The organism is Micromonospora arida, from assembly GCF_003857035.1.
In the GTDB taxonomy this organism is placed as follows: Bacteria; Actinomycetota; Actinomycetes; order Mycobacteriales; family Micromonosporaceae; genus Micromonospora; species Micromonospora arida.
Map to the genome: position 1 here is coordinate 1 of NZ_QGSY01000139.1, position 47,046 is coordinate 47,046.

Sequence of the window (47,046 nt, forward strand, 5' to 3'; positions counted from 1 at the left end):
CTCAGAGGGGGCGGGTGTAGCGGAGTTGTCGGGTCGGTGCTGAGCCGATCGCCTCGTCTCGTTCGTCGCCGGTCGGGGTCCAGCCGCCCCGCTCGTAGAACGAACGGGCGTGGGCGTTGTCCCGCAGCACCCAGAGCACGGCACGCCGCCAGCCTTGCGCCCGCATGGCGTCCAGGGCGTCCACCATCAGGGTGCGGCCGACGCCGCGCCCCTGCTCGGCCGGGTCGAGGTGGATCGCGTTGAGCAGCCCGGTGGCGGGGTCGTCCTCGTCGTCCGGGCCCAGGTGGCTGAACCCGACCAGCGCCCCGGCCCGCTCGGCCACTGTCATCCGGTGGGTGTCCCGCTCCCAGATCCACCGCTCGACCCAGTACCGCCCCATCGCCTCCGGTGTCGGGTCGGCCAGCGCCTCGGCCGGCAGGAAGGCGGAGTACGCGGCGACCCGGGAGCGCTGGTGCAGGGCACCCACCGCCATCAGGTCGCCTTCGGTCGCTGGGCGGAGCGTGACGGTCACCCGGCCGAGGCTACCCGGCGCGGCGGGAGCTGCACCGTGGTCAGATCCTCGGCGATGATCAGATCACCGTCGAAGTGCGCGCGCGCCTCGTCGTGGAACCGGCGCGGGTCCGGGTAGCGCTGGGAGAAGTGGGTGAGCACGAGTCGGCGTACCCCGGACTCGGTCGCCACGCGCGCGGCCTGCCCCGCGGTCAGGTGGCCGACCTCGGCGGCGAGCGCGGCCTCCGACTCCAGGAACGTCGACTCGATGACCAGCAGGTCGGCGTGCTCGGCGAGGGCGTACACCCCGTCGCAGAGGCCGGTGTCCATCACGAACGCGAACCGCTGCCCCGGCCGGGGCGCGCTCACCTCGGCCCGGGTGACGCGGCGTCCGTCGAGGTCCAGGTGCCCGACGCGGATCAGCTCGCCGACGGCCGGTCCGGCGATGCCGTACGCGGCCAGCTTCTCCGGCAGCATCCGGTGCCCGTCCGGCTCGACCAGCCGGTAGCCGTACGTCTCGATGGGGTGCCGGAGCCGGCGTGCCTCCAGCGTGCCGCAGCGCAGGGCGATCCGCTGCCCGTCCGCCTCGATGGGCTCGACCCGCAGCTCGGCCGTCTCGTAGAAGGAGGTGGCGTACCGCAGCCGGGCGAAGTATTCGGCGCCGCCGGCGGGGAAGTGCACGGCGACCGGGTGCGCCACCCGGTCCAGGGAGAGTCGCTGGATGGTGCCGGGCAGGCCCAGGCAGTGGTCGCCGTGGAAGTGGGTGACGCAGATCCGGGTCAGGTCGGTGGCGGTGACCGTCGTGTGCAGGAGCTGACGTTGGCTGCCCTCACCCGGGTCGAAGAGGATCACCTCGTCGTCCCAGCGCAACACGTACCCGTTGTGGTTGCGCTGACGGGTCGGCGCCTGGCTGGCCGTCCCCAGCACCACCAGCTCGCGCATGGACATGGCCACTCCCGCGGATATGGAGCGACCCCCGGGGCGCTCCGCGCATGTGCGCGGGCCGGCTGGACTTGGCCGGCACCCCGGGGGTCGGGTGGCTGTCGTGGATTCGCCGCACCGCTGCCACACGGTCTCGACGATGGTGCTTTTTGCCCGCCTCGCGGCAGGCCGATCACTGTCGAGGACAGCGGCTAGCTGACAGCCACCTCACGAGTCCGATTGCTATACAAGTCTGGACCACCTCCTTTCACGTGTACGGCCACGTTATCGAGTTCTCGTCGGGCTCGGCAACGGATTTCGATCACAGGCCGAACGGGAATGCCCGGCACACCTCATCGGCGGCCGGGCATCACACGTGTGGTGGTACGTCGTGGTCAGCCGCCGACTCGGGCGACTCCGACCGGGCAGCTCAGCCCGTTCGGGCCGTGGTTGCAGTACCCGTTCGGGTTCTTGGTCGGCGCCAGGTACTGCTGGTGGTAGTCCTCGGCGAAGTAGTAGCTGCCGAGCGGGGCGATCTCGGTGGTGATCTCACCCTTGCCGGCCCGCGTCACGATCGGCTGGAACGCGTCCCGGGACGACTCCGCGATGGTCCGCTGCTCGTCGGTGGTCGTGTAGATCGCCGAGCGGTACTGGGTGCCGACGTCGTTGCCCTGGCGCATCCCCTGGGTCGGGTCGTGGTTCTCCCAGAAGACCTTCAGCAGATCCTCATAGTTGATCTTGCTGGGGTCGTACACCACCTGGACGACCTCGGCGTGCCCGGTCCGGCCGGAACACGTCTCCTCGTACGTCGGGTTCTTGGTGATGCCACCCGCGTAACCGGCGGAGGTGGTGTAGACGCCGGGCAGCGTCCAGAACAGCCGCTCGGCACCCCAGAAACAGCCCATGCCGAAGACCGCGACCTGAAGGCCCTCAGGGAACGGGCCCTTCAACGGGGTGCCCAGCACCTCGTGGCGGTCGGCGACCGGCATGGCGATCGGACGGCCCGGCAGGGCCTGGTCGGGCGAGACCATATCGGCGTTCATTCGGCGCAAAAACACGGTGGGATCTCCTCTCGTACCACTCCCAGCGTGTAACACCGGAGGGTCCACCTTCCTTACCCGCGTGACCGTCAGTCAGGCCCCGGCGGGGAGCGCCGCCGCGATCCGGTCCGCGTACGTCTGGGCCTCGGTGTCGTCGTCGTACCGGGTGCGTGGCCAGAAGAAGCCACGCAACCCGTCGCCCTTGGTGCGCGGGACCACGTGGGTGTGCAGGTGGGGCACCGATTGGGACACCTTGTTGTTCATCGCCACGAACGTCCCACCGGCACCGAGAGCGGTCTCCACCGCCACCGCCAGCCGCTGGACCATGGCGAAGTAGTCGGGCAGCAGGTCGGCCGGCAACTCCGCCAGGGTCACCAGGTGCACCCGGGGCACCACCAGGACATGCCCCTTGAACACCGGCCGGGTGTCCAGGAACGCCACCCCGTCCGGGGTGTCGGCCACCCGGAACGCCGGCACCTCGCCCGTCACGATCCCGCAGAACACGCAACCGCTCATCAAGCCAGGCTATGTCGGCGGCCTCGCGGGTCACGGTGCCCCCCACGCGTCAATCGGCTGTGGTACCCATCTACGTGAATGGATGAGCCGGGACGATCCCGGCCATCGGCGTGCGCGTCGATGCTCCGAAAGGACCAAGCTTGCAGATCAGAAGAGGTCTCACCCTGGCGCTGGCGGCGCTGACCGCCGGGCTGCTCACCGGCGCGGTCCCGGGCCACGCCCGGGCGGCCGCCGCGCAGACCGCCACCCCACTGCCGCTGAACACGGTGGCCGACGTGGTGTCGGCCGGTGACCGGGTCTTCGTCAGTGGTGGCAGTTCCGCCACCGATGTCGTGGTGACCAGCGCGACAGGCACTGTGGTCGGCACGCTGTCGGGCTTGCCCGGCCCCACCGACCTGCTGCTCAGCGCCGACCGGCGGACCCTCTACGTGGCGCTGCCCACCGCCAACGCCATCGCCGCCTTCGACACCGGCTCGCTGCTCGAGTCCGCCCGGTACGACACCGGAGCGGGCGAGTGCCCGTCGTCGCTGGCGTTGACCGGGCGGTACCTGTGGTTCGGCTACGGCTGTGACCAGTGAGGCGGCAACATCGGCCAGATCGACCTGGGGCGCCAGCCGGCCCGGCTGACGACTGGGATGGCCACCACTCAGGATTTCTACGGCGCCCCGCTGCTGACCGCCGCCAGCCAGAACCGTTCGGTGCTGCTGGCCGGGCAGATGTCGTTGAGCCCGGCGTCGGTCTACGCGTACGCGATCGGAACCGGAGGAACGCTGACCCTGCTGCGGGCCAACGACTGGACGGCGATCGGCAGCAACCTGCAGGACATCGCCCTCGACCCGACCGGCACCACCCTCTACACCGCGGCCGGTGCCCCGTACGAGGTGCAGGCGTTCCCGTTCGCCGACATCACCACCCCCTCGGCGATCTTCCCCACCGGCGCCTACCCGGCCGCCGTCGAGCCGTCCCGCGACGGCACCAGGATCGCCGCCGCGGCGGACACTTCGTACCTGTTCGTCTATCGGCCGGACGGAACCGAACTGACCCGCTTCGTGCTGGGAGGCGGTGAGCTGAGCCGGGGTGGGCTGGCCTGGTCGCCGAACGGTGCACGGCTCTACGCGCTTTCCTACGACTGGACCGGGAGGAACCAGGCCACCCTGCACGTCCTGCCCGTACCGGCCGGCTGACCGACCGTCGGCCCCTGGCTGGCACGCGGGGGCCGGGCCGGAAGGCCCGGCCCCCACCGGGAGCGCGGGTTCCGTTCCAGCCCTCGGGACGGGGCACTAGCCTCACCAGAATGAGTCACGGCTTCGAGACGCTCGCCATCCACGCCGGTCAGGACCCTGAGGCCCGCACCGGCGCGGTGATCCCACCGATCTACCAGACCAGCACGTACGCCCAGGACGCCGTCGGCGCACCTCGCCTCGGCTACGAGTACAGCCGCTCCGGCAACCCGACCCGTGATGCACTCCAGGAGTGCCTGGCGGCGCTGGAGGGCGGGCCGGTGGGGCTCGCCTTCGCCAGCGGCCTGGCGGCGGAGGACACCCTGCTGCGGGCCGTGTGCCAGCCCGGCGACCACGTGGTGATCCCGGACGACGCTTACGGCGGCACGTACCGGCTCTTCGCCCGGGTCGCCCAGCGCTGGGGCCTGGAGTTCAGCCCGGCCAAGGTCTCCGACCCGGACGCGGTCCGGGCGGCCGTGCAGCCCGGCCGCACGAAGATCGTCTGGGTGGAGACGCCAACCAACCCGCTGCTCGGCATCGCCGACATCGCCGCGCTGGCCGCCGTGGCACACGATGCGGGCGCCCTGCTGGTGGTGGACAACACCTTCGCCTCGCCGTACCTCCAGCAGCCGATCGCCTTCGGCGCGGACGTGGTGGTGCACTCCACCACCAAGTACGTCGGCGGGCACTCCGACGTGGTCGGTGGCGCTCTCGTCGTCGCCGACGCCGGGCTCGGCGAGGAGTTGCGCTACCACCAGAACGCGATGGGCGCGATCAACGGTCCGTTCGACGCCTGGCTCACCCTGCGGGGCATCAAGACCCTCGGGGTACGCATGGACCGGCACTGCGACAACGCCGAGCGGCTCGCCGCGTACCTCGACGGTCACGCCAAGGTCGCCCAGGTGCTCTATCCGGGGCTACCCTCGCACCCCGGTCACGAGGTGGCCGCCAAGCAGATGCGCCGGTTCGGCGGCATGATCTCGTTCCGCGCCGCCGGTGGTGAGGACCACGCAGTGGACATCTGCAACCGGGCCAAGCTCTTCGTGCTCGCCGAGTCGCTGGGCGGTGTGGAATCCCTGATCGAGCACCCGGGTCGGATGACACACGCAAGTGCTGCCGGCTCGCCGCTTGAAGTTCCCGGCGATCTCGTGCGACTGTCTGTCGGCATCGAGACGGTCGACGACCTACTCGCCGATCTGGAGCAGGCGCTGGGCTGACCGCTGGGGGAGGATGGCCGTGCAGGACATCATGGCGACCTGGGTCGGAGCGACCGCAAAGCAGATTGCCCGGGGCGTACGCCGAGGTGACGTCTCGGCGACCCAGGTCGTCGCCGACCACCTCGAGTACATCTCCCGAGCCGACCGTGAGCTGGCCGCGTTCCGCGCCGTTCGCGGCGGTGAGGCGATCACCGAGGCGGAGAAGGTCGACGAGCAGGAGGACCTGGCCAACCTGCCGCTGGCCGGGGTTCCGGTGGCGGTCAAGGAGAACACCCCGGTCGCCGGCCTCCCCACCTGGAACGGGTCGGCCGCCGCCCGCACCGACGTGGCGGAGGCCGACCACGAGGTGGTGCGTCGGCTGCGCGGCGCCGGTGCGGTGATCCTCGGCGTGACCCGGATGCCCGAGCTGGGGCTGTGGGCACTGACCGACGACGACAGTGCGGTTACCCGTAACCCGTGGGACAGCACGCGTACGCCCGGTGGGTCCTCGGGTGGTGCCGCCGCCGCGGTCGCCGCCGGGCTGGTCCCGATCGCGCACGCCAACGACGGTCTCGGCTCGATCCGGATTCCCGCGGCCTGCTGCGGGCTCGTCGGGCTCAAGCCCGGTCGGGGCGTGGTCCCCTGCCAGCTCGGGGCGGACGACTGGTTCGGCCTCACCGAGCACGGCATGCTGACCAGCACCGTCGCCGACGCGGCGGTCGGCTTCTCGGTGCTCGCCGGCCGGCGTCCCGAGAAGCTGGTTCCCCCGCAGCGGCTGCGGGTGGGTGTCTCGCTGCGCTCCCCGGTGCGCGGTGTCGCACCGGACGCGCCCAACCGGGACGCGGTCGCCGCCGCCGGTCGGCTCCTCGCCGCCGCCGGGCACGACACCGTGCCGGCCGATCCGGTCTACCCGACCGCGCTCGGCCTGCAGGGCATCGCCACCTGGTTCGCCGCTGCCGCAACCGACGTCCGGGCCTCCGGTCTGGACCGGCGTGGCCTGCAACGGCGTACCCGGCGGCACGTCGCGCTCGGCGAGTGGGCGCAGCGTCGCGGCTACGTGCGGGAGGCGGACCGGGCCGCCTGGCGGCAACGGTCGGTCGACTTCTTCACCGATCACTCGGTCGACCTGCTGCTCACCCCGGCGCTGGCCAGCGCGCCACCGGAGGCGGCCCGCTGGTCGGAGCGGTCCTGGCGGGCGAACATGACAGCCAACATCCGGTACGCCCCGTACGCCGCACCCTGGAACATCGCCGGCCTGCCGGCGGTCGTCGTGCCGGTCGGCCGCCGCCCGGACGGCCTGCCGGTCGCCGTGCAGCTGGTCGGTCCGCCCGGCTCGGAGCTGCTGCTGCTCGGTGTGGCCGGTCAGTTCGAGATGGCCGCCCCGTGGACGCGCCACGCTCCCGGTTATCCCCGCGTCGAAACGGGGTCGTCGGCCACCGCGTGATCGTCTCCCGCACGCCTCGCACCGGTGTCGCCGCAGGGTGCCCCGGGGTCGAATGGCACGATCGGGGCATGACGGAACTGGTCGGTCTCGACGACGTGCGGGCCGCACGGGAGTTGCTCGCTGGCGTCACCCGTACCACCCCACTGGAGCCCTCCCGGCCGCTCAGCGCAGCGCTGGGCGGGCCGACGTGGCTCAAGTGCGAGAACGTGCAGCGCGCCGGCTCGTACAAGGTGCGGGGCGCCTACGTGCGGATCTCCCGGTTGTCGGCGGCGGAGCGGGAGCGCGGCGTGGTCGCGGCGAGCGCGGGCAACCACGCGCAGGGAGTGGCTCTCGCTGCCGGCCTGGTCGGCACGCACGCCACCGTCTTCATGCCGGTCAACGCGCCGCTGCCGAAGGTCGCCGCCACCAAGGGGTACGGCGCGCAGGTCGAGTTGGCCGGGAACACCGTCGACGAGTCGCTGGTCGCGGCGCACACGTACGCAGAGCGCACCGGCGCGGTGCTGATCCACCCGTTCGACCACCCCGATGTGATCGCCGGGCAGGGCACTGTGGCGCTGGAGATCCTCGAACAGTGCCCCGAGGTGAAGACGATCATCACCGGGGTGGGTGGCGGCGGTCTGATCTCGGGTATGGCGGTGGCCGCGAAGGCGTTGCGCCCGGACGTCCGGATCATCGGCGTGCAGGCGGCCGGGGCGGCGGCGTTCCCGCCCTCACTGGTGGCCGGGGAACCGGTCCGGCTGCCCGTTTTCTCCACCATCGCCGACGGCATCGCGGTCGGCCGACCGGGCGAGATCACCTTCAACCACGTGCGCAAGCTGGTCGACGAGATCGTCACCGTCTCCGAGGAGGACATCTCCCGGGCCCTGCTGATGCTGCTGGAGCGGGGCAAGCAGGTGGTCGAGCCGGCCGGGGCGGTCGGTGTGGCCGCGCTGCTGGCCGGCGTGGTCGAGGTGGAGACGCCGGTGGTCGCGGTGCTCTCCGGCGGCAACATCGACCCGTTGCTGATGCTGCGGGTGATCGAGCACGGGTTGGCCGCAGCGGGTCGCTACCTGCGGGTGACCGTCCGCTGTTCGGACCGGCCGGGGCAGCTCGCGTCGCTGCTCAGCCAGATCGCCGAGCACCGGGCCAACGTGGTGGACGTGGAGCACCAGCGGGCCAACCCGCACCTCGGCCTCGGCGAGGTGGAGGTGGCGCTGTCGGTGGAGACCCGGGGCGTCGAGCACTCGGACACCCTGATCAGCGCCCTACGGGCCAGTGGCTACCAGGTGGTCTTCGCGGCCGAGGCGTGACACCGGTGGGTGCCACGCCTCGGATGCGCGGTGTGTCGACAGCGGGTGCCGGGGTCGGTCGAGCCGGCCGGCAGCGGGTGACGCGATCGGCGACGGTCAGCCGGAGAACGGCTCGAAGCTGACCACTGTCACCTTGATGTCGGCGCCGCTGGGCGCCGTGTAGGTGCAGGTCTGCCCGGCGCGGCCGCCCAGGATCGCCTTGCCCAGCGCGGACTCGGGGCTGTAGACGGTCAGGTCGGTGGTGGCGGCGATCTCCCGGGAACCGAGCAGGAAGGTCTCGGTGTCGTTCGTGTCGTCGTCGAAGTAGATCGTCACCACCATGCCGGGCGACACCGCGTCCGCCGTCGGCGCCGCGCCGACCTTCGCGGTGCGCAGCAGCTCCTGGAGGTAGCGGATGCGGCCCTCGGCCTTGCCCTGCTCCTCGCGGGCGGCGTGGTAGCCGCCGTTCTCCTTCAGGTCGCCCTCCTCGCGCCGAGCGTTGATCTCAGCTGCGATCGCCGGACGGTTGGCGATGTGCTCGTCGAGCTCGGCCTGGAGGCGGTCGTACGCGTCCTGCGACAGCCAGGTGGCGGGCGCCTCGTTGCCAGTGGACACAGGCGTTCTCCTCAGTTGTGCGTGGCTGGCTGACAGGTGAACTACCAAGTTACCAGTGCGGAACGACACAGCGTGTCGGCCAACACCGCCGGTGTCCGGATCCGACACCGCCGGTAGGCGCCCCGTCAGCCCCGCTCTTGGCGCTGTTCTGGCAGCTCAGGACGGTGGCAGACAGCGCAGGACCTCGCCGATGAACGGCCGCGCGGTGGTGGCCAGGCGGTGCTGGGTCTTGACGTGCCGATCCCCGGGATCGGCGGTCACGGTGACCTGTTCGCGGCCGACCTCGGCACCGGCACGGTCCCGGGCGCGCAGCACGCAGACCGCTGATCCACCGGGCGGGACGGTCACCCGAAAGTCGACAAGCACCTGCTTGTCCGTGATGTCGGTGTACGTGATCACCTGGGCGTCGTAGACCGGGTCGCCGTACTGGCGGTAGAGCCGGACCGAAATCACGGTCAGCGTCGCCACGAGCGCCAACAGCGCCAGCGTGGCCAGCAGCGTACGGCGGCGCTTTCCGCCCGGTGCCCGACGGCGGCCGTAGCGTCCGGCCGGGAATACCGGCGCGCCTGGTGAAATTGTGGCGTGCGTCTCGGTCACCGGCGGGTATCTCCTGGCGTTGTTGTCGGCGGCATCGGCAAGAATGACAGAGCCCCATCCTCCCACCCCGTCCAGCGGCAGGAATGGCAGGTCATGCCCGGCGCTGGTGGCCGGTGACAGGGTGCGGTGAGGAAAGATCCCGGCAGGTCAGCCGGTCGAGCCCGGTCGGGTCCACCGTCCGGCACAGACGAGGAGCGCCGAAGTTGGCAGAGCAACTGCGTCTCATGGCCGTGCACGCGCACCCGGACGACGAGTCGAGCAAGGGCGCGGCGACGACGGCGAAATATGTCGCTCAGGGGGTGGACGTCCTGGTCGTGACGTGCACCGGTGGCGAGCGCGGGAGCGTGCTCAACCCCAAGCTCGACCGACCCGACGTGTGGGCCAACATCGGCGAGATCCGGCGTGCCGAGATGGACGCCGCGCGGGCGATCCTCGGCGTCGACCAGGCCTGGCTGGGCTTCGTCGACTCGGGTCTGCCCGAGGGTGATCCGCTGCCGCCGCTGCCCGAGGGCTGTTTCGCCCTCCAGGACGTCGAGGTCGCCGCAGGCCCGCTGGTGCGGCTGATGCGCGAGTTCCGTCCGCACGTGGTGACCACGTACGACGAGGAGGGTGGCTACCCGCACCCGGACCACATCATGTGCCACAAGGTGAGCGTGGCCGCGTTCGAGGCCGCCGGTGACCCGGAGCGCTACCCGGAGTTGGGCGCGCCCTGGCAGCCGCTGAAGCTCTACTACGACATCGGCTTCTCCAAGGGCAAGATCATGGCTTTGCACGAGGGCATGCTGGCCGCCGGTCTGGAGTCGCCCTACGAGGAGTGGCTCAAGCGGTGGGAGGATCGCCCCGACAAGGGCCCGCGGATCACCACCCGGGTCGAGTGCGCCGAATACTTCCCGGTCCGCGATGACGCGCTGCGCGCCCACGCCACCCAGGTCGACCCGGACGGCTTCTGGTTCCACGTGCCGATGGAGCTCCAGAAACGCGCCTGGCCGACCGAGGATTACGAGCTGGCCCGCTCGATGGTCGACAGTCCGCTGCCCGAGTCCGATCTCTTCGCCGGGGTGCGGGAGACGGCGCACGCGCGCTGATTCCCGGCAGGGCTACCCTGGTTACCAACCGCACATCGGAGGAACGCCATGCTGACCGCTGCCCAGGTGCTCGCGGAGAACAACTTCGGGGACACCCGCACGGGTGGTCTGGCCGGGCCGATGGGCCTCTTCCTCATCCTGCTGCTGGCCACCGCGACCATCCTGCTGATCCGCAACATGAACGCTCGGCTGCGACGTCTGCCGGACCGTTTCCCCCAGCAGTCCGGGCCGACCGACCCGACCAGGGTCGATGCGGCAGTCGTCGATCCGACAGACGGGACCGGGGGGCGTGATTCATCCCCGCCCGCTCCCGACGGGCACCAGCAGCACCTGAACGGGTAGTCCGCGCGTGAATCACGCTGAACCGGGTGGTCGCCCCCTGTTGCGGCCACCCGGTTTGGCTTAGCCTTCCGCCGGGGGGACCAAAAGTCTCCGAGCCGTGTGCGGGAGGGGGCGCCGATGACCAGCACAGCACCGGCCGCCCACCGCGACGTCGGTCGGTCGGCTGACGGGGGAGGTCGATGACCTCCGGTCCGGCCGACGACCCGTTCGATCGGCTCGGGGTGCGTGGCACACCGGGCCGGCTGCTCGTGCTCACCGCCGCCGTCACGCTGACCGCCCTGGCCGCCGCCGCGGTCGGGTTGACCCTTCCGGTCCGGCTGCCGGCCGACGACCCCCTCGGCGGTCCGGCCCGCTTCGGCATCGCCGTCGCCGTCCTGGCCCTCGCCCAGCTCGCCCGGCTGCGCTTCCGCTCGGCCGCCGGCATGGTCAGCATCACCTGGGGCGAGGCGGCCCTGATCGTCTGCCTCTACCTGACTCCAGCCGGCTGGCTCCCGTCCGCCACGCTGCTCGGCACCGGGCTGGCCTGGACGTTGCTGTCACTGCACAACGACCGCCGTCCGGCCCTGGAGATAGTCCGGATCGCCGCGTCGCTGGCCGCCGCGTCGGCACTGGCCGTCTCCGTGACCACCGCGCTCGGGCGGCCGCTGCTCTCGCCACCCACCCCGATCCTGGCGCTGGCCGTGATCGCCGGTTCGGTGACGTACCTCCTGGTGACCGCCTGGCTCGGCGGCGTGACGCTGGGCCTGCGGCACGGGCTGCCGATCGGGCCACCGCTGCTCGCCGCGCTGCGCGGCAAGCTGCTGATGTTCGTCGGCAACGTGGCGGTCGGCCTCGTTGTGGTCGCCCTGCTGGAACTCGACCCACGCTGGTTGCTGTTGCTGCCGCCGCTGCTGTGGCTGTTGCAGCAGACCTACCGTTACCGGCTGCGCTCCGATCAGGAGCGCCGCACCTGGCGTGCCTTCGCCGAGGCCACCGCGGCCCTCAACCAGCTCGACGAGCGGGGCGTGGCCAGCGCGGCGGTCACCGGGGCGCTGACGCTGTTCAACGCCGAGCTGGTGGACGTCGACGTGGCCCGGGCCGACGGCCGGTGGCACCGCTACCGGGGCGACGCCAGCGGTCAGCTGGTCGACCGGGAGACCGGCTCACCGGACCAGTCGGAGCCGGACGAGCACGAGCTCAGCCGGGCGCTGTCGGTCGGCGCCACGCCGGTCGGTCGGCTGCGGGTGCGGTTCCCCCGCTCGGCCCCGCCCACGGCCCGGGAACGTGACGCGGTGGCCGCGTTCGGCGACGCCCTCGCCGCCGCGCTGCACGACGCCGCGACCCACCACGAGCTGCGGCTGGTGACCGCCCGTTCGTCGTACGAGGCGGTGCACGACCCGCTCACCGGGCTGGCCAACCGGGCGGCGATGCTGAGCAAGGGCGACCAGTCGCTGCGACAGCTCAGCCACGACCACCCGGTGGCGCTGCTGCTGCTGGACATCAACCAGTTCAAGGAAGTCAACGACACCCTCGGCCACGCGGCAGGTGACCAGCTGCTGCGACTGACCGCGAACCGACTCAACGCGCTGGTCCGCGCCGGTGACCTGCTCGGTCGACTCGGTGGCGACGAGTTCGCCCTGCTGCTCACGGCGGTGCCGGTGCTCGGCGATCGGACCGCCCCGATGGCCCACGCGTTGCGTCAGGCCCGCGAGATCGCCGAACGGCTGGCCGCACCGACCGAGGTGGCCGGCGTGCGGATGTCCATCGAGGTCTCGGTCGGGGTGGTGGTGGCCGCCGCGGGCACTGCGGACCTGACCGAGCTGCTGCGTCGGGCCGACATCGCGATGTACCAGGCCAAGGAGGGCGGCGGCAACGTCGCCGCGTACGACGGCGCGCGCGACGCGGCCAGCACCGACCAGCTCGCCCTGCTGGCCGAGCTGCGTGAGGCGTTGAAAGTCGACGATCAGCTGGTGCTGGCGTTGCAGCCGGCGGTCGACCTGGCCACCGGTGCGCCCACCGGGGTGGAGGCGCTGATCCGTTGGCAGCACCCCCGGCGTGGGTGGCTGAACCCGGCCGACTTCATCCGGCCGGTGGAAAACAGCGAGCAGCTCGGCACCTTCACCCGCTACGTGCTGAACAAGGCGCTCAGTGTGGCCGCCAGTTGGGCCCGGGAGGGGTTGGACGTCCCGATCTCGGTCAACCTCTCGGCGCGCAGCCTGCTCGACCCCCGCTTACCGGCGGAGATCGCCGAGGCGTTGCGCCGCCACCAGGTGCCGCCGCACCGGCTCGTTCTGGAGATCACCGAGACGGTGGTGATGAGCGAGCTGGAGGTCATCGACGAGGTGCTGGCGACGCTCCGGTCGATGGGCGTGCAACTCGCGGTCGACGACTTCGGCACCGGCTTCTCGTCGCTGACCTTCCTCACCCGGATCGCGGTGGACGAGTTGAAGGTGGACCGTTCCTTCGTCATCCGGATGGCCGACTCGCCGGAGGCCGCCGCGATCGTCCGGACGACCGTCGGCCTCGCTCACGAGCTGGGGCTGCGGGTGGTCGCCGAAGGGGTGGAGACCGCCGAGCAGCGGATCGCCCTGGCCGAGCTGGGTTGCACCTCCGCGCAGGGCTACCACTTCTTCAAGCCCATGCCGGCGGACAAGATCGGCGCGGTGCTGGGGTCGCTGCGCGACTCGGCGGAGTCGAACGTGTTCCGGCTCCGCGCCGACGGCGCGTCCTGACCTGAAGTCAGGGGGTTAACAGGTTCTGCGTAGCGGAGTGCGCTTGCGAAACCGGACGTTGAGGCGTAAGTTCTCTCCGGTAGGCAAGGCTGTCGGGTTGGCCAGTGCTGAGGCTCACTGCCACTCTGCCCAGACAGAGCAGTGCCCCGGGCGGCATGCAGAGCAGAGGCGGACCCGGGGCTTACGTTTCCCACCGTACCACGCCACCCCTCGCAGGTAACCGTGTTCGGACGGAGTGAATGAGCATGAGCGCCGACGACCTGCCGGACTGGATCCGCCGGGCGTTCTCCGTCCCGCGGCTGAACCCGTACCTGACGGAGAGCGGGCAGGTCGCAGACAAAGCGGTGGAGCTCTATTGGTGGAACATCGAGGTGTCGGCTGCCTTCTACGGGCCGTTGCACTGCCTCGAAATCGCACTTAGGAATGCTTTGCATGACCAGCTCTGCCGGCGATTCGGTCGACCGGACTGGTGGGCGTCCGCGTCGGTACCCCTGACCGATCATGGCATTCGGCTGGTGACCGAGGCCACGCTCAAGTGCCGCCGCAGAGGGCTGACGCCGCCATCGGCGGACGACGTTGTCGCCGAGCTGAGTTTCGGGTTCTGGGTGTCCCTGCTCAGCAATCGCCGTGGTTCCTCCTACGACCGCTTGCTCTGGGTTCCGACGCTGCACCTGGCCTTCCCGCATCACTCCGGCCGACGGGACGAACTGCACACCGCGTTCGAGACGATGCGGTTACTCCGAAACAGGATCATGCACTACGAGCCGATCCACCATCGTGACCTGGCCGCCGACCGTCGCAAGCTCTATTACCTCTTGAGCGCGATGGATCCGGTACTGGCAAAGGAGATCCGAGGACTGGACCGAGTCGAGACGATCCTTGCGCGCCGCCGAGACGCCCATTCGCGCGTAGCGCGGCCGGACCTTTGAGGCTCGCATGGACATCGCCGAAGCAGGTCTCGTTTCTCGATCTGACATCGCACGTCTGGCGGGCGTGGAGCGTCCGGCCGTGACGAACTGGCAGCGTCGGTACGCCGACTTCCCGAGGCCGGTCGAGACGGCTCAGGGCCAGCTGTTCCAACGCGACGAGGTCGCTGCCTGGCTCTCTCGACGTCCAATTCCGGTACGGGCGCTTCGCGATGACGAACTGCCGGGAACCACGTACGGCAGTCGTGTAGAACCGGGTGTACGACTCAAGGCGCAGAGGCAAGAGTCGGCACCCGAACGAGGTCGTCGACTGGTGCGGGAGCTCGGCGGCCTCGCGGCGGAACTGCCCCGAGCGGCGACCCACGATGGTGTGTATTGGCAGGTGGTCCTGGCGCTCGTGTTCCTGCGCCGATTCTCGCTGGAGGCGTGGCGTCATCTCGCCGCCGCAGTCGACCGGCCGGGTCTGCTGAGCAATCGACTCGCCGACGCGTGCGTCGACGCCGGTCTAGCGGAGTCCGCGAGGGTTTCTGAACGGTTGGCAGACGTGCAGCCGGCCGTCCGACATGCTGTGAGCCGTGCAATCAACCTCCTGGATGGGGTAACTGCCGAGTCATCTGATCTCATCGCCGGTTTCGATCATGTGCTCGAGCGGCTCGGCGACGATATGAGTTATCAGTTCTTCACGCCTCGATCAGTCGCCCGGCTGATTACGGAGCTGGTCGGCCCGATTGCCGCCGGTTCACGCTGTCTGGATCCGTTCTGCCGGACCGGTGAACTTCTCCTCGAACTCGACCGCGCGGCTGTTGGCGACGATTCGGCCCAGATCGTCGTACGCGGTTCGCACCCCGAGCCGATTCTCGTGGAACTGGCCACGATGAACCTCGCCATGCACGGTGCCAGTGCCCTGGTGTCGAGGTTGGAGCTGGCTTCGCCGGCCGCACCAGTCGAGGAGCGATTCGACGTGGTTGTATCGAATCCGCCGTTCGGATCGCTGCGGGAGCCCGAGGGGGTTAACCGCCGGTATGGGCCCTCCCGCCGAATGGAATTCAACTGGTTGCAAGTCGTCGTCGAATCGCTTGACGGGCAGGGGCGGGGATGTGTGGTCATGCCCAACGGTGCGGCTTTCTCCCTGAGCTCCCGAGAGCAGGACATCCGGCGAGCCCTTGTCGAGGACGGAGCGCTTGCCGCCGTGGTGGCCCTGCCGATGCAACTCTTCCAAGGAACTTCGATCGGGGTAACGCTGTGGCTGGTTCAGCCGCCCTCCGGACGGAGCGAGGAGGTGCTTTTCATCGATGCGCAGCAGTTGGGAGGCATGTCCACGCGGACGCGCCGAGAGCTGACACCGCAGGATATCCAGAGAGTCTCACAGGAGTATCGGCGATGGCGGTTGGCCCACCGGGCCGACCGGAAGTTCGTTCCGCGCGAAGGCTTCAGCGCCACTGCCACGGCAGCTGCCATTGCCGAGCAAGGTTATTCACTGTATCCGCAAAGTTACGTGCAGCCCGAGTCGTCCGCAGTGGATAGCGACTCCGGCACGGACTTTTCGATGCTCGCGGAAGAGTTGGTTCGGTTGACAGGTTCTGCGGCCGAGATCGACGCCGACGTCCGCGAGATGCTTCGGGGGTTCGGCGGACGATGAGCTTGCTCGGTGTCGTGCCTGAAGGGTGGGCGCAGTCGCGTCTCGGAGATGTCGCCGACATTCGGTCTGGGCCTTCCGGGGCGGCAGTGCGGCCACATGACCGGAGCGCAGACGGCGTGGGCATGATTGCGCCCAAGGACGTTCGGGACGGGCGAGTCCAGACGGACGCCGTCAGCCGTGTCCGTGCCGACGTGGCTGCCACTCTCGCGCCCTACACCGTCGTCGTGGACGACATCCTTGTTACCCGAACCGGCACAGTCGGTCGACTCGCTTGGATCCCGGCGACCTGCGACGGGTGGCTCTTCTCGACTGGTCTGATGAGAGTGCGCCCGTACCAGGTGGTGTCGCGGTACCTCGCCTACTATTTGGCGCTGCCGGAGGCGCAGGAGTGGGTGCGGCGGCGAGCCCGGGGTACGGCTGTGCCTTCGATCAGCACCGTAGTGCTCGCCGGCCTGCCGGTTGTGCTTCCGCCCAACCATCATCAGCAAGAGATCGCCGGTGCTCTCGCGCTGCTGGACGAGCAGGTCGAAGTCCACGACGCACTAAGCCGGTTGGCAGGTAAGACCCGCGATCGGTTGGCCGGAATGCTGATGCGAGGCGAAAGCCCTGGGCCGCTCGCGCTTCCTGGGTAACTTGTCGTGCCTGTCGCAGCGGGGCTGGCTATGGTCGTCAGGTGAACCGACTCGCCGACGCCACCAGTCCGTACCTGCTCCAGCACGCCGACAACCCGGTCGACTGGTGGCCCTGGTCGGACGAGGCGTTCGCCGAGGCGAAGCGGCGGGACGTACCGGTGCTCATCTCGGTGGGCTACGCGGCCTGCCACTGGTGCCACGTCATGGCGCACGAGTCGTTCGAGAACGAGCAGGTCGGCGCCCTGATGAACGACAACTTCGTGTCGATCAAGGTGGATCGTGAGGAGCGCCCGGACGTGGACGCGGTCTACATGACCGCGACCCAGGCGATGACCGGCCAGGGCGGTTGGCCGATGACCGTCTTCGCCACCCCGGACGGCACCCCGTTCTTCTGCGGCACCTACTTCCCGCGACCCAACTTCGTCCAGTTGCTCCAGTCGGTCGCCACCGCCTGGCGGGAGCAGCGCGAGGCGGTGCTGGGCCAGGGCGCCGCCGTGGTCGAGGCGATCGGCGGCGCGCAGGCCGTGGGCGGCCCCACCGCGCCGCTGGATGCCCCGCTGCTCGACGCGGCGGCCGCAAAGCTGGCCAGCGAGTACGACGCCACGAACGGCGGGTTCGGCGGCGCCCCGAAGTTTCCGCCGCACATGAACCTGCTCTTCCTGCTGCGCCACCACCAGCGCACCGGCGACCCTGGCAGCCTGGAGATCACCCGGCACACGGCCGAGGCGATGGCCCGGGGCGGCATCTACGACCAGCTCGCGGGCGGCTTCGCCCGGTACTCGGTGGACGCGCACTGGACGGTGCCGCACTTCGAGAAGATGCTCTACGACAACGCGCTGCTGCTGCGGGTCTACACCCAGCTGTGGCGACTCACCGGTGACCCGCTGGCCCGCCGGGTGGCCCGGGACACCGCCCGGTTCCTCGCCGACGAGCTGCACCGGCCGGGGCAGGGGTTCGCGTCCGCGCTGGACGCCGACACCGAGGGCGTCGAGGGGCTCACCTACGCCTGGACGCCCGCCCAACTCGTGGAGGCGTTGGGCGAGGAGGACGGCCGGTTCGTCGCCGACCTGTTCACCGTCACGGACGAGGGCACCTTTGAGCACGGCATGAGCGTGCTCAAGCTCGCCCGGGACGTGGACGACGCCGCGCCCGAGGTGCGTGCCCGCTGGCAGCAGGTGGTCGGGCGGCTGCTCGCCGCCCGGGACACCCGCCCCCAGCCGGCCCTCGACGACAAGGTGGTGGCCGCCTGGAACGGTCTGGCGATCACCGCCATCGCCGAGTTCCAGCAGGTCGCCGCCGTGTACGTGTCCCCGCAGGACGAGGACGCCAACCTGATGGACGGCGTCGCCATCGTCGCCGACGGGGCGATGCACCAGGCCGCCGAGCACCTGGCCACCGTGCACCTGGTGGACGGCCGGCTGCGCCGGGTCTCCCGGGACGGCAAGGTCGGCGAGCCGGCTGGTGTCCTGGAGGACTACGGCTGTGTCGCCGAGGCCTTCTGCGCGCTGCACCAGCTCACCGGCGAGGGCCGCTGGCTGACCCTGGCCGGCGAGCTGCTGGACACCGCACTGGCGCACTTCGCCGCGCCCGGTGGCGCCTTCTACGACACCGCCGACGACGCCGAGCGGCTCGTCGCCCGGCCGGCCGACCCGACCGACAACGCCACCCCGTCCGGCCGATCGGCGTTGATCGCCGGGCTGGTGGCGTACTCGGCGCTGACCGGGGAGACGCGCTACCGGGAGGCCGCCGAAGCGGCCCTCGGCACCGTCGCGCCGATCGTCGGCAAGCACCCCCGGTTCACCGGGTACGCGGCCATGGTCGGGGAGGCGTTGCTCTCCGGGCCTTACGAGATCGCCGTGGTCACCGACGACCCGGCCGGCGACCCCCTGGTGGCCGCCGCCCGTCGGCACGCGCCGCCCGGAGCTGTGGTCGTCGCGGGGCGTCCGGACCAGCCGGGTGTGCCGCTGCTCGCCGACCGTCCGCTGGTCGAGGGGTTGTCCGCCGCGTACGTCTGCCGGGGTTTCGTCTGCCAGCGGCCGGTCACCTCGGTCGAGGAGCTGGTCGCCGAGCTGGGCTGAGCGCACGGCCACGCCCGGTAGTCGCCCGCGTCGCCCGCCGGGTGGTCCCGTCAGCGCAACCGATGCGGGTCGCCGGCCCTCCCGGTGGGCCCGTCGGCGGCCCGGATAGGCTGGCCGCGCTATGGATTCCCGTACCGGTCTGCCAGTTGTCGGCATGGTGGGTGGCGGCCAGTTGGCCCGGATGACCCACCAGGCCGCGATCGCCCTCGGCCAGTCACTGCGTGTGCTCGCGACCGCCCCCGACGACGGCGCGGCGCTGGTCGCCGCCGACGTCCAGTACGGCGACCACACCGACCTGGCCGCGCTGCGCACCTTCGCCAAGGGCTGTGACGTCGTCACCTTCGACCACGAGCACGTGCCCTCCGAGCACATCCGCACGCTGGCGGCCGAAGGGGTGCCCCTCTACCCTCCGGCGGACGCGCTGCTACACGCCCAGGACAAGCAGGTCATGCGGGAACGCCTGACCGAGCTGGGTGCGCCCAACCCGGCCTGGCGGCCGGTCGGGGAGCCCGCCGACCTCGTCGGCTTCGGCGAGCAGGTCGGCTGGCCGGTGGTGCTCAAGGCGGCCCGCGGTGGGTACGACGGTCGGGGCGTCTGGATGGTCGACGACGCCGCCCAGGCCACCGAGTTGGCGACCACACTGCTCGCCGGCGGCACCCGGCTGATCGTCGAGGAGCGGGTGCCGCTGCGGCGGGAGTTGGCCGTGCAGGTGGCCCGTTCGCCGTTCGGTCAGGTGGCCGCGTACCCGGTGGTCGAGACCGTGCAGCGCGACGGCATCAACGTGGAGGTTCTGGCTCCGGCGCCCGGCCTGGACGAGGAGTTGGCGGTCGCCGCTCAGCAGCTCGCCATCGACCTGGCCACCGCGCTCGGTGTGATCGGCCTGCTGGCCGTGGAGTTGTTCGAGGTGCGCGACGACGCCGGCCGGCCCGCGATCGTGGTCAACGAGCTGGCGATGCGTCCGCACAACTCCGGGCACTGGACTATCGAGGGTGCCCGGACCTCGCAGTTCGAACAGCACCTGCGGGCCGTGCTGGACTACCCGATGGGTGACACCGCGCTGACCGCCCCCGTGGTCGTGTCGGCGAACGTGCTCGGCGGTGAGCCGGGCGGAATGTCGATCGACGAGCGGTTGCACCACCTCTTCGCCGCCGAGCCGGGTGCCAAGGTGCACCTGTACGGCAAGCAGGTGCGACCCGGCCGCAAGATCGGGCACGTCACGGTGCTCGGTGACGATCTGGACGACCTGCGGGCGCGGGCCGCGCGGGCCGCGCGCTGGCTGCGCGAGGGCCACGAGTGAGTCACGGTTTCGGGAACGAGGAGAGGGCCGCAGTGAGCACGGTTGGCTTGATCATGGGCAGCGACTCGGACTGGCCGACCATGCGGGCCGCGGCCGAGGTGCTCGACGACTTCGGTGTGGCGTACGAGGTCCGGGTGATCTCGGCGCACCGGACTCCGGTCGCGATGATCGAGTACGGGCGCGACGCCGCCCACCGGGGCCTCAAGGTGATCATCGCGGGGGCCGGGGGTGCCGCCGCGCTGCCTGGCATGGTCGCGTCGGTGACGCCGCTGCCGGTGATCGGTGTGCCCGTGCCGCTGAAGCACCTCGACGGCATGGACTCGCTGCTGTCCATCGTGCAGATGCCGGCCGGGATCCCGGTCGCCACCGTGTCGATCGGCAACGCCCGCAACGCCGGCCTGCTCGCCGTACGGATCCTCGGTGCCGGCGACGAGGCCCTGCGCGCCAAGATGACGACCTACCAGCAGGACCTGGAGAAGCTGGTGGCAACCAAGGAAGCCGCCCTCCAAGCCACCCTGCGGTAGCCTTCCCGCGCACCCCATCGCATCCGCGATCTTGCACTTTCGGTCGATGCTTCGCGGCTTTTGCCCCTAGTGTCGCAACAGAAAGTGCAAGATCGCGCGAGAGGGACGCGGGTGACGCGAGCCCGGACCACTCACCGCGCCCACTCATTCAGACCGCCGTGACCCTCCGATTCATCTCATGCCGCGCAGGGCGGTCTGTAGGCGTTCCTGGGCGCGGCGGCGGCGCTCGTTGCTCGCGCCGAGCACCAGCAGCAGGATGCCCACCGGGATCAGCGCCAGCCAAGGGCCCAGGCTGAACAGGGCGTGGATCGCCGTGATCGCGGTGACCGACGCGCCGACGATCACCGGGGCCTGCTGCTGGCTGGACGAGCCGAAGATCAGCACTGCTACCGCGCCGAGCAGCAGCAGCATCTGCCGCAGCGTGCTGGACTCGGTGGCCAGCACGATGGCCAGCGTCGGCACGAAGGCCGCGACCAGCGCCGGCCCGTACGCCACCCAGCTGCTCATGTCGGGTCGGTGGCGCAGCTCCAGGACTCCGACGAGGAGGGCCAACACGGCGAACGGCAGCGTGTACGCCTCGGGCAACGCCACGTCGGCGACTCGCATCAGGATCCACCACGCGGTGATCTCACACACCACCACGGCCCAGAACAGGATCCGGCGTTCCACCGGCCGGCGACCGGGTCGGGTCGCCGCCACCCCGAGGACAGCGCCCCAGGCAGCCAGCAGGGCGGCGATGTGGCGGGGCGAGTCGAAGGCGAGGGCCAACGCGATCAGCGCGGCAGCGTACCCGGTCCACTCCACAGTGGAGGCCTCACGCTGCGCCTCGGGGCGACGCAGCCGGGGCAGGGTCGCGGCGAGCACCTGCAGGACCGCGCCGACGGCGAGCACCCCGAACGCGGACCAGACCGCGGCCAGCCCGGCGACCAGGCCGGCGGTGAGCACGAAGAGCTGCGCCATGAGTGAGGCGAAGAGCCAGCCGAGGATGCGCGCCCGCTGGGTGGTGCCGAACAGCGCCGCCACCGCGCCCACCCCGACCGCGCTGCCGAGGGTGAACAGGGTCATCTGCCGGTCGGCCAGGCTGCCGGCGAGCCCGGCGCTGCCACCGGCCAGACCGATGGCGAACACCAGCACCCGGGCCAGCCGCAGTGAGCGGGCCCGCTCGACCAGCGGCGGCGGTGGGGTCAGTGCGAGACCGAGCATCGCGATGGTGAAGACGGAGAGTGCGGCAACGGTGCTGGCGGGCCAGCCCTGGCCCAGCGCGATGGGTGCGATCAGCAGCGTGACGGCCGCCCCGGGCAGCACCACCGGCACGGCCCGGGACCGTCGCCCACCGCTGAACCCGGTGGCGGCCAGCGCGGCGGTAGCGGTGAGCAGCAACGCCGTCAGCACGTGGGTCGGGTTGACCACGTCCGACGGCGGGGTGAGCAGCTCCGGCGGCGGGCCCTGCCAGATCCGGGTCAGTGTGCGGTGCGGCTCGACCAGGGCGGTGACCAGCGCGGGTGCGATCGAGGCGAGCGCCAGGGCGGTCGGCAGCGCCGCCGCGCCCAGCGCGCCCGCGGCCGGGTTGACCCGCCACCGTCGGCGCTCCGGGTCGTCCGGCAACCGCCGTAGGGCGCCGTCGAGTCGTACCGCCCAGCGCCGGACCGGCTGGGCCGCGCCGGTGGGCGGCACGGTGGCCGCGCGGATCAGCTCGGCCAGTACGCCGAGCAGGGCGGCGGCGGCCGCGTAGACGCCGGCGGCGAGGCCGGTGGGGATGGCGGCAAGGGCGCTGATGGTGGCCCCGCCGACCACCGCCACGCTGACCCAGGGCAGATATTGCGGCACCAGCCGGCGGACCGCGGCCACGGCGGCCAGACCGAGGCTGGTCGCGGCCAGCGCGGCGGTCAGCACCACCTGCGCCGAGTGTTCGAACTCGGCGGACAGTGCCGCCACCGCACCGGGGAGGGCCAGCAGGGCGGCACCGATCGCCGCGCCGCCGATCTGCGCCAGGTGCGGCGGCATCCCCTCGGTTTCGATGTCGGCGACCTGTGGACCGGCGAGGACGCGGGCCAGCGTGGCCACCACCACGCCGATCAGGGCGATGCTGCCCAGCGCCAGGGCCGTGGTCCACGGGCGGACCAGTCCGGCTCCCGCGGCATGCAGCGCGACGACCCCGGCCACGGTGGCCCGGGACAGCCCGGCGCGCGCCTCCTCCGTGGCCACCGCGGCCATGCCGAACACGGTGGCGACCATTCCGCCGACCAGGACCGGTGACCACCAGGCCAGATCGAATGCGGCCGGCGCGCCGATCGTGGCGAGCACCACCGCCACGCCGGACACGTCCCAGCGCCACGGCGGCGGGAGCAGGATGCCGGCGGCGAGTGCCAGCAGCGCCAGCGCGACGGGCGCCTGCCAGGTGGCACCGCCGACGGGGGCGGCTGGCCAGCCGCTCAGGTCGCCCTTCCAGATCGGGCCGGGGGTGGCCAGCACGCCGACCCCACCGCGGATCGCCGACCAGCCTGCGAGGACGCCGATCAGGGCACCGCCGACGGTGAGGCCGAGGATCGGACCGCGTCGCCACTCCTCCGGCATGCTGCGGGCGCCCACGGCGACAACCAGGAGCAGGGCGGCGGCCACCGCCAGCTGCCCACCCGGGGCGAGTACCGCCCCGATCCGTACCAGCGTGGCGATCAGGGCGGTGGTGACCGCCGCGGCGGCCAGGTCCGAGCCGTCGAGGGTGAGATCGGCTCGACGGCCGGCGTCGATGGAGGGGGCCAGGAAGAGCAGCACCGCCGCGACCAGCAGGAGCGCGCCCACCCAGGCGTCGGCGACGGTAGCGCCGGGCGCCCCGAACGCGGCGGCGGTGACCATCAGCGCGCCCAGCCCGGTGCCGACCGACAGCGGGGCGGGGATGTGGCGCTGGGAGACCTGCACGACGGCGGCGTAGCCCAGGGTCACGCAGACCGCCAGGAAGCTGGCCGCCAGGATCGGGACGGTCACCTCGCGGAGGCTCGCCGGAGTGAGGGTCGGGTCCTTCGGCATGGTCGCGGCCACGAACGCCGCCACCGCCCCGGGCAGCGCGAACGCGGCGCCACCGGCGGCCCAGGCGGTGACCGTGTCGGAGGCGGCCGAGGCGATCCGGATCCGGGGCGCCAGTGTGACCAGCGTGCCGGCCACGAACAGGGTGATCAGGACCGCGGCGGTGAGGGTGGGGCTGGCCAGGCTGGCACCCGCGCCGAACAGGCCGACCACGGCCGCCCCGATGGCGTGGGCCACCGCGGCTCGACCGGTGCGGGCGGAGAGCCCGATGACCCCGATGCCGATCGCGGCGATCACCATTGGCCAGGGTGCCGTCGCCCAGCCGAGACCGAACGAGGCCGGGACGGCGAGCGCGGTCAGCGCAGCGCCGGCGACCGCGAACTCCCGGCGGATCTCGGTGGGCAGGGCCAGCACCGCCGCGATGGTGAGCAGGAACGCGGCCGCCGCGAGCTGCCAGGTGGTCGGCCCGACGGCGGCGGCCAACTCGCCCGGGTACCGGCTGAGGTCGGGGTTCCAGGCGGGCAGTGCCGCCCGGACCGGTGCCACCCCGGCGCGTAGCGCGCCGCCGGCCACCACCAGACCACTGACTGTCAGCGCCACCGCGGAGGCCAACTGTGGGCCACGTCGGGCCGCCTCCGGGACCGCGCGCACCGCCAGCCCGGTCACCGTGATGACCGCCGCGATCAGCAGCAGCGCCCGACCGGGGAGTGCCACCGAGGCGATTCGGCTGAGCGAGCCGATCACCGCCAGGGTGACGATGCCGGCCGCGACGTCCGGCAGCGGCGGGCGACGCAGCACCAACGCGCCGGCCAGCCCGATCATGGCGGCCAGCAGCAGCACCACCCCGGCGCCGGTCGCGGTCGGCACGGTCTGGGCCCGCAGCAGGGCGGTGACCGCGTACGCCAGGGAGACGGCGACCGCCAGGGCGTGCAGCAACCAGGTCAGCTCACGCAGGCCGGGCACCGGCCGGGTCGGCCGCGGGTCAGTGGCGCCGGCGCTGGCGTCGATCAGCTCGGCGGCCTCCTCCGGGTCGCCCTCCGGTCGGCTCTCCGCGTCGCGTTGGCGAGGCGCGGACGGCGTGCCCGGCGATGGCAGGTCCTGCCGGACGGGGCGTTCGACGGTCACGCCGGAGCGGGCCAGGCCGAGGTCGACGAGGGCGACGAGGGCCAGCACCAGGGCCCAGCCGCCCGGGCCGGTGATCTGGTCGTACGCCAGCAGAGGCAGGACCGGCTGCGCGGCGAGCACGGTGGCGAAGCGGGGCGCGCGCAGACCGGTCCAACCGGCGTACCCGAACGCGACGGCGGCGGTGACCGCGAAGATCACCCCGGCGAAGACCGTGCCGGAGCCGCTACCGGCGCCGATCCGGTCCACGGCCCAGAGGGCGTTGCCGGCGAGCGGCACCAGCAGCAGGCCGACCGCCGCGATGGTCTCGGCGGTCGAGGTGAGCCCGCGCCGGGCCAGTGCTGGTGGGGCGAGCAGCATCAGCACGGTGGCCAGGAGCAGGATGCCGAGCCGGGCCAGCGCGTCCATCGAGCTGGTGGCCACCGCGGCGAAGACCACCGCGGCCACGCCGAGCAGCAGCGCGCCCAGCCCGAGCGGGATGTTCTGCACCTCGCGCGAGGACGCCTCCGGCGGGTGCTCCGGGTCGTCCACGTCCAGCCAGACGCCCCGGGGCGGGGGCGGCGGCGGATCCTCCGGGGCGGACGGAGTGCCCTGGCGGGGCACCCGGGGCGGCGTTCCCATGGTGGCCGTCGGTGGCCGCCGGCCGGGGCGGCGACGCAGCACCCGGCGCGGCCGGGTGGCCTGCTTGATCCGCTCCTCGCCGGCGTGGGCGAGGATGTCCCGCTGGAAGAGCGCGGCCTGCATCTTGGCGGCGATCTGCCGTTGCTCGCGGGCGATGGCGGCGTCGCGCGCCTTCATCTCCGCGATCGAACGCTCAATGTCGGCCAGGTGCTCGACCCACTGTGGTTGATCTGCCCCACAGTGCGGGCATCGGACGGCCGGCTTGATCTCCCGGCCGCACGAGGAGCATTGAAAGGTCGCCACGACACCCCTCCACCCGCACTGTGGACTCCCACTGTCGCAGCATGCCCAAAGCTGGCGCGGATTTCGACTCTTGTCGGCGGGTCCGGGGCAAACAACGACACCGGCCGACCACCGAGATGCTCGATGGCCGGCCGGTGGTGCGTCGGTGGGATCAGGGGCGACCCATGCCCCGGTACTCCCAGCCCGCCTGGGCCCACAGTGCCGGGTCGAGGCAGTTGCGGCCGTCGACGACCTTGCGACCCTTGACCAAGTCGCCGAGCGCGACGGGATCAGCGTTGCGGAAGTCGGCCCACTCGGTGAGGACGCAGACCAGGTCGGCGTCGTTGACCGCCTCGTTGATGCTGTTCTCGTAGGTCAAATCGGGAACCGCACGGCGGGCGTTCTCGGTGCCCTGCGGGTCGTACACGTGCACGTCGGCGCCGGCCTTGTGCAGCAGTGCGGCGACGGCGAGCGCCGGGGCGTCGCGGACGTCGTCGGTGTTGGGCTTGAAGGTGGCACCGAGCACGGCGATCCGGGTGCCGGAGAAGTCCGGGCCGGCCGGGCCGGAGCGGCGGCCGAGCAGGTCCGCGGCGAGCTGGAGCACCCGGGTACGACGGCGCAGGTTGATCAGGTCGACCTCGTGAAGGAAGCGCAGCGCCTCGCCTGCGCCCAACTCCTGGGCACGGGCCTGGAAGGCCCGGATGTCCTTGGGCAGGCAGGCGCCTCCGAAGCCGAGACCGGCCTGGAGGAACCGGTTGCCGATCCGCGGGTCGTAGCCGATCGCGCGGGCCAGTTGGGTGACGTCGCCACCGGAGGCCTCGCAGACCTCGGCCATCGCGTTGATGAAGGAGATCTTGGTGGCCAGGAAGGCGTTCGCGGCGACCTTGACCAGCTCGGCGGTGGAGAAGTCGGTGACCACCAGGGGCACCTCGCGGTCCTCCGTGGCGGCCAGGTCGAACACGCCCTTGTGCGCGGCGTAGAGCATGCCGTTGGCCCACTCGCTCTTGACGCCGACCACGATCCGGTTGGGCCGCAGGACGTCGTCGACGGCGAAGCCCTCCTGGAGGAACTCGGGGCTCCACGCCACCTCGACGTCCAGGTCGTTCGGGGTGTGCTTGCCGACGAGCTGCTCGACCCACTCGGCGGTGCCGACCGGCACGGTGGACTTGCCGACGATCAACGCCTTGCGGGTCAGGTGCTGCGCGAGACGGGTGACCGACGCCTCGACGTACGACAGGTCGGCGCCCATGCCGTCGGCCCGCTGCGGGGTGCCGACGCAGATGAAGTGCACGTCACCGAACTCGGCGGTCTCGGCGATGTCGGTGCTGAACCGGAGGCGGCCGGCGGCGAGGTTGCGCCGGAGCAGCTCGTCCAGGCCGGGCTCGTGGATCGGCACCTGACCGGCGTTCAGCATCGCGATCTTGTCGGCGTCGACGTCGAACCCGAGAACCTCGTAGCCCAGTTCGGCGTAGCAGATGGCGTACGTCGCACCGAGGTAACCAGTCCCTAGGAACGTCACCCGCGGCCGGGGTGCGCCCGAAGGCGGGGTCACCGCGGCGATGGCGGGGGTCGGCTGGATGGTGGGGTAGGGGATCGTCACGCCTGTCTTCTCCGCTCGCGCTGGCGCCGCGTCGTCGCGTCGCATTCTGCTGCGGCGCCTGGGCGGGGGCACCGGAGGTGGCTCACTGTCTCAATCTCCATCATCGCTGAGCGCGTTAGGTGCACCGTCCTGCCCATGCCTACGCGCCGGTAACATCACCTGAACTGCAGTCGCTAGTCTTCAGTCTGCGCGGTCGGCGGTCAGGAGTCGTCACAGACTGCGCATGATAGTGGTGAAGGGGAGGGCCGAGATGGCCGCAGGGGAGTCGTTCGACGTCTACCGGTTGCCCGAGGAGCACCAGGCGATCCGGGAAGCCGTGCGGGAGGTCTGCGCCGCGAAGGTGGCTCCGCACGCCGCGGAGGCCGACGAGACGGGGGAGTTCCCCAAGGCGTCCTACGACGCGCTGCGCGCGGCCGACTTCCACGCACCGCACATTCCCGAGGAGTACGGCGGCGCGGGCGCGGACGCGCTGGCCACCGCCATCGTGATCGAGGAGGTGGCCCGCGCCTGCGCGTCCTCCTCGCTGATCCCGGCGGTGAACAAACTCGGCACCATGCCGCTGCTGTTGTCCGGTTCCGCCGACCTCAAGAGTCGTTACCTGACGCCGGTCGCGGCCGGTGACGCGATGTTCTCGTACTGCCTCTCCGAACCGGAGGCGGGCAGTGACGCGGCCTCGATGACCACCAGGGCCGTACGTGACGGGGATCACTGGGTGCTCAACGGTGTGAAGCGCTGGATCACCAACGCCGGGGTGTCCGAGTTCTACACCGTCTTCGCCGTCACCGACCCGTCCGCCCGGTCCCGGGGCATCTCGGCCTTCGTGGTCGAGAAGTCCGATGTCGGGGTGAGTTTCGGCGCGCCGGAGAAGAAGCTCGGCATCAAGGGCTCGCCCACCCGCGAGGTCTACCTCGACAACGTGCGGATCCCGGCCGACCGGATGATCGGTGCGGAGGGCACCGGCTTCGCGACCGCGATGAAGACCTTGGACCACACCCGGGTCACCATCGCCGCGCAGGCCGTCGGGATCGCGCAGGGCGCGCTCGACTACGCGAAGGGGTACGTGGCCGAGCGTCGCCAGTTCGGCAAGGCGGTCGCCGAGTTCCAGGGGATCCAGTTCATGCTGGCCGACATGGGCATGAAGCTCGAGGCGGCCCGGCAGCTCACGTACGCGGCTGCTGGCAAGTCGGAGCGTGGCGACGCGGATCTCACCTACTTCGGCGCGGCGGCGAAGTGCTTCGCCTCCGACGCCGCCATGGAGATCACCACCGACGCGGTGCAGTTGCTCGGTGGCTACGGCTACACGCGGGACTACCCGGTCGAGCGAATGATGCGGGATGCCAAGATCACCCAGATCTACGAGGGCACCAACCAGGTCCAGCGGATCGTGATGGCCCGACAGTTGCTGGCCGACGTCGTCTAGGGCGTGGTGCCGCCGGTGGTCCGGTGCGCCGACAACGGCGTTCCGGACCACCGGCGGTGTCGTCACCGATCGGGGGCCGTCTCGGTGGCGGGTCGCAGCGGGCCGCCACGCAGCGCGTACGCGAGCAGACCGGTCACCGCCAGTACGGTGGCGCAGGCGGTGGCGGCGGTGGTGCCGGCGGGCTGGGTCAGCCAGCTGGCGACCTGTACCCGCACGTCGGTGCTGGGCCCCAGGAACGGCAGAACCGCGATGAGGGTCCAGGTGAGCGGGGCGATCCAGGACAGCGCGGCACCGACCACTGCGGCGCCGAGCGCGGTCAGCCCGAGCAGGCCGGCGGTGTTGCGCAGCACGAGGGCGAACGGCTCGTAGCGCGCGTCGGTGAGCGTGCTGAGCGACAGCAGGGCGGTGATCGCGGCAGTGGCGAGGAGCAGGTGTCCGGCACGTCGCAGCGGCCAGTTGACCGACGCCGTGTGGTCCAGGGCGTCGTCCGCGCCGCTGAGTGTGGTGCCGAACGCGACCACCGCCAGCATGATGGTGAGACTCGCCGTCCGGGCGTTGATGGTGGTCGACTCCGTGTAGACCAGCGACAACACCCAGGCCAGCGCGACGATCGCCGCCGCGCTGCTGACCGCGAGGGGGACCCGGCGCGACCGCAGGTGGAGCCGGAACCATCTCACGGCTTTTCCGCCAGGATCGCCAGGAAGCCGTCGCTGCGACAGTCCAGCACCGCCGCGCGTGCCGCCGCCATCCGATCCCGTTGCTCGGCCTGCGGCAGGCTCACCAGCGCCTGGTAGGCGCCCTGCGCCCGCTCGATGTCCGCCGGTTCCCACCAGCGCTGCGGGATCGGCGGCTGACCGCTCAGCCAGGCTGTGGCGATGGTCCGAGCCAGGAATTCCTCGTCGCCCCCCGACTGGTCGCCGCAGTCCTGCAGCCAGGCAGCCTCGAGCAGGGATGGCAGGAACTGGCCGTCGGACAGGTCGGCGCGGCCGGCGGGGTCGATCGCGGGAGCGTCGAAGACGATCGTGTCGTCGGCGTGCCGGGTCGGTGCCGCGCTCACGCCCAGCCGTCCCCAGTAGGCGATCTGTCGGGACTGCACCGCCCGGACGGGTGCGTTGGGCAGCTTCGCCGCCATCATTCCGAGTGCCTGGCGGGCGGGGCCGACGACGTCGGGCAGCAACGTGGCGTGCGCCCGTGCCACGCAGACCTGCGGGCCGTCGTCGTCGCAGACCAGCTCGATGGCGACCGGGTCGACGACCGCCGCTCCGCGGGTTCCGCCGACGGGCAGGAGCGGTACGGCGACCGCGCCGCCGAGCACCGCCGGAAGCACGGCGAACGCGATGGCGCGGCGGCGGACCGCGCCGAGCAGCAGCAGCCCGGTCGCGGCGAGGGACACCAGCCACAGCGTCTGGAGCAGACTGACCCGGGTCGCGATCGTCTGGAAGTCGTCCAGGCCGTTGAAGGTCGGTACGAGCAGCAGCGCCGACGGCTCCCGCCCGACTCTGGTGAGACTCGCGTCGATGTGGGCCATCGTGACGAAATCCGGAACCAACCCGACCAGGAAGAAGCCGACCACGGCGAGGATGGGTGCGGTGACCACCCGGGGCACGGCGCGGCCGGCGGCCATGCCGAGCCAACCGGCGGCGACCAGCGCCGGGACGCCCACCGCGGCGACGACGATGGCGCTGGCCGGGAAGTATCCCGCCGTCGGCACCACCCATCCGGCCGCGATGAGGAACACCAGGACGTACGCGGTCGCGACCGCGACGGCCAGCGCGCTGGCGGTCGGGACGACGCGCTGCCAGCGCGGCCGGAGGGTGCTGGCGAACAACTCGTTGACCCGGTAACGCGCGTCGCGCTGACCCAGCCACGCTCCGCCGGCCAGCGCGAAGGGCAGCGACACCATGAGCATCGACCGCGAGAAGATCGCCAGTTGCATCCACCGCCCGACGAAGGACTGGGTGGCCGTGAGCAGCAGCACCGCGCCGATCACCAACGACAGCAGGCCGATGCTCAGCGCAGCCGAACGGCGCAGCTCGATGCGGAGGATTCGCCCGGTCATGCCGACACCCGGCCACGGTGGGCGCGCAGCAGCGACGAGTAACCGCGTTCGGTGGCGCTGTCACCGGCGTCGTCGGTGCCGCCCTGCTGGGCCAGTTCGCCGGCGCTGCCCTGCCACACCAGCCGACCCTCGCTGACCAGCACCACGTCGGTGCAGGCCACCGCGACGTCCTCGACCAGGTGGGTGGAGACGAGTACGCAGCTGTCCAGGCCGATCTCCCGCAGCAGTTCGCGGAAGTCGAGGCGCTGCTCGGGGTCCAGGCCGACCGTCGGCTCGTCGAGCAGCAGCACCGCCGGATCGTTGACGATCGCCTGGGCGATGCCGGCGCGGCGCAGCATCCCGCCGGACAGCGTCTTCATCCGGGAATCGGCACGGTCCGCCAGGCCCACCCGCTCGACGGCCCGCTGCACCGCGCCAGGGATGACGGCCTTCGGCATCTCCTTGAGCCAGGCGATGTACTCGACGAACTCCCGGACGGTGAAGCGCGGGTAGAAGCCGAAATGCTGCGGCAGGTAGCCCAGGCCGCGGCGTACCTGGCGGAGGTCGGCCCTCCCGGTCACCTCGCCACCGAGCAGGGTCAGTCGCCCCCCGGCCGGCTTCAACACCGTCGCCAGGGCCCGCATCAACGTCGTCTTCCCGGCGCCGTTCGGGCCGAGCAGCCCGTGCACACCGGTGCCCAACCTCAGGTCGAGCTCGTTGACCGCGAGGTGTCGGCCGGCCCGGACCTGTAACTTCTCGGCGTGCACCGCCCACGGGTAGGTGGATGGAGCGGTCTCCGCCACGCTGACCGTACGCATCATGATCTCTCCATTCGGGCCTGACTCGACGTCGTCATCGGTGCAGCAGGTTCTGGTGCGGTTCGTGCGGCCGTCGCCGGGCCTGACCAAGGACGACGGCCGTCAACGCCACTGTGGCGAGCGCCCACCCCGGCAGGCTGCTGCCGGTGAGGATCGCCGGGAGTTGGCCGTCGGCGAGGCTCGGTACGACCACACCGGCGGACCAGGCGACGGTCAACGCGAGTGCGGCGCGCTCGACCCCCACCACCGGGCCCAGCGCCAACGCGCCGGCGGTGAACCCCAGGACGGGCAGCAACCAGAGCCCGGGGGAGTGCCCGGTGAACCAGCCCGCCACGGCCAGCACCGGTAGGACCGCCGACAGCACCCCCAACGTGCGGCGCATCAGCAGCGGCAAGCCGGTACGGGGCATGGTGGCCGTCAGTTCCCAGGCCGGGTCCAAGCGTCGGCTCCAGACCGCCGCCACCGGCAGCAGCGGCGCCACCGGCGCGATCAGCAGCACCAGCGACGGCAGGCTGTCGAACGTCCACTCGAACAGGGCCGCGGCCAGCATCAGCCCGGTGGCGGTGACGAACCAGGGCAGCACCCGGGCGGCGACCCCGGTGCGCAGCAGCCGGTGACGGCGTACCGGACCCGGGCCGGTGGCGATTCCGGTGGCGATTCCGTCGGCCACCCGGTCCAGCAGGTCCCGGGTGCCCGGGTCGACGGCGTCCGTCAGCACCGCTCGGCAGGCGGCGCAGGTCTCCAGGTGCGCCTCGACCGCCCAGATGGTCGCGTCGTCGACGCCGGCGCCACCGGAGGCGTACTGGGAGATGAGGGTGGACGTCGGGTGAGTGGTCATGACAGCGCCTCCCGGAGTGCGATTCGGGCCCGCCGGGCCCGGGTTTTCACGGTTCCCTCCGGCATGCCGAGCAGCAGCGACGTCTCCCGGGCGGTCAACCCGTCGAGGACCATCGCGCGCAGCACCTGGCGCAGTTCCGCCGGCAGCGCGTGCAGGGCCCTTTCGAGGTTGGCGTCCATCCCGCCGGCCAGCGCCTCCTCCTCGGCGGCCGGGGCCACCGTTTCGAAGGTCTGCACCGCCGGGATCCGCTCGCGCCGGGCCCGGTGGCGGAACGCGTCGATCAACCGGTGCGCGGCGATCGTCCACAGCCAGCCCACCGCGCTGCCGGAGGCCCCTGGCGACTGCGCCTGACTGCCGGCGGACCGCCACACCGCCAGGTACGTCTCCTGCAACACCTCGGCCACCACGTCCTCGTCGGCGCAGCGCCGGCGCAGTCGCGCGGTCAACCACGGGGCGGTACGCCGGTACAGCGCGTCGAACGCGCGCCGGTCGCCCCGAGCGACGCGGCGAAGGAGTTCACCCTCGTCGAGCCCGTCCAGACTTCGTTTCACACCAGGCAAGACGACGCGTACCCCGACCCCGGTTCTGATCCCGCTGTGACCCTGCTCACATTGGCCTCGGGTGGGCGGGGTGGGGTGACTCCCCACACACCGGGAACGTCACCCCTCGCCGAGGTGTTGCCGACCGACAGAATCACCCTTGGATCATCGCCGACCCGGCCGTCCCCGCCGCGACCCCTGCCTCGTCACGACCACGCAGCCCACCGCCGAGCACCGCACACCGTGCCGCCTCCGCGCGGTCCCGGTGACGCCCCGCGCCGCCGCTGGTGACGACGCATCAGCTTCCGCAGAGAGATCGAGATGATGAAGCAGTTGGTGGAGAAGACCGAACGCGATTCCACCGTCGCGCGAGAGGTGCTGCCCGGCGACCTGATGACCAACCGTCAGCGGGCGCAACTCGTCCTCGTGCTGGGCGCGTTGATCGCGATCGGGCCGTTGACCATCGACATGTACCTGCCCGCTCTACCAGCCATCACGGCGGGACTGCAGACCACCGAGACCGCGGTGCAGTTGACACTGACCGGCACGCTGGTCGGCCTCGCGTTGGGCCAGTTGCTGATCGGGCCGCTCTCCGACGTGGTCGGACGGCGGGTGCCGCTGCTGGCTGGGCTGGCCACGCACATCGTGGCCTCCGTCCTGTGCGTCTTCGCACCAAACATCGCGGTGCTCGGCGGCCTGCGCGTACTCCAGGGTCTCGGCGTCGCCGCCGCCACGGTGGTCGCGACGGCCGTGGTCCGCGACCTTTTCAGCGGGGCCTCCTTCGCCCGGATCTTCTCCCGGCTGATGCTCGTCATGGGCCTGGCGCCCATCCTCGCGCCGACCTTGGGCAGCGGCCTGCTGAGCTGGACCGACTGGCGGGGCGTCTTCGCGGCCCTGGCGGTGCTGGGCGCGCTGCTGATCGTCGTGGCCGCTCTCCGGCTCCCGGAGACCCTTCCGGTGACGCGTCGGCGGCACGGCGGGGTGCGCGCCACCCTGCGCGACTACCGGGGATTGGTCAACGACCGGGCGTTCGTCGGCCTGGTGCTGGTCGCCGGGCTGGCGATGGCGGCACTGTTCGCGTACGTCTCGGGTTCGTCGTTCGTGCTCCAGCAGGAGTACGGCCTCGACGAGCAGCAGTTCGGCATCGCCTTCGGTGCCGGCGCGGTGGGCCTGATCGGGGCCACCCAGTTCAACGTGCGGCTGCTGCGCCGCTACACCCCGCAGCAGATCCTGGTCGCCGCCCTGATCGCCGGCACGGCCGCCGGCCTGCTGCTGGTCATGTTCGCGGTGACCGGCTTCGGTGGCCTGGCCACCCTGCTCGCGTCACTGTGGCTGGTCCTGGCCGCCGCCGGCCTCGCCCTTCCGAACGCGCCGGCGCTGGCCATGAGCCGGCACAGTGAGGCCGCTGGCACCGCCGCGGCGCTGCTCGGCGCGGTGCAGTTCGGCATCGGCGCGGTGTCGGCGCCACTGGCCGGTCTGTTCGGCACCGGGAGCGTACCGATGGCGATCGTCATCGCGGGCGGCATGGCCGCCGCGCTGATCGTCATGCTCCTCGTGGTGCCCCGCGCCAGCCTCGGCACTGTCGACCCGGATCTGGCGGTCGCGCTGCACTAGCTCGAAAGGGACGAAAGGGGCGGGCCGGTCCACCGGCCCGCCCCGACGATCAGCGGATCTCGGTGGTGTCCTCGGGGCGCGGTTGGCCGCGCGGTGGGGCGGACCAGGGTGATTCGCCGCCCACCCGTCGGGGCAGCGGATCGGTCGCTGTCGGGTCGGCCGGGTAACCCAGAGTGAGGGGCGCGGTGTCGCGCTCCGCGGGCGCGGGGGCCGGCCAGTCGGTCAACGTGAAGTCGTCCTTGCGGGGGCCTCCGTCCGGTGCGGGGGTGGGTGCAGTGGCCGGTTCGGTCGCCGGGCTCGGCCACTGCCGCCAACGCTGTTGGCTGAAGGTCGCCATCAGCAGCAGCAGGCCGAGCAGGAAGAGCGTGCCGTTCTCCACGGGCAGTCGCAGCGGCAGAGGATCGCCGAACACCTTCCACTCGTGCGGGATCGCGTCCCGCACCGAGAAGGGCGCCACGAACATCCCGATGTACGGGGTGACCAGCAGCGCACCGGCCACCATCGGGCCCAGCGGCGAGAAGCGCAGCGTGCCGAGCAGGCCCAGCAGGACACCGCCGACACCGAGGTACACGGCCGGCTCGATCAGGTTGGCGGTGTTGAACGTGCCGATCTCCACCCAACGGTCGACCGTCCGGCTCGACCCGTCCTGCCCCAGTGTGACCAGCACCCAGGTGATGGGCGCCACCACCAGCCCGGCGAGGAAGCTCCAGAGATGTCGCATCCGCGCACCGTACCGTTTTCGACATGACTGAGCACCTCTCCGCCGCTCCAACCGGCAAGCCGACGTCGTACTCGCGCGTCACTCTCAGCAAGATCATGACCGCGGTGGACGTCAACCTCTACGGCACCGTGCACGGCGGGGTTCTGATGAAGTTCGTCGACGACGTGGCCGGGGCGGCTGCCGCCCGACACAGCGGGGGGACCGCGGTGACCGCGGCGATCGACGAGATCGTCTTCTCTGAGGCGGTCCGGGTCGGCGATCTGGTGCACGCGCACGCCCAGGTGAACTGGACCGGCCAGACCTCCATGGAGGTGGGCGTGCGGGTGGTCGCCGAACGGTGGGACTCGGCCGAGGACGCGCCGGTCCGGGTGGCCACCGCGTACCTGGTGTTCGTCGGCGTGGACGTGGGTGGGGCGCCGCGGGCGGTCCGCCCGGTGCTGCCGGAGACGGCGGAGGACGAGCGCCGGTACAAGGAGGCGGAGATCCGCCGTGCGCACCGGCTGGCCCGCCGCCGCGCCATCCAGGCCCACCGCGCCGGCTGACCCACATGAGGTGGCAGGTTGGAGTGTGGGACGGGCACGCGTCGGTTGGCCTACCCGGTGCGCAGAATGGCGCTTCGAGGTAGGGCAAGATGGCGCCACGGCCCAGTCACAGTGTCGTGTCGGGCCAGGGGGAGGGTGGAGCAGTGGGTGACATGCTGTGGACGCCGCCGGCGGACGTACGTGAGCGGTCCCGGATCGGTGCCTACCTGCGCTGGCTGCGGGAGCACCGCGGGTTGGACTTCGCCGACTACGACGCGCTGTGGCGCTGGTCCACCACCGATCTGGACGGGTTCTGGCGCTCGATCTGGGACCACTTCGAGGTGATCGCGCACACCCCGCCGACCGCCACCCTGGCCGAGCGGGGGATGCCCGGCGCCCGTTGGTTCCCCGACGCCACGCTCAACTACGCGGAGAACGTGCTGCGGATGCCGGGGCGGGCCGACGACGACCCGGTGGTGATCTCCCACGGGCAGACCCGAGCGCCGGTCACGTTGACCGCCGGTGAGCTGCGCGAGCAGGTCCGCCGGGTGTCGGCCGGGCTGCGCCGGCTGGGCGTCACCGCCGGTGACCGGGTGGCGGCGTACGCCCCGAACATCACCGAGACGTACGTCCTGCTGCTGGCCACCGCCAGCCTGGGCGCGATCTTCTCGTCCTGCGCGCCGGAGTTCGGCACCCGCAGCGTCACCGACCGTTGGCAGCAGATCGAACCGACCGTCCTGGTCGCCGTGGACGGCTACCGGTACGGCGACAAGCCGGTGGACCGGCGTGCCGAGGTCGCCGCGATCCGAGCCGCCCTGCCGTCGCTGCGGCACACCGTCAGCATCGGCTACCTCGACCCGACGGGCCCCGCGCCCGAGGGCGCGCTGGGCTGGGCCGAGCTGGCCACACCCACCGACGAGCCGTTGACGTTCACGCCGGTGCCGTTCGACCACCCGCTCTACGTGCTGTACTCCTCGGGCACCACCGGGCTGCCGAAGCCGATCGTGCACGGCCACGGCGGCATCCTGCTGGAGCACTTGAAGATGCTCGCCCTGCACCACGATCTGGGCCCGGCCGACCGGTTCTTCTGGTTCACCACCACCGGCTGGATGATGTGGAACTTCCTGGTCTCCGGCCCGGCGGTGGGGGCGGCCATCGTGCTCTTCGACGGCAACCCGGGGGTCCGGGCGGAGCCGGGTCGGCCGGCCGAGCCCGACCTCGGCGGCCTGTGGCGGCTGGCGGCGGAGACCGGCACCACGTACTTCGGCACCTCCGCGCCGTACCTGCTGGCCTGCCGAAAGGCCGGGTTGGTCCCCCGGGAGGTCGCCGACCTGTCGGCGCTGCGCGGCGTGGGTTCCACCGGTGCGCCGCTGCCCGCCGAGGGCTTCCGCTGGGTGTACGAGACCGTCGGCGACCACGTCCAGCTCCAGTCGCTCTCCGGTGGCACCGACGTGTGCACCGGTTTCGTCGGCGGGGTGCCGCTGCTGCCGGTGTACGCCGGTGAGATCGCCTGCCGCGCGTTGGGCGCCAAGGTGGAGGCCCGTTCCGCCGACGGCACGCCGGTCATCGGCGAGCTCGGCGAGCTGGTGATCACCGAACCGATGCCGAGCATGCCGGTGGGCTTCTGGAACGACCCGGACGGCACCCGTTACGCGGAGGCGTACTTCGACGTCTACCCGGGCGTGTGGCGGCACGGCGACTGGATCACCATCAACGAGCGGGGTGGTTGCGTGATCACCGGCCGCTCCGACGCCACCCTCAACCGCGGTGGGGTGCGCCTCGGCACCGCCGAGTTCTACTCGGTCGTGGAAGGGCTCGACGAGGTGCTCGACTCGGTCGTCGTGCACCTGGAGGACGACGAGGGCGGTGCCGGTGAGCTGCTGCTCTTCGTGGTGCTGGCCGAGGGTCTGGAGCTGGACGACCCGATGCGCGCGAAGATCTGCCGTGAACTGCGCACGGCGCTCTCACCCCGACACGTGCCCGACGAGATCCACCAGGTGCGTTCGGTGCCCCGCACCCTCTCGGCGAAGAAGCTGGAGGTGCCGGTCAAGAAGATCCTCACCGGCACCCCGGTCGACCAGGCCGCGGCGAAGGGCGCCCTGGTCAACCCCGAGTCCCTGACCGCCTTCGCCGCCCTGGCCCAAAGCCGAGCCACCGACAGCACCCCCGCCTGAGATCTCCCGCGCTGGGCTCAGCCGGTCCCGTCCCCGCCCTGTTCCGCGTCCGCGTCCGTCGCGGGACCGCGGACCTGACCCTGGGATGGATTCGGCCTACTCAACCCACTCGCGGGCCTCACATGTCGGCCGTCCCGCAGGGCACGGCGACCGGACTACCGGACGGGGTGCGTGACTCTCTCGGTGGTCAGCCTGTCGGCCAGCCGGGCGGGGTCCTGATTGGCGCAGAGGACCACGGTGGCGGCCCGGGTCAGCGGGGCCAGGAGCCAGTCGACCGGGTCGGGGTGCCGGGCGGCGTCGATGAGGACCCGAGCCCCGGGAAGGATGCCCAACTCGGTGGCGCGGGCCTCGGCGCGACCCAGCAGGTGCGCGTCCGTGGGGCCCGGACCCGATTGCGGCGTGAAGTGGTCACCGTGTCCGCGTACTTCGACGACGTAGTCGGCGAACCCGGGCGGCACCTGCCGAAGCGGGGCGGCGAGCGGGGCCAGCCCGAGGGCGTACCGCTCGTCGGCGGACCAGGACTGCGCCTCGTCGAACTGGTCGGCGGCAGCGAAGAGCACCCCCACGTCGCCCGGCGTGTCGACGACGCTCAGCTTGGCCGACCAGCAGGCCAGCAGCACCGCCGCGGTCTGCCAGTGTGGCGGCAGCAGCACGCCGGCCGGGGTGCCCGGCGCGAGGCCGACCTCGTCGACGAGGAGGTTGGCGGTCTTCGCCACCCAGTTCGCCAAGGTGACGCCGGAGAGTTCGGTGCGGTCGCCGGTGGCGTCGTCGTACCAGGTGAGCAGCGGTCGGGTCGGGTCGGTCGCGATCGCGTCGGCGAACACCCGGGCAATGTTGTCGGCCATCGGCGCGAACGATACGCCCCCGCGGGCCGTACTCGATGACGATGACAAGTCGGCGTACCGTCGGGTCGCAGTCAGCGTCGGCCCCGCGCCCCGGCGTAGGCTTTACCCCCGGAGTGTTGTTCCCCACAGCCCGCCAGTACAAGGAGTCGCCCCGTGACCGCCGGTCGCCCGCCCCGCGTGCTCATCGACGCCACGAGTGTCCCCGCCGACCGTGGTGGTGTCGGTCGATACGTCGACGGTCTGCTCGGTGCCCTCGGCAAGGTGTGCGGGTCGGGGGTGGAGCTGGCAGTGGTCAGTCTCCGCACCGATCTGGAGCGTTACACCCGCATGCTGCCCGGCGCGGAGATCATCCCTGCCCCGGCCGCCGTGGCGCACCGCCCGGCCCGGCTCGCCTGGGAGCAGACCGGCCTGCCGCTGCTCGCTCAGCAGGTGGGCGCAGAGGTGCTGCACTCGCCCTTCTACACCTGCCCGCTGCGCGCCGGGTGTCCGGTCACGGTCACCGTGCACGACGCGACGTTCTTCACCGAGCCGGAGCATTACGACAAGTCGCGCCGCACGTTCTTCCGCAGCGCCATCAAGACCTCGTTGCGCCGCGCCGCCCGGGTGATCGTGCCCAGCAAGGCCACCCGGGACGAGCTGATCCGTCTGCTCGACGCCGACCCGACGCGGATCGACGTGGCCTATCACGGCGTCGACCAGGCTGCCTTCCACGCTCCCACTGAGGAGGAGAAGGCCCGGGTACGTGCGCGTCTGGGGCTGGGCAACAGCAGCTACGTCGCCTTCCTCGGTGCCAAGGAGCCTCGCAAGAACGTGCCCAACCTGATCCGTGGGTGGGCGCGGGCGGTGGCTGACCGGGTCGACCCGCCGGCGCTGGTGATCGCCGGCGGGCAGGGGCACGACGAAGACATCGACCGGGCGGTGGCCGAGGTGCCGTCGCACCTGCGTCTGCTGCGCCCCGGCTACCTGCGCTACGGCGACCTGCCGGGTTTCCTCGGCGGTGCCCTGGTCGCCGCGTACCCGTCCTACGGCGAGGGGTTCGGTCTGCCGATCCTGGAGGCGATGGCGTGCGCCGCCCCGGTGCTGACCACGCCCCGGCTCTCGCTGCCCGAGGTGGGCGGCGACGCGGTCGCGTACACCTCGGAAGACCCGGAGCAGATCGGCACCGACCTGGCCGCCCTGCTCGACGACGAGCAGCGGCGGTTGTCGCTGGCGAAGGCGGGGTTCGACCGGGCCAAGGAGTTCACCTGGGAGTCCAGCGCCGAGGTGCACATCGCGGCGTGGAGTCGCGCCCGTTCCTGATCCTCCGCGCCGCTGCGGGTGACCCGTGCCACTTTGGGCAGGTACGTCGGGCATGATGTGCGGATGCTCTATGCGGTCATTCCGGCAGGTGGCAGTGGCACGAGGTTGTGGCCGTTGTCCCGCGCCGGCCATCCCAAGTTCCTGCACCCGCTGACCGGCACCAGCGCCTCGCTGCTCCAGGCGACCGTGGAACGGCTCGCGCCGCTGACCACACCGGATCGGACCCTTGTGGTCACCGGTGCCGCGCACGTCGCGGCGGTGGCACGGCAGCTGACCGTGCTACCGGAGGAGAACATCCTGGTCGAGCCCTCCCCCCGGGATTCCTGCGCGGCGATCGCGTTGGCCGCCGCGGTGATCGCGGCGCGTGACCCGAACGCGGTGATGGGCAGCTTCGCGGCCGACCACCTGATCCGCGACACGGACAGCTGGGTCTGCACGGTCCAGGAAGCGGTCCGCGGGGCCGAGCAGGGCCTGCTGATGACCGTCGGGATCACTCCGACCCGTGCGGAGACCGGCTACGGCTACCTGGAGACCGGCGACCCGACCGAGGGTGTGCCGTGGCGGCCGGTGGCCGAGTTCAAGGAGAAGCCGGCCGCCGAGGTCGCCGAGGCGTACGTCCGTTCGGGCCGGCACCTGTGGAACGCGAGCATGTTCGTGTGGCGGGTGGACGTCTTTCTCGCCGAGCTGGCTCGCCAGCAGCCGGCGCTGCACGCCGGCGTCGCCGCGATCGCCGCCGCCTGGGGCACCCCGGAGCAGGACGACGTCCTGGGCGCGATCTGGCCGACCCTGCCGAAGATCTCCGTCGACTACGCGGTGATGGAGGGTGCGGCCACGGCGGGTCGGGTCGCGACGGTGCCGGGCGACTTCGGCTGGAACGACGTCGGTGACTTCCACACCCTGGGCGACGTGCTGCCGACCGACGACGCCGGCAACGTGGTGCTCGGCACGGAGGCCAAGCCGGGCGTGCTGCTGCGGGACAGCAGCAACCTCGTGGTCGTGCCGCAGTCGGGTCGGTTGGTGGCCGTCCTCGGCCTGCGCGACCTGATCGTGGTGGACACCCCGGACGCGGTGCTGGTCTGCCCGCGCGACCGGGCGCAAGACGTCAAGACGCTGGTCGACGAGCTCAAGGAGCGAGGCGAAGAGGGCTACGTCTGAGGGCGGCGAGGGCCGGTGCGACCAGTTGGACGGTCCCGCCGGCCAGCGGCTCGGGCAGCTGGTCCGGTGGGAACCAGCCCAGCTCCTCGGCCTCGTCGCTGACCTGCTCCACCGCCGAGGGCGGGGCGATCACCGCGAACCGGACGTCGTGGTGCGCCGAGCCGCCCTGACACTGCACCTGGTGCACGTCCACGTCGATCGGCACCGGGTCGATGCGCAGGCCGGCGATCCCGGACTCCTCGGTGGCCTCCCGCAACGCGGCGGCGACCAGGGTCTGGTCGGTCGGCTCGCAGTGCCCGCCGAGCTGCACCCAACGCCCGAACTTGACGTGCAGGCAGAGCAGCACCCGGGAGCCGGTGGAGTCCAGCACCAACGCGCTGGCGGTGACGTGCCCCGGGCGGTGCTGTCGGCTCATCGCGACCGGGCCGGCGGCGAGCAGCGCGAGGGTCCGGTCCCGCGCGCTGGCCGCGTCCGGGCTGGTGGGCTGCCAGCCCTCCAGCAACGCGGTGGCGTCGGCGTGCAGCGCCCTGTACGTCTCGGGGTCGGTCGTCTGGGCGGTCGGGCCGGTAATCACGGTGTCGGGCACCCCGCCACTGTACGAGCGTGTGCTCCGTACGCTGGCTCGGTGACCCTGCGACTCGTCGAATTCGTGGTGGCCGGTAACGAGGCCAGCGATCTGCTGCCGGTGCGGTCGGCGGCGCTGCTGCGCGCGTACGGTGCCCGGCGGGGCTTCTGGACCGTGCTGGACGAGGGGCCGGTGGAGCGCTGCCTCGCGCTGCTGCTGGAGCGCGACGACGGGGAGTGGACGGCCCTGCACGTGCTGGCGGACGCCGGTGTGGAGAACGGGCGGACCGAGGACGGCGAGGCGCTCGCCCACCACGACGGCTGGGTGTACGTCTTCGGCTCCCACTTCGGCTCGAAGGCTGGCCCGCTGCGACCTCGACGCGCCTTCGTGGCCCGGTTCCGCGAGGACGATGCGGCGGTCGGGCCGGTGCCGGTGCACGTGGTGCGCAACTCGTTTCGACTGCACCGGGCGGTGAACGATGCTCTCGCCGCAGCGCCGTTGACCCTCCTGCCGGCGGGGGAGCAGGTGCGGGAGCGGTTCATCGTGGAGACGCTGGCCCGGGGGACCGTCCGGGAGAAGAGCTGGGTGAGCCGGTTGGCCCCGGGCGACCTGCCGTTGAACGTGGAGGCGGCGGCGTTCACCCCGGCCGGGACGGTGCTGCTCGGGCTGCGTTTCCCGGTCACCGATGCCGGTGAGCCGATCCTGGTCGAGGTGGCCGGGGTGCCGGGCATGTTCACCGCCGAACGGGCGTGGCCGCGGGCGCTGGGCGCGTACGTGTTGACCGCTGTCACTCCGCCGGGGCAGCTGACCGGCTTCCGCGCGATCACCCCGACGGTGGACGGCGGGTACGCGGCCGTGATCGGGTCGATCGACGCGTTGGGCAAGGGGTCGGTCCTGCTCGACGACCATCCGGGTGGGGGTGCGGTCACCTCCCGGCACGTCCGCTTCCGGCTCACCGGCGGCGAGGCGGGCGACGGGCGGCGGATCGTCGGGGAGCAGGTGGCGGACCTGGCCCCGTTCCACCACGTCGAGGGGGTGGCGGAGCTGGACGGACGGTCGTTCTACGTCACGGACGAGGACCATCGGGTCGCGCTCTGGGTCGGCTGAGCCGGCGCGGGGGCGGGATGACCGGACGGCACCTCCGCGGAGCAAGGGCCGCAGACCCTCGTGGTGCCGTCCGATCACCGGGGCCTCCCCGGTCCCGGTGCCCCGGCAGCACAGGCGTCAAGGACGCGCGGCGCCGTGTTCGGGCATGGGAAGCATGCCCAACCGGCACCGGAAGCGTCGAGGTTTTTCATTCCAGGCTTAAAGATGGAGATTACTGCCGGCCAGGTAGAGTCGAACGGTCAACCGGCATCCCCCTGCCGGCGACACGGGAGCGCTCCATGCTGAAGATCCACTTTTCTGGGGAGGACATCCTCCGGACCCGGGTGGCACCGGCGGCGGACCCGGTCTGGGAGCTGGTCCTCAGCCTGCACGTGCTGCGCGGTCGCACCCGCGACCCGCTGACGGCCAACTGGCGGCGCAGTGTGGCCCGAGATCTGCGCCAGGACTCCGGCTCCGAGCAGCTCCGGCTGCTCTTCGCGTTGAACCCGCCGCGTGGCTACTTCCCCGACTTCCTCACCCCGTACGCCAGTGTCGAGGGCTTCGAGGCCGGGATGGACGCGCTCCGCAGTACCCCCGTCGAGTTGCTGCAACGGGACCTGAGCGTCCTGGCCGCCGAGAATCAGCTGCCATCCTCCGCGGCCGCGCTCGGTCGGGGTGAGGTGTCGGCGCTGCACCACCTGGCCGAATCGATGGAGCAGTACCGGTTGCTGGCGATCAGCCCGTACTGGAGCCGGATCCAGGCCGCGGTCGCGGCGGACCGCGCACGACGAGCGCGGGCGCTGCTCGACGGCGGCGTCGAGGGCCTGCTCACCAGCCTCCGGCCGGCACTGCGCTGGGAGAGCGGGGTGCTGGAGGTCCGCAGTTACCCGCACAGCCGGGAGCTGCACCTGGACGGCCGTGGGCTGCTGCTGGTGCCGTCGTTCTTCTGCGCGGCCACCCCGGTCGCACTGCTCGACCCGGCGCTGCCACCGGTGCTGGTCTACCCGGTGGACCGGCTGGGCGCGCTGGTCTCCGCCGACGCCAGCGCCGCGTCCGGTGCTGCCCGCGAATCACTCTCCGCGCTGCTGGGCCGCACCAGGGCGGCGGTGTTGCAGGCCAGCGACGAGGGCTGCACCACCGGGGAAGTCGCCCGCCAGCTCAACATCTCACCGGCGGCGGCGAGCCAGCACGCCACGGTGCTGCGCAACGCTGGCCTGCTGGTCAGCCACCGCGAACGCAACAGCGTGCTGCACACGTTGACCCCGCTGGGCCGGGCCATGCTGGACACGTGACCCGGCCGTTCGCACAGGCCGAGGACGGCGCTACACGCTGAGGACGGCGCTACAGGGCGAGCGCGGCGCTCGCCGGGCTGCCGGGCGGTGGCGGCAACAGGGTCGACCCGACGCCCTGGGCGGCCAGGGCGACGCGCAGCCGGTGCAGGTCGGCGCCGAAGCGGACCAGACCGAGCGGCTCGACGGGCGTCGGGGCCGAGCCGAGCAGCAGGTCGGCGCCGTCCGGCCACCCGGGCATCTCGGCGACCAGACCGGCGCGTACCTCGGCCTCGTCGACCAGGGTGAAGACCGTGCCAGGGGCGACCACCCCGGCGACCGCGTCGATCGCCCGTCGCACCGCGGTCAGGTCGGCCGGTGTCGGGCCGGGACCGTCGGCCAGGGTGGCGGCGTCGGAGAGCCCGGCGGCGCGGGCCTCGGCGGTACCGAGCGAGAACAGGTCCTGCGCCGCGTCGCGGATCAGCGCCCGCGCGCCACCGGCGTCGTCCGGGGTGGTGGCCGGCAGGTAGCCCCGCACCACCGCGACGGGGACCTGATCGCACTTGCCCTTGATCAGCTCGCCGGCACCCGCCAGCTCGTCCACCACGGCCATCTGGGTCAACTGCAACTCGTTGCCGTACGGGTCGACCTCGCCCCGGTGGTCGCGGATGGCCGGCATCCCGGCCACCCCGAGCGCCACGTCGGTGAGCCCGTTGCGCCAGGGCCGGCCCATCGTGTCGCTGATGATCACGGCCAGGTCCAGGTCGTAGCGCTCCCGCAGCGCGTCCCGCAGAGCCCGCGCCGAGGCGTCCGGGTCGACCGGCAGCAGCACCAGCCGGGTCTTGTCCACGTTCGACGCGTCGATCCCGGCCGAGGCCATGACGAAGCCGTGGTGGGTCTGCACGATCCGGGTCGCTCCCCGGCTGGCGACCACCCGGGCGGTCTCACCGGCCAGGACCTCGTCCCGGGCGGCCAGCCGTTCCGGCCCGTCCGCCGGCACGTCGACGAGCCGCCCCTCCGCCTTGGAAACGATCTTGCTGGTAACCACCAGCACGTCGCCGTTGCGCAGCCACGGCGCGGCGGTCGCGATCACCGCGGCCAGGTCGTCACCCTCGGTCACGTGGCCGATGCCGAGCACCGGCAGAATCTCCAGTCTCACGTCAACTCCACCGCGGCGCGGACCATGGCCGCCGTCGCCGCCTCGTCGGTCATCCGCAGCGGCACCGCGCGGACCGTCACCTCGGGCACCACCGTGCCCGCGTCCTCCTCGGCCACCAGCCAACCGTCGAGCAGGCCACCGCTCGCCCGGCCGCCGTAGAGCCGACCCACCCCCGCCGCGCTGCACTCCACACCGAGCACGGCCAGGCAACGGTCGGCCATCCCCCGCACCGGCGCGCCGCCGATGATCGGGGAGACACCCACCACCGGCGCCGGGCTGTCCGCCACCGCCGCACGCAGCCCGGGTACGGCCAGCACCGGCGCGACGCTCACCACCGGGTTGCTCGGCGCGATCAGCACCAGGTCGGCCGAGGCGATCGCGTCCAGCACCCCGGGGGCCGGCTTCGCCGTCTCCGCGCCGACGAACACGAAACGGTGCGTGAGGATGTCGGCCCGGTACCGCACCCACCACTCCTGGAAGTGGATCGCGCGCTGACCCTGGTCGTCCTCCACCACGGCATGGGTCTCCAGGCGGTCGTCCGTCGCCGGCAACAGGCGTACGCCCGGCTCCCAGCGACTGGCCAGCGCCTCGGTGACCGCGCTCAACGGGTAACCGCCGTTGAGCATGGTGCTGCGGACCAGGTGGGTGGCGATGTCCTTGTCGCCGAGGCCGAACCAGGTCGGCTCCGCCCCGTACGAGGCCAACTCCTGTTTGACCGTCCAACTCTCGCCGACCCGACCCCAGCCCCGTTCCGGGTCGGCGCCCCCGCCGAGCGTGTACATGACGCTGTCCAGATCGGGGCAGATCTTCAACCCGTGTAACCACAGGTCGTCGCCGACGTTGACCACGGCGGTCACCTCCGCGCCGACGTCACGGGCGTACGCCCGGACCCCGAGCAGGAACCGAGCGCCGCCGATGCCGCCGGCCAGAACCACGATGCGCATGTCGACCATCCTCGCGCACGTGACGCCTCCGATCGGTGGGTGGCCCGGGAGACTAGGCTCACGTGCGCCCTGTCCGTTCATGCCCTGAGGGGGAGCTCGTGACCAGCCCCGCTGAGCCTGCGTCCGCTGACGCTTCGCAGGCCCGCCAGCTGACCAAGCCGCTACGGGAGCTCGCCGCGCTCGCGCTGCTTGGTGCCAACGCCGTGTTCCTCTTCGTGGGCCTGCTCCGGCTCATCGCGCCGAACGACTACAGCTCCTTCACCGACCGGGCGGGCAGCGCCTTCTACGCGTTCGTCGGGCTGGAGGCGGTGGGCCTCCCGCTGCTGGCGGTGCTGCTGGCCACGCACATCTCGCCGGTGCTGGCGAAGGCGAAGCTGATCACGCAGGCAGCTGTCGTCGAGTACGCGGTCAGCGCCCTGTTCGGCACGCTGACCATGTTGATCTGGACGGTGGGCCGGCTGGCCGAGGCCGAGGTGCTCGACGCGCTGCTCGGTGTGCTCACCCGGTTCGCCTGGATGGTGATCTTCGCGATCGCCGCCTGGGTGGTCTACACCATCTGGCGCGCCCACTACTACGTGCCGCGCCCCAAGCCCCAGCCGGGCGTCTACGGCCAGCCGCAAGCGGGCTGGCCGCAGCAGCAGGGCGGTTGGCCGGCCTCGGGTCAGCCCGGCGGCCAGCCCGGCGGCCAGCCGCAGGGTGGCTGGCCCGCCCCCGGCCAGCCCGGCGGATACCCGCAGGCCGGTCAGCCGGGTGGTTACCCGCAGGCCGGTCAGCCGGGTGGTTACCCGCAGGCCGGTCAGCCGGGTGGTTACCCGCAGGCCGGCCAGTACGGCCAGCAGTCGCCGCCGTTCCAGGC

At 71.8% G+C, this 47,046-nt stretch carries 41 protein-coding genes; 23 read left to right on the plus strand and 18 right to left on the minus strand.

Annotated elements, in window-relative coordinates:
* Window position 1: 1 nt before the first annotated feature.
* The 4 genes from DLJ58_RS08880 to DLJ58_RS08895 all read right to left on the minus strand — a co-directional run bounded on the left by DLJ58_RS08880 (window position 2) and on the right by DLJ58_RS08895 (window position 2,966).
* On the minus strand, window positions 2-511 hold the full coding sequence (locus tag DLJ58_RS08880; RefSeq protein WP_124854715.1) for a GNAT family N-acetyltransferase: 510 nt from the start codon (window positions 509-511) through the stop codon (window positions 2-4).
* On the minus strand, window positions 508-1,437 hold the full coding sequence (locus DLJ58_RS08885; RefSeq protein WP_124854716.1) for a ribonuclease Z: 930 nt from the start codon (window positions 1,435-1,437) through the stop codon (window positions 508-510). Before DLJ58_RS08885 ends, DLJ58_RS08880 begins: the two co-directional genes overlap by 4 nt.
* 368 nt (window positions 1,438-1,805) lie before the next feature.
* Window positions 1,806-2,468: a peptide-methionine (S)-S-oxide reductase MsrA gene (gene msrA / locus DLJ58_RS08890; protein ID WP_124854717.1), complete on the minus strand. Its 663-nt coding sequence runs from the start codon at window positions 2,466-2,468 to the stop codon at window positions 1,806-1,808.
* A gap of 75 nt (window positions 2,469-2,543) precedes the next feature.
* Window positions 2,544-2,966 carry an HIT family protein gene (locus DLJ58_RS08895; protein ID WP_124854718.1) on the minus strand — a complete coding sequence of 141 codons (423 nt, stop codon included), beginning with the start codon at window positions 2,964-2,966 and terminating at the stop codon, window positions 2,544-2,546.
* Between the two features lie 140 nt (window positions 2,967-3,106).
* On the opposite strand from DLJ58_RS08895, the gene DLJ58_RS08900 reads away from it, so the two are divergent.
* The 5 genes from DLJ58_RS08900 (at window position 3,107) to ilvA (ending at window position 8,115) form a co-directional block, all read left to right on the plus strand.
* Window positions 3,107-3,544: a YncE family protein gene (locus tag DLJ58_RS08900; protein WP_124854719.1), complete on the plus strand. Its 438-nt coding sequence runs from the start codon at window positions 3,107-3,109 to the stop codon at window positions 3,542-3,544.
* Between the two features lie 57 nt (window positions 3,545-3,601).
* Window positions 3,602-4,150: a YncE family protein gene (locus DLJ58_RS08905; protein WP_124854720.1), complete on the plus strand. Its 549-nt coding sequence runs from the start codon at window positions 3,602-3,604 to the stop codon at window positions 4,148-4,150.
* A gap of 110 nt (window positions 4,151-4,260) precedes the next feature.
* Window positions 4,261-5,403 carry a cystathionine gamma-synthase gene (locus tag DLJ58_RS08910; protein WP_091394199.1) on the plus strand — a complete coding sequence of 381 codons (1,143 nt, stop codon included), beginning with the start codon at window positions 4,261-4,263 and terminating at the stop codon, window positions 5,401-5,403.
* 13 nt (window positions 5,404-5,416) lie between these two features.
* On the plus strand, window positions 5,417-6,826 hold the full coding sequence (locus tag DLJ58_RS08915) for an amidase (protein ID WP_124854721.1): 1,410 nt from the start codon (window positions 5,417-5,419) through the stop codon (window positions 6,824-6,826).
* A 68-nt stretch (window positions 6,827-6,894) separates the two neighbouring features.
* On the plus strand, window positions 6,895-8,115 hold the full coding sequence (gene ilvA, locus DLJ58_RS08920) for a threonine ammonia-lyase (RefSeq protein WP_124854722.1): 1,221 nt from the start codon (window positions 6,895-6,897) through the stop codon (window positions 8,113-8,115).
* A 96-nt stretch (window positions 8,116-8,211) separates the two neighbouring features.
* Here ilvA and greA read toward each other — a convergent pair whose 3' ends face one another.
* Window positions 8,212-8,709 (minus strand): transcription elongation factor GreA, encoded by a 498-nt coding sequence (greA, locus tag DLJ58_RS08925; RefSeq protein ID WP_124854723.1) that lies wholly within the window; start codon window positions 8,707-8,709, stop codon window positions 8,212-8,214.
* A 156-nt stretch (window positions 8,710-8,865) separates the two neighbouring features.
* Window positions 8,866-9,306 (minus strand): DUF4307 domain-containing protein, encoded by a 441-nt coding sequence (locus tag DLJ58_RS08930; RefSeq protein ID WP_124854724.1) that lies wholly within the window; start codon window positions 9,304-9,306, stop codon window positions 8,866-8,868.
* Window positions 9,307-9,509: 203 nt separating this feature from the next.
* Between DLJ58_RS08930 and mca the strand changes: the two genes are divergently transcribed.
* From mca to purE, 9 genes are all read left to right on the plus strand, one after another.
* Window positions 9,510-10,391 carry a mycothiol conjugate amidase Mca gene (gene mca, locus DLJ58_RS08935; protein ID WP_124854725.1) on the plus strand — a complete coding sequence of 294 codons (882 nt, stop codon included), beginning with the start codon at window positions 9,510-9,512 and terminating at the stop codon, window positions 10,389-10,391.
* 48 nt (window positions 10,392-10,439) lie between these two features.
* Complete coding sequence (locus tag DLJ58_RS08940) at window positions 10,440-10,733, plus strand: hypothetical protein (protein ID WP_124854726.1); 294 nt, start codon at window positions 10,440-10,442, stop codon at window positions 10,731-10,733.
* Between the two features lie 179 nt (window positions 10,734-10,912).
* Complete coding sequence (locus DLJ58_RS08945; protein ID WP_124854727.1) at window positions 10,913-13,444, plus strand: putative bifunctional diguanylate cyclase/phosphodiesterase; 2,532 nt, start codon at window positions 10,913-10,915, stop codon at window positions 13,442-13,444.
* Between the two features lie 245 nt (window positions 13,445-13,689).
* A complete protein-coding gene (locus tag DLJ58_RS08950; protein ID WP_124854728.1) occupies window positions 13,690-14,373 on the plus strand; it encodes a hypothetical protein in 684 nt (227 codons plus the stop codon).
* A gap of 7 nt (window positions 14,374-14,380) precedes the next feature.
* A complete protein-coding gene (locus tag DLJ58_RS08955; protein ID WP_124854729.1) occupies window positions 14,381-16,009 on the plus strand; it encodes an N-6 DNA methylase in 1,629 nt (542 codons plus the stop codon).
* Window positions 16,006-16,641 (plus strand): restriction endonuclease subunit S, encoded by a 636-nt coding sequence (locus tag DLJ58_RS08960; RefSeq protein ID WP_124854730.1) that lies wholly within the window; start codon window positions 16,006-16,008, stop codon window positions 16,639-16,641. The genes DLJ58_RS08955 and DLJ58_RS08960 overlap by 4 nt, the downstream gene beginning before the upstream one ends.
* Window positions 16,642-16,682: 41 nt before the next feature.
* Window positions 16,683-18,719: a thioredoxin domain-containing protein gene (locus tag DLJ58_RS08965; protein WP_124854731.1), complete on the plus strand. Its 2,037-nt coding sequence runs from the start codon at window positions 16,683-16,685 to the stop codon at window positions 18,717-18,719.
* Between the two features lie 121 nt (window positions 18,720-18,840).
* Window positions 18,841-20,016 (plus strand): 5-(carboxyamino)imidazole ribonucleotide synthase, encoded by a 1,176-nt coding sequence (locus DLJ58_RS08970; RefSeq protein WP_091394173.1) that lies wholly within the window; start codon window positions 18,841-18,843, stop codon window positions 20,014-20,016.
* A 32-nt stretch (window positions 20,017-20,048) separates the two neighbouring features.
* Complete coding sequence (gene purE, locus DLJ58_RS08975) at window positions 20,049-20,540, plus strand: 5-(carboxyamino)imidazole ribonucleotide mutase (protein ID WP_124854733.1); 492 nt, start codon at window positions 20,049-20,051, stop codon at window positions 20,538-20,540.
* Window positions 20,541-20,711: 171 nt separating this feature from the next.
* Here the strand turns inward: purE and DLJ58_RS08980 are convergent, their stop codons facing one another.
* Complete coding sequence (locus tag DLJ58_RS08980; protein WP_124854735.1) at window positions 20,712-25,607, minus strand: SCO7613 C-terminal domain-containing membrane protein; 4,896 nt, start codon at window positions 25,605-25,607, stop codon at window positions 20,712-20,714.
* Window positions 25,608-25,758: 151 nt separating this feature from the next.
* Window positions 25,759-27,186: a UDP-glucose dehydrogenase family protein gene (locus DLJ58_RS08985; protein WP_124854737.1), complete on the minus strand. Its 1,428-nt coding sequence runs from the start codon at window positions 27,184-27,186 to the stop codon at window positions 25,759-25,761.
* A 250-nt stretch (window positions 27,187-27,436) separates the two neighbouring features.
* Here DLJ58_RS08985 and DLJ58_RS08990 point away from each other — a divergent pair, with 250 nt between their 5' ends.
* A complete protein-coding gene (locus DLJ58_RS08990) occupies window positions 27,437-28,606 on the plus strand; it encodes an acyl-CoA dehydrogenase family protein (RefSeq protein ID WP_124854739.1) in 1,170 nt (389 codons plus the stop codon).
* A 62-nt stretch (window positions 28,607-28,668) separates the two neighbouring features.
* Here DLJ58_RS08990 and DLJ58_RS08995 read toward each other — a convergent pair whose 3' ends face one another.
* From DLJ58_RS08995 to DLJ58_RS09015, 5 genes are read right to left on the minus strand one after another with little or no spacing between them, the layout of a single operon-like run.
* Complete coding sequence (locus DLJ58_RS08995; RefSeq protein WP_124854741.1) at window positions 28,669-29,283, minus strand: hypothetical protein; 615 nt, start codon at window positions 29,281-29,283, stop codon at window positions 28,669-28,671.
* On the minus strand, window positions 29,280-30,665 hold the full coding sequence (locus DLJ58_RS09000) for a hypothetical protein (protein WP_124854743.1): 1,386 nt from the start codon (window positions 30,663-30,665) through the stop codon (window positions 29,280-29,282). The genes DLJ58_RS08995 and DLJ58_RS09000 overlap by 4 nt, the downstream gene beginning before the upstream one ends.
* Complete coding sequence (locus DLJ58_RS09005; protein ID WP_124854765.1) at window positions 30,662-31,462, minus strand: ABC transporter ATP-binding protein; 801 nt, start codon at window positions 31,460-31,462, stop codon at window positions 30,662-30,664. Before DLJ58_RS09005 ends, DLJ58_RS09000 begins: the two co-directional genes overlap by 4 nt.
* A 34-nt stretch (window positions 31,463-31,496) precedes the next feature.
* The gene (locus tag DLJ58_RS09010; RefSeq protein ID WP_208740948.1) at window positions 31,497-32,300 is read right to left on the minus strand and encodes a zf-HC2 domain-containing protein; all 804 of its coding nucleotides are present in this window, start codon (window positions 32,298-32,300) and stop codon (window positions 31,497-31,499) included.
* Window positions 32,297-32,851 (minus strand): RNA polymerase sigma factor, encoded by a 555-nt coding sequence (locus DLJ58_RS09015; protein WP_208740950.1) that lies wholly within the window; start codon window positions 32,849-32,851, stop codon window positions 32,297-32,299. The genes DLJ58_RS09010 and DLJ58_RS09015 overlap by 4 nt, the downstream gene beginning before the upstream one ends.
* A gap of 309 nt (window positions 32,852-33,160) precedes the next feature.
* Between DLJ58_RS09015 and DLJ58_RS09020 the strand changes: the two genes are divergently transcribed.
* Window positions 33,161-34,453 (plus strand): multidrug effflux MFS transporter, encoded by a 1,293-nt coding sequence (locus tag DLJ58_RS09020; RefSeq protein ID WP_244218851.1) that lies wholly within the window; start codon window positions 33,161-33,163, stop codon window positions 34,451-34,453.
* A gap of 49 nt (window positions 34,454-34,502) precedes the next feature.
* Here the strand turns inward: DLJ58_RS09020 and DLJ58_RS09025 are convergent, their stop codons facing one another.
* Window positions 34,503-35,174 carry a hypothetical protein gene (locus DLJ58_RS09025; RefSeq protein ID WP_124854745.1) on the minus strand — a complete coding sequence of 224 codons (672 nt, stop codon included), beginning with the start codon at window positions 35,172-35,174 and terminating at the stop codon, window positions 34,503-34,505.
* Between the two features lie 23 nt (window positions 35,175-35,197).
* Between DLJ58_RS09025 and DLJ58_RS09030 the strand changes: the two genes are divergently transcribed.
* Window positions 35,198-35,716: an acyl-CoA thioesterase gene (locus tag DLJ58_RS09030; protein ID WP_091394150.1), complete on the plus strand. Its 519-nt coding sequence runs from the start codon at window positions 35,198-35,200 to the stop codon at window positions 35,714-35,716.
* A gap of 143 nt (window positions 35,717-35,859) precedes the next feature.
* Window positions 35,860-37,869, plus strand: a complete 2,010-nt coding sequence (locus DLJ58_RS09035; protein ID WP_124854747.1) for an acetoacetate--CoA ligase — start codon at window positions 35,860-35,862, stop codon at window positions 37,867-37,869.
* A gap of 155 nt (window positions 37,870-38,024) precedes the next feature.
* Here the strand turns inward: DLJ58_RS09035 and DLJ58_RS09040 are convergent, their stop codons facing one another.
* Entirely contained in the window at window positions 38,025-38,714 is a 690-nt protein-coding gene (locus tag DLJ58_RS09040; protein ID WP_124854749.1) for a TIGR03089 family protein, read from the minus strand.
* A gap of 153 nt (window positions 38,715-38,867) precedes the next feature.
* Between DLJ58_RS09040 and DLJ58_RS09045 the strand changes: the two genes are divergently transcribed.
* Complete coding sequence (locus DLJ58_RS09045) at window positions 38,868-40,013, plus strand: glycosyltransferase family 4 protein (RefSeq protein ID WP_124854751.1); 1,146 nt, start codon at window positions 38,868-38,870, stop codon at window positions 40,011-40,013.
* Between the two features lie 63 nt (window positions 40,014-40,076).
* Window positions 40,077-41,168: a mannose-1-phosphate guanylyltransferase gene (locus tag DLJ58_RS09050; RefSeq protein WP_124854753.1), complete on the plus strand. Its 1,092-nt coding sequence runs from the start codon at window positions 40,077-40,079 to the stop codon at window positions 41,166-41,168.
* On the opposite strand, the gene DLJ58_RS09055 is transcribed toward DLJ58_RS09050, so the two are convergent.
* A complete protein-coding gene (locus DLJ58_RS09055) occupies window positions 41,137-41,754 on the minus strand; it encodes an NUDIX hydrolase (RefSeq protein WP_208740952.1) in 618 nt (205 codons plus the stop codon). The genes DLJ58_RS09050 and DLJ58_RS09055 overlap by 32 nt on opposite strands.
* A 39-nt stretch (window positions 41,755-41,793) precedes the next feature.
* On the opposite strand from DLJ58_RS09055, the gene DLJ58_RS09060 reads away from it, so the two are divergent.
* Entirely contained in the window at window positions 41,794-42,840 is a 1,047-nt protein-coding gene (locus DLJ58_RS09060; protein ID WP_124854755.1) for a hypothetical protein, read from the plus strand.
* Window positions 42,841-43,118: 278 nt separating this feature from the next.
* A complete protein-coding gene (locus DLJ58_RS09065; RefSeq protein WP_124854757.1) occupies window positions 43,119-44,111 on the plus strand; it encodes an ArsR/SmtB family transcription factor in 993 nt (330 codons plus the stop codon).
* A gap of 49 nt (window positions 44,112-44,160) precedes the next feature.
* Here the strand turns inward: DLJ58_RS09065 and DLJ58_RS09070 are convergent, their stop codons facing one another.
* Both DLJ58_RS09070 and cofD read right to left on the minus strand, forming a co-directional pair.
* Window positions 44,161-45,246 carry a coenzyme F420-0:L-glutamate ligase gene (locus tag DLJ58_RS09070; RefSeq protein WP_124854759.1) on the minus strand — a complete coding sequence of 362 codons (1,086 nt, stop codon included), beginning with the start codon at window positions 45,244-45,246 and terminating at the stop codon, window positions 44,161-44,163.
* Window positions 45,243-46,190, minus strand: coding sequence for a 2-phospho-L-lactate transferase (gene cofD / locus DLJ58_RS09075; RefSeq protein WP_124854761.1), 948 nt, complete (start codon window positions 46,188-46,190; stop codon window positions 45,243-45,245). Before cofD ends, DLJ58_RS09070 begins: the two co-directional genes overlap by 4 nt.
* A 98-nt stretch (window positions 46,191-46,288) precedes the next feature.
* Here cofD and DLJ58_RS09080 point away from each other — a divergent pair.
* On the plus strand, window positions 46,289-47,046 hold a 758-nt coding region (locus DLJ58_RS09080; protein WP_124854763.1), incomplete at its 3' end, for a hypothetical protein.

Bases quoted from the DNA above. Each gene is read 5' to 3' on its own strand.
- DLJ58_RS08885 (WP_124854716.1), bottom strand. From the start codon at position 1,437: ATGTCCATGCGCGAGCTGGTGGTGCTGGGGACGGCCAGCCAGGCGCCG.
- DLJ58_RS08895 (WP_124854718.1), bottom strand. From the start codon at position 2,966: ATGAGCGGTTGCGTGTTCTGCGGGATCGTGACGGGCGAGGTGCCGGCG.
- DLJ58_RS08905 (WP_124854720.1), top strand. From the start codon at position 3,602: ATGGCCACCACTCAGGATTTCTACGGCGCCCCGCTGCTGACCGCCGCC.
- DLJ58_RS08910 (WP_091394199.1), top strand. From the start codon at position 4,261: ATGAGTCACGGCTTCGAGACGCTCGCCATCCACGCCGGTCAGGACCCT.
- DLJ58_RS08915 (WP_124854721.1), top strand. From the start codon at position 5,417: ATGGCCGTGCAGGACATCATGGCGACCTGGGTCGGAGCGACCGCAAAG.
- ilvA (WP_124854722.1), top strand. From the start codon at position 6,895: ATGACGGAACTGGTCGGTCTCGACGACGTGCGGGCCGCACGGGAGTTG.
- DLJ58_RS08940 (WP_124854726.1), top strand. From the start codon at position 10,440: ATGCTGACCGCTGCCCAGGTGCTCGCGGAGAACAACTTCGGGGACACC.
- DLJ58_RS08945 (WP_124854727.1), top strand. From the start codon at position 10,913: ATGACCTCCGGTCCGGCCGACGACCCGTTCGATCGGCTCGGGGTGCGT.
- DLJ58_RS08950 (WP_124854728.1), top strand. From the start codon at position 13,690: ATGAGCGCCGACGACCTGCCGGACTGGATCCGCCGGGCGTTCTCCGTC.
- DLJ58_RS08955 (WP_124854729.1), top strand. From the start codon at position 14,381: ATGGACATCGCCGAAGCAGGTCTCGTTTCTCGATCTGACATCGCACGT.
- DLJ58_RS08960 (WP_124854730.1), top strand. From the start codon at position 16,006: ATGAGCTTGCTCGGTGTCGTGCCTGAAGGGTGGGCGCAGTCGCGTCTC.
- DLJ58_RS08970 (WP_091394173.1), top strand. From the start codon at position 18,841: ATGGATTCCCGTACCGGTCTGCCAGTTGTCGGCATGGTGGGTGGCGGC.
- DLJ58_RS08990 (WP_124854739.1), top strand. From the start codon at position 27,437: ATGGCCGCAGGGGAGTCGTTCGACGTCTACCGGTTGCCCGAGGAGCAC.
- DLJ58_RS09000 (WP_124854743.1), bottom strand. From the start codon at position 30,665: ATGACCGGGCGAATCCTCCGCATCGAGCTGCGCCGTTCGGCTGCGCTG.
- DLJ58_RS09005 (WP_124854765.1), bottom strand. From the start codon at position 31,462: ATGCGTACGGTCAGCGTGGCGGAGACCGCTCCATCCACCTACCCGTGG.
- DLJ58_RS09010 (WP_208740948.1), bottom strand. From the start codon at position 32,300: ATGACCACTCACCCGACGTCCACCCTCATCTCCCAGTACGCCTCCGGT.
- DLJ58_RS09020 (WP_244218851.1), top strand. From the start codon at position 33,161: ATGATGAAGCAGTTGGTGGAGAAGACCGAACGCGATTCCACCGTCGCG.
- DLJ58_RS09025 (WP_124854745.1), bottom strand. From the start codon at position 35,174: ATGCGACATCTCTGGAGCTTCCTCGCCGGGCTGGTGGTGGCGCCCATC.
- DLJ58_RS09030 (WP_091394150.1), top strand. From the start codon at position 35,198: ATGACTGAGCACCTCTCCGCCGCTCCAACCGGCAAGCCGACGTCGTAC.
- DLJ58_RS09040 (WP_124854749.1), bottom strand. From the start codon at position 38,714: ATGGCCGACAACATTGCCCGGGTGTTCGCCGACGCGATCGCGACCGAC.
- DLJ58_RS09050 (WP_124854753.1), top strand. From the start codon at position 40,077: ATGCTCTATGCGGTCATTCCGGCAGGTGGCAGTGGCACGAGGTTGTGG.
- DLJ58_RS09065 (WP_124854757.1), top strand. From the start codon at position 43,119: ATGCTGAAGATCCACTTTTCTGGGGAGGACATCCTCCGGACCCGGGTG.
- cofD (WP_124854761.1), bottom strand. From the start codon at position 46,190: ATGCGCATCGTGGTTCTGGCCGGCGGCATCGGCGGCGCTCGGTTCCTG.